We start from the raw sequence: 55,706 nt of genomic DNA on the forward strand, positions 1-55,706 counted from the left end.
GGCCATGGTGTTCCAGGCCTGCTCGTAGAAGGGGCGCACGGTGTCGCCGGTGACGTTGGCGTGGTCGGCCACCGAGTCGAGGGTCTTCTCCGGCATCGTGTTGACGGTGCCGGGGGCGACGAGCTGGTCGACGTACATCGTGTCGGAGTATTCGGGGTTCTTGACGCCGGTCGAGGCCCACAGCGGCCGCTGCGGGCGGGCGCCCGCCGAGCGCAGGCGCTGCCAGCGCTCGGAGTTCATCACGTCCTCGAAGGCCGCGTACGCCAGGCGCGCGTTGGCGATGCCCGCCTTGCCCTTGAGCTCCGGCTTGCCGAGCTTGTCGAGCCGCTTGTCGATCTCGGTGTCGACCCGGCTGACGAAGAACGAGGCCACCGACTCGATCGTGGCCAGGTCGAGGCCCTTGGCCTGCGCGGCCTCCAGGCCGGCCAGCCAGGCGTCCATGACCGCGCGGTAGCGCTCGAGCGAGAAGATCAGCGTGACGTTGACGCTGATGCCCTCGGCCAGCGCCTGCGTGATCGCGGGCAGCCCCTCGGCCGTGGCGGGGATCTTGATGAACAGGTTGGGCCTGTCGACCATCCACCACAGCGCCCTGGCCTCGGCCACCGTCTTCTCGCTCTCGCGAGCCAGGCGGGGGTCGACCTCGAGCGACACGCGGCCGTCCACGCCGCCCGTGGCGTCGTAGACGGGGCGCAGCACGTCGGCGGCCCAGCGGATGTCGTAGGTCGTGATGGCGCGTACGGCCTCGCCCACGTCCACGCCGCGTACGGCCAGGTCGTGGAGCTGGGTGTCGTAGGCGTCGCCCTTGCTGAGCGCGCTGGCGAAGATCGTCGGGTTGGAGGTCACCCCGACGACGTTCTTCTCGCGGATCAGCTGCTCGAGGTTGCCGGTGCGCAGGCGCTCGCGACTGATGTCGTCGAGCCAGATGGCCACGCCCTGGCTGGACAGCTTATTGAGGATCTCGCTCATCTTTTCTTCAGTTTCCCGTCGTCTCGCCCTTGTCCTGACCCAGCTTGGCCAGGCTCGCCTTGGCCGCCGCCGCCACCCGCTCGGGCGTCAGCCCGAACTGCTCGTACAAAGTCTTGTACGGCGCGGAGGCACCGAAGTGTTCGAGGCCCACCACCTCTCCGCACTCGCCGACGAACTGGTGCCAGCCGAGCGCGATGCCCGCCTCGACCGCGACACGAGCCCGGATCGAGGACGGCAGTACGGTCTGCCTGTATGCGGAGTCCTGCCCGTTGAACCACTCGACACACGGCATCGACACCACCCGCGTGGGAATGCCCTGCGCCTCCAGCAGATCGCGGCCGTTCACCGCGATCTCCACCTCGCTGCCGGTGGCGATGAGGATGACCTTCGGCTCGCCGTTGGACGCATCGCGCAGCACGTAGCCGCCGCGGGCCACGCCCTCGGCGCTGGTGCCCTCGTAAACCGGCAGGTTCTGCCTGGTCAGCGCCAGGGCAGCGGGCCGGTCGGTGTGCTCGAGCACGGCCTTCCAGGCGTAGGCGGTCTCGTTGGCGTCGGCGGGGCGCACCACGTCGAGGCCGGGGATCGCGCGCAGTGCCCACAGGTGCTCGATCGGCTGGTGGGTCGGGCCGTCCTCGCCCAGGCCGATGGAGTCGTGCGTCCACACGTAGGTGACCGGCAGCTTCATCAGCGCCGCCAGGCGCACGGCCGGCCGCATGTAGTCGGAGAAGACCAGGAACGTGCCACCGTACGGGCGGGTGCCGCCGTGCAGCGCGATGCCGTTGAGAATGGCGCCCATGCCGTGCTCGCGGATGCCGAAGTGCATCGTGCGGCCGTAGCGGTTTCCCGGGAACGCCTTGGTCTGGTATTCCTCCGGGATGAAGGACGGCTCGCCCTTCATCGTGGTGTTGTTGGACTCCGCCAGGTCGGCCGAGCCGCCCCACAGCTCGGGCAGCACCGGCGCGAGCGCGTTGAGCACCTCGCCGGAGGCCTTGCGGGTGGCGACAGAGCCGCCCTTCTCGAACGACGGCAGCGCCGCGGCCCAGCCGGCCGGCAGCTCGTGCTTGGAGATGCGGTCGAGCTCGGCGGCCCGCTCGGGGTTGGCCAGGCGCCAGTCGGCGAAGCCCTTGTCCCAGTCGGCGTGCTCGGCGCGGCCGCGCTGGGCGACGCCGTGGGCGTGCGCCAGCACCGCGGCCGGCACGTCGAAGGTCTTGGCCGGGTCCATGCCCATGACCTGCTTGGTGGCGGCGACCTCGGACTCGCCCAGCGCCGAGCCGTGGATCTTGCCGGTGTTCTGCTTGTTCGGGGCCGGCCAGCCGATGATCGTGCGCAGCCGGATGAACGACGGCCGGTCGGTCTCCGCCTTGGCCTTCTGCACCGCGTCCCAGAGGGCCTGGACGTCCTCGACGTAGTCGCCGGAGGCGGTCCAGTCGACGCTCTCGGTGTGCCAGCCGTAGGCCTCGTAGCGCTTCACCACGTCCTCGGACTTGGCGATCAGCGTGTCGTCCTCGATGGAGATGCGGTTGTCGTCCCAGATCACGATGAGGTTGCCCAGCTTCTGGTGGCCGCCGATCGCGCTGGCCTCGTGGCTGATGCCCTCCTCGATGTCGCCGTCGCTGACGAAGCACCAGATGTGGTGGTCGAACGGCGAGGCGCCCGGCTCGGTGTCGGGGTCGAACAGGCCGCGCTCGCGGCGGGCCGCCATCGCCATGCCGACCGCGTTGCCCAGGCCCTGGCCCAGCGGGCCCGTCGTGGTCTCGACGCCCGCCGTGTGACCGTGCTCCGGGTGACCCGGCGTGAGGCTGTCCCACTGGCGCAGCCGCCTGAGGTCGTCGAGCGACAGGCCGTAGCCGGACAGGTAGAGCTGGATGTAGAGCGTCAGGCTCGAGTGGCCGCACGACAGCACGAACCGGTCGCGGCCGAGCCAGTTGGGGTCGGTCGGGTCGTGCCGCATCGCGCGCTGGAACAACAGGTAGGCGGCGGGGGCCAGACTCATGGCGGTGCCGGGGTGGCCCGAGCCCGCCTTCTCCACTGCGTCCATCGCCAGGGCTCGAACGACGTCGACCGCCTGCTTGTCCAGGTCGGTCCATTCAAGGGCTGGCACGAGTTCGGTGCTCAAGTGCTGGGTCTCCGGAATCTAGTTGTCATTGGTATGCCGGTTGGCTATCCCGCCCATACGGGACCCTAACCGAGGGCGGCAGGCGATCGATTCCCATTCCACCCTCGCGTGTCCATGTACGGCGCAAGCCCCCCATTGGCCGGACCGGCCGCCCCTGCTACTACAGTTTGTTTGTTCGCAGGGGCGTCACGGCGCCCACCCATGGATCCGCTCTTATCAGAGGTTACGCGTTGACTCCGCACAGGCTGGAAGCGCCTTGACGGTGCTGACCAACAGGCAGGCGACGGCCCCATCACCACAGGTGGAGGCGCCGCGCTCGATCGGCATGATCGTGAAGGCCTACATCGCCCTCACCAAGCCGCGGATCATCGAGCTGCTGCTGATCACGACACTGCCGGTGATGTTCCTCGCGGCGGGCGGCCTGCCGCCGCTGTGGACGTCCATCTCGGTCATGGTGTTCGGCACCCTATCGGCGGGCAGCGCCAACGCGCTCAACTGCTACGTCGACCGCGACATCGACCAGAAGATGCGCCGCACCCGCCGCAGGCCCCTGGCCAGGCACCAGGTGTCGCCGCGCGGCGCGCTGATCTTCGGCATCGTGCTCGGCGTCCTGTCCACGATCGGCCTGTGGGTCACCACCAACTGGCTCGCCGCGGTGCTGTCGACGGCGGCGATCCTGTTCTACGTGCTGGTCTACTCGATGATCCTCAAGCGGCGCACGGCCCAGAACATCGTCTGGGGCGGCATCGCGGGCTGCATGCCGGTGATGATCGGCTGGGCGGGCATCACCGACCGGCTCGACTGGGCGCCGCTCGTGCTGTTCGGGGTGGTGTTCTTCTGGACGCCGCCGCACACCTGGACACTGGCCATGCGCTACAAGGAGGACTACGCGGCGGCCAAGGTGCCGATGCTGCCGGTGGTGGCCACCGAGCGGCGGGTCATCCTGGAGTCCATCGCCTACACGTGGGCGACCGTGCTGTGCTCGCTGGCGCTGTGGCCGGTGGCCGGCACCACGCTGTTCTACCCGATCGTGGCGGCCGTGCTCGGCGTGATGTGCCTGTGGGAGGTGCACCGCCTGCTGGCCCGGCTCAACTCCGGCAAGACCGGCGTCGACCTGCGGCCCATGCGCTTCTTCCACTGGTCGAACGCCTATCTGGCGCTGTTGTTCCTGGCCGTGGCGATCGACCCGCTGCTGGCCTGACGTCCTCCTCGCCCGGCCGTTGCGCCGGGCCTTTTTCCCTCCTTATCATGCACGAATGAACAGCTCTTCAGGTGTTGTGGCGGGACTCGACGGCTGCGTCGTGCAGGAGCCGGACGCGGCCAGGGTCGCCGCCACCCGGGACCGGCTCGTGACCTCCGAGGAGGCCACCCGGCTGGCCGAGCTGTTCCGCCTGCTCGGCGACCCCACCCGCGCCCGGCTGCTGTACGCGCTGCTGGAGGCGGGAGAGCTGTGCGTGTGCGACCTGGCCGACGCGGTCGAGGTGACCGACACGGCCGTCTCGCACGCGCTGCGCCTGCTGCGCACGGCCGGCATCGTGGCCAGCCGCAGGGCCGGGCGGATGATCTACTACCGGCTGGCCGACGCCCACGTCCGCATGCTGCTCGACCTGAGCCGGGAGCATCTGAGAGAGACCATATGAGCGGTCACGGGCACGGGCACGGCCACAGCGCTGACGCCGACAAGCGCTATCTGATCGGCGCGCTGGCGCTCATTCTCGGCTTCATGGCGGCCGAGGTGGTCGCCGGTGTGGCCGCCAACTCGATCGCGCTGATCTCCGACGCCGCCCACATGCTCACCGACGCCAGCGCCATCGCGCTGGCCCTGATCGCCATGCGCATCGCCGCCCGCCCGGCCAAGGGCGCCTACACCTTCGGCTACAAGCGGGCCGAGATCCTGTCCGCCCAGATCAACGGGGTGACGCTGCTGCTGCTGGTGGCGTACTTCCTCTATGAGGGCGTGCGCCGGCTGATCGAGCCGCCCGACGTGCACGGGCCCGTCGTCCTGGTCACCGCGGTGGCCGGGATCGTGGTCAACGCGCTGGCCGCCTGGCTGCTGTCCAGGGCCGACCGGCGCAGTCTCAACGTCGAGGGCGCCTTCCAGCACGTGCTCAACGACATGTACGCCTTCATCGCCACCGCCCTGTCCGGCCTCGTGGTCTGGCTGACCGGCTTCCGCCAGGCCGACACGATCGCCGCGCTCGTGGTGGCCGCCCTCATGCTCAAGGCCGGCTGGGGGCTGCTGCGCGACTCGGGCCGGGTGCTGCTCCAGGCCGCGCCCAGCGACCTCGACCCGGACGAGATCGGCCGCCTGCTGGCCGCCGAAAGGGACGTGGAGGAGGTGCACGACCTCCATGTCTGGACGGTGACGAGTGGCTATCCCACCCTGTCGGCCCACGTGATCGTCTCAGGGGGGTCGGATTGCCACCGGGTGCGCACGCGCCTCGCCGACCTGCTGCACGACCGGTTCGAGATCGGCCACACGACACTCCAGGTCGATCACGGCGTACCCGGCCTGGAGCCGCACTGCGCGGACCCACACGGACCCCGGCACTCTGATCCGTTAAAGTCACCGTATGGCGACCCGTGATCCACGCTGGGTGTTGAAGGACCGCCCATCGTTCGCACTGATCATCGGGCTTGTCCTGACCGGCATCTGCGCCCTCGTCTCGTTCTCCTTCGACGTGCTCAACGGCGCTCCGGTGCAGGTCTTCATCGCCCTCATGCTGGCCCTGGCCCCCGTGCCGCTGCTGCTGGCCGCCGTGCTGGCGCTCGACCGGATGGAGCCGGAGCCGCGCAGCAACCTGATCTTCGCCTTCGCCTGGGGCGCGGGCGTCGCGGTGCTGGTGGCCGGTCTGGTCAACTCGCTCAATCTGCACTACATCATCGACACCGCCAACCTGTCGGAGTCCAACGCCCGCAGTCTCGCGGCCACGTTCGGGGCGCCCGTAGTGGAGGAGTCGATGAAGGGCCTGGTGTTGCTGGGCCTGCTCAAGTTCCGCCGGGCCGAGCTCGACGGGCCGACCGACGGCATCATCTACGCCAGCATGGTCGGTCTCGGCTTCGCGATGAGCGAGAACGTCAGCTACTACTTCCAGGCGCTGTCCACCTCGGGCGTCAAGGGGCTGGCCGTCACCGTGGTGCTGCGCGGGGTGCTGTCGCCGCTGGCGCATCCGCTGTTCACCTCGATGATCGGGGTCGGCGTCGCCTACGCGGCCCAGCGGCGCGGCCCCGACCGCGTCACCTTCGTGCTGGTGGGCTGGGCCGGGGCGATGATCCTGCACGGGCTGTGGAACGGCCTGGTCTCCTACGGCGGCGTCTTCGGGCTCGTGGTGGCCTACCTGGCGCTGCTGGTCGTGCTGGTGGTGCTCATCGGCGTGGTGTTCAACGACCGGCGGCGCATCGTGGCGCTCATCCAGCGCTATCTGCCACCTTACGAGCCGACCAAGCTGGTCACCCAGGCCGACGTCTACATGCTGTCGGCGTTCCCCCGGCGGCGGCAGGCGCGGCAGTGGGCCAGGGCCCACGGCGGCAAGCGCGGGGTGCGCGCCATGCGCGACTACCAGCTCGCCGCGACCGAGCTGGGCCTGCTGCACGAGCGGGCGGCCCGCCACATGGTCGACGAGGACACCTTCCACGAGGAGCAGCGGGCCCTGCTGGAGTGCATGAGCACCGCCCGCGCCGACTTCCCCGTGCCGGAGATGCACGCCAGGTCGGTCGCCAGGGGCTCACCGCCGCCCGGCTACGCGCCCGGCGCCCCCACCTGATCGAGGATGCGGGTGAGCGAGACCTCGCGCGGCCCGGGATAGACGGGGTCGGAGTGCAGCACCAGGGCGTCGGCGAACGCCTTGGCGGTGGCGAACAGCTCGCGGGCCGCGTACGCGTACGTCGTCGAGGCCCATCGCCTGACGGAGTCGTCACCCACCCCGAACGTCTCCAGCCCCGCCGTCCGGCACAGCGTCACGGCCCTGGGCAGGTGGAACTCCTGCGTCACCACCGTCACCCGCTCGGCCCCGAACACCTTGCGCGCCCGCACGCACGAGTCCCACGTGTCGAAACCGGCGTAGTCGAGCACCATGACCGCGTCGGGCACGCCCTTGGCCCGCAGATAGTCGCGCATGGAGGTCGGCTCGTCATATTCCTTGCGGCTGTTGTCACCCGACAGCAGCAGCGCCCGCACCTTGCCCCCGTGGTAGAGCTCGGCGGCGATGTCGAGCCTGCGGGCCAGCATGGGCGTGGGCTGTGTGCCGTACAGGCCCGCGCCGAGCACCAGCGCGGCCTGCGTCTCGGGCACCCGCCCCAGCCAGCCGTCGCCCTCGGCCGTCGCCCGGTGCGCCGAGCTGCTCAGCCAGGCCCACGTCATCGGCGCCAGCGCCAGCACGCTCACCAGCACGAGCCCCTGGTACGTCCGGCGCAGCACCTTCCGAGAGGGGCGGACTTTTCCCAGCAAATCGCACCCCTTGCGGGCGGGGGAGTGGCGGACCTAACACCCCATAGCCTGGCATACCAACTCAGACGGCGGCGGCCGCTTCGGCGGGGGAGCGGCCGGCGGGCGCGGGCTCGGGGTCCCGGGTGCGCAGCGAGGTGACGGCCCTGAGCGCGCCGATCCAGACCAGGGTCGAGCCGACGACGTGCAGCAGCACCAGGACGGCGGGCACGGCCAGGAACCACTGCGTGTACCCGATCACGCCCTGGAGCAGCACCACCACGAACAGCCCCAGCGCCGCCCGCCTGGCGGGCCGGGCCGACTTCGTCACGTGCAGGGCGAACAGCAGCGCGAACGTCAGCCCCGCCACCACGTAGGCGATGTCGGCGTGCAGCCGCGCCACGGTCTCGATGTCGAGGTCGAAGCGGGAGGCCATCTCGTCGCCCGAGTGCGGGCCCGTGCCGCTGACCACGACACCGGCCACCAGCAGCGCGAACACCGCCGCGAGCAGCACGTGGCCGAGCCTGCGGACGTCGCGATGGGCCACCCGGCGCACGGGCGCGTCGCCCTCGCCCGCGCGGGCGTAGAGCATCCAGCAGGCGGCGATCAGGGCGCTGGAGGCGAGGTAGTGCACGCCGACCGTGAGCGGGTTGAGCATGGTGCTGACCACCAGCCCGCCCCACAGGGCCTGGAACAGGATGCCGGCCGGCTGCAGCAGGGCCAGCCGCACCAGCGAGCGCCGGCGCGGCACCATGCGCCAGGCCGACAGCACGCACGCGACCCCGACCGCCAGCACCAGGAACGTGAGCAGCCGGTTGCCGAACTCCACGGCCATGTTGAGCGGGTCGACCTCGGGGTGCGCGACCGGGATGAAGCTGTCGGGGGTGCACTGGGGCCAGGTCGGGCAGCCGAGCCCGGAGGCCGTGACGCGCACGCCCGCGCCGGTCACCGTGATGCCGGCGTTCACCACCACGGAGGCCATCGCCCAGCCGCGCATCGTCGACTGGGTGGGCGCCCAGAAGGAGAACAGACGGCGCACGTGGGGGTTGGAATGGTCCGTGGGTAGCTTCACGTCATCGATGGTAAGGGCCGGGTCGGCCGGTCCCGCCACGGGCTTCTCAAGCTAGCGAGGTATGTGACATATTACTGGGGGAGGTGGGTTGATGTCCGACGTCATCGTCGTCGGCGCCGGAGTGGTGGGAGCGGCCTGCGCCTACTACTGCGCGCGCGCCGGGCTCGACGTGACCGTGATCGACCGGGGACCCGTGGCCGGCGGCACGACCGGCTCGGGCGAGGGCAACATCCTGGTGTCCGACAAGGAGCCGGGGCCCGAGCTGGAGCTGGCCGTGCTCTCGAACCGGTTGTGGCGCACGCTGTCCGCGCACGGCGGCTTCGAGTTCGAGGCCAAGGGCGGGCTGGTCGTCGCCGAGACCGGCGAGGTGCGGGCGCAGCTCACGCAGCTCGCCGCCAAACAGGGCGTGGAGCACACCCTGGTGCCGCCGGACACGCTGCGCGACTACGAGCCGCACCTGGCCGATGGCCTGGCCGGTGGCGTGTTCTACCCGCAGGACGCCCAGGTGCAGCCCATGCTCGCCGCCGCCTCCCTGCTCCGGCACGGCGCCGAGAGCTTCGGTCGCGGCACGCTGCGACTCCGGCTGGGCGCCACGGTGACGGGCTTCCTCCGGTCGGGCGAGCGGGTGACGGGCGTGCGCACCTCGGAGGGTGACGTCCTCGGCGGCGCGGTCGTCAACGCGGCGGGCACCTGGGGTGGCGAGGTGGCCGCGCTCGCGGGCGTGAACCTGCCGGTCCTGCCCAGACGGGGGTTCATCCTCGTCACCGAGCCCCTCGGCGAGCCGCTCATCAGGCACAAGGTCTACACCGCCGCCTACGTGACCAACGTGGCCAGCGACTCAGAAGGGCTGGAGACCTCCGCCGTGGTGGAGGGGACACCCGCCGGCACCGTGCTCATCGGGGCCAGCAGGGAGCGCGTCGGGTTCGACAGGACGACCTCCGTGCCGGTCCTCGCGCGGCTGGCCGCCCAGGCGGTCGCGCTCTTTCCCGCCCTGCGGGAGGTGCGGGCCATCAGGTCGTACTGCGGGTTCCGGCCGTACTGCCCCGACCACCTGCCCGTCATCGGCGCCGACCCGCGGGTGCCCGGGCTGTACCACGCGTGCGGGCACGAGGGGGCCGGCATCGGACTGGCCCCGGCGACCGGTCACCTGCTCGCGCAGGTCCTCGCCGATGAGCGGCCCGACCTGGACCTGCGCCCCTTCCGCCCCGACCGCTTCGCCGAGGAGGCCCAGTGACGTTCCACATCAGCTTCGAGGGGCGGCCGGTGCCGGTCGCGCCCGGGCAGACGATCGGCGCGGCGCTGCACGCGGCCGGTGTGCGGTCCTGGCGCGCGACCCGGTTCGGCGGGCGGCCCCGGGGGCTGTTCTGCGGGATCGGGGTCTGCTTCGACTGCCTGGTCTCCGTCAACGGGCGGGCGCCCGAGCGGGCCTGCCTGCTGGAGGCCGCGCCGGGGGACGAGGTGACGGCGTCGTGACGTACGACCTGGTGGTGATCGGTGGCGGGCCCGCCGGGGCGGCGGGCGCGCTGACGGCGGCGCGGGCGGGGCTGCGGGTGGCACTCGTGGACTCGGCGGCGCGGCTCGGCGGCCAGTACTTCCGCCACTCCGCCGAGCCCAAGACGGCGCCGGGCCTCGAACGGTTCCTGCGGCAGGCAAGGGCGCTCGGCGACCGCGCCGACCTGCTGCTCAGGCACCAGGTGTGGAACGTGTCCCGCGACCCCGGCGGCGACCTGATCGTCCACTGCCTGACCCGTGATCCGGGCGCGTCCGAGCGGCCCGTGGTCATCCGGGCGCGCCGGTTGCTGATAGCCACCGGTGCCTACGACCGGCCGCTGCCCTTCCCCGGATGGGACCTGCCCGGCGTGCTCACCGCCGGCGGCGCGCAGGCGCTGCTCAAGGGCAACGGCGTCGTGGCCGGCCGGCGCATCGTCATCTCGGGCACCGGCCCCTTCCTGCTGCCGGTGGCCACCGGGCTGGCCGGGGCGGGGGCGCGGGTGCTGGGGGTGTTCGAGGCCAACGGCGGGCTCGGGCTGGCCAGGCATCCGCTGCTCGCCCTGGGCAAGGCCGGAGAGGCGGCCGGGTACGCGGCCACGCTCGCCAGGCACCGGGTGCCCTACCACCCGCGCCAGGCGGTGGTGGCCGCCCACGGGGAGCGCGAGGTGGAGGCCGTCACCGTGGCCCGCCTCGACAAGGACTGGAACGTTCTGGCCACCCGCGTCGTCGAATGCGACACCCTGGCCACCGGCTACGGATTCGTGCCGCAGATCGAGCTGGGCACCCAACTCGGCTGCGCGACCCGGCAGGACGCCGACGGCAGCCCGGTGCTGACCGTGGACGACGCTCAGCGCACCACCGTGCCCGGCGTCTGGGCGGCCGGCGAGCCCACCGGCGTGGGCGGCTGGCGCCTGTCGGAGCTGGAGGGCCGGATCGCGGGCCGCACCATCGCCGCTGAACGCTCTTCTACTGGCGAGGTCCCCGCCGTGCTGCTGCGGCGCCGGGAGCGGTGGCGGGCGTTCGGCGTGGCGCTGCAGCGGGCCTATCCGGTCCGGCCGGGCTGGCAGGGGTGGCTGCGCGCGGACACGCTGGTGTGCCGGTGCGAGGAGGTGCCGCTGGCCCGCGTACGCGAGGCGCAGGAGCTCGGCGCCACCGACGCCCGCTCCATCAAGCTCCTGGCCCGCCCCGGCATGGGCTGGTGCCAGGGCCGCATCTGCGGCTACGCCGTCTCCTGCCTGGCCGGCGAGCCGCCCCAGCCGCCCCGCCGCCCCATCGCCCAGCCCGTGACCCTCGGCGCCCTCGCCGGAACGGAACCCGACGACCACTCCGCTCACTGACCCCCTGACATGGAGGACTTTCCGATGGAACACCGCAGCAAGCCCTGGCAGGGTGTCATGGTGGCCACCGCGCTACCCCTGCGCGAGGACCTGTCGGTCGACTACGACGGCTTCGCCGCGCACTGCCGCTGGCTGGTCGGCAACGGCTGTGACGGGGTCGTGCCGAACGGGTCGCTCGGCGAGTATCAGACGCTCACCCCGGACGAGCGGGCCAAGGTGATCGAGACCGCCGCCGAGGCGGTGGGCGGCCGCAACGTGATGGCCGGCGTGAGCGCGTACGGCGCCGCCGAGTCCCGCCGCTGGGCCGAGCACGCGGGCGAGGCCGGCTGCGGCTCGGTGCTGCTGCTGCCCCCGAACTCCTACCGGGCCGACGAGCGGGCCGTCGTCGAGCACTACCGCGAGGTGGCCAAGGCGGGCGTGCCGGTCGTGGCCTACAACAACCCCTATGACACCAAGGTGGACCTGACTCCCGCGCTGCTGGCCAGGCTGCACGAGGAGGGGCTGATCGTGGCGATCAAGGAGTTCAGCGGTGACGTGCGGCGCGCGTACGAGATCGCCGAGCTCGCCCCCGAGCTGGACCTGCTGATCGGCTCCGACGACGTGCTGCTCGAACTGGCCGTCGCCGGCGCGGTCGGCTGGGTCGCCGGCTACCCCAACGCGCTGCCCGCCGCCAACGTCGCCCTCTACCGGGCCGCCGTCGCCGGCGACCTGGACACCGCGCTGCCCCTGTACAAGACGCTGCACCCGCTGCTGCGCTGGGACTCCAAGACCGAGTTCGTCCAGGCCATCAAGCTGTCCATGGACCTCGCGGGCCGTCATGGGGGAACCTGCAGGCAGCCCCGGCAGCCGCTGACCGGGGAGCAGGCCGCTATCGTGCGGGCGGCGACCGAGAAGGCACTGGCAGAAGGGCTGCGATGAGGACCAAGCGCGTTTTCCACGCCGTCGACTCCCACACCGAGGGCATGCCGACCCGGGTCATCACGGGCGGCATCGGGGTGATCCCCGGCGCGAGCATGGCCGAGCGGCGCGTGTACTTCCGCGACAACCTCGACCACATCCGTACGCTGCTGATGACCGAGCCGCGCGGCCACTCGGCCATGAGCGGCGCCATCCTGCAGCCCCCGACCAGGCCCGACGCCGACTACGGCGTGCTGTTCATCGAGGTGTCCGGGCTGCTGCCGATGTGCGGTCACGGCACCATCGGCGTGGCCACCGTGCTGGTGGAGACCGGCATGGTGGAGGTCGTCGAGCCGGTCACGACCGTGCGCCTGGAGGTGCCCGCCGGGCTCGTCGAGGTGGACGTGCGAGTCGAGGACGGCATGGCCATGGCGGTGACGCTGCGCAACGTGCCCTCCTACAGCGACCGGCTGGACGCCGCCGTGACCGTGCCCGGGTTCGGGGAGATCCCGTACGACCTGGCCTACGGCGGCAACTTCTACGCCATCGTGAACCTCGACCACTACGGCCTGCCCTTCGACCGCAAGGCCAAGAACGAGATCATCGCGGCCGGGCTGGCCACCATGGAGGCGATCAACGCCGCCGACGAGCCCGTGCACCGCGAGGACGACCGCATCCGCGGCTGCCACCACGTCTACTTCGCCGCCCCCGGCTCCGACGCCCACCACTCGCGGCATGCCATGGCCATCCACCCCGGCTGGTTCGACCGCTCGCCCTGCGGCACCGGCACCAGCGCCCGCATGGCGCAGTTGCACGCCCGCGGCGAGCTGCCGGTCGGCCGCGACTTCGTCAACGAGTCGTTCATCGGCACCCGGTTCATCGGCCGGGTGCTGGAGGAGACGACCGTGGGCGGGGCGCCCGCGGTGGTGCCGTCGATCACCGGCCGCGCCTGGGTCACCGGCACCGCCCAATACTTCCTCGACCCGCGCGACCCGTTCCCGGCGGGGTTCGAGCTGTGATCACGACCGTCGACTACCACACGGGCGGGGAGCCGTTCCGCATCGTGACCGGCGGGGTGGCCGAGATCCCGGGCGCGGACGTGGCCGCGCGCCGCGTCACCGCCATGACCGGGTTCGACGATGTCCGGCGGCTGCTGTGCCACGAGCCGCGCGGGCACGCCGACATGTACGGCTGCTTCCTGGTCCCGCCGGACGACCCCGGCGCGCACCTGGGGGCGCTGTTCTGGCACAAGGACGGCTTCTCCACCGCCTGCGGGCACGGCACCATCGCGCTGGGCGCCTACGCGGTGCACGAAGGGCTGGTCGAGGCCGATCCTGACGGTGTGGCCGACGTGGTGGTGGACGTGCCGTCGGGGCGCGTGACGGCCCAGGTGCGGATGTCCGCGGGCCGGATCACGTCCGTGACCTTCGTCAACGTCCCGTCGTTCGTCGTCGCCCGCGACGTCCGGGTCGCCGGCGTGAAGGTCGACGTGGCCTACGGGGGAGCCATCTACGCGTCGGTGCCCGCCGCGGCCTTCGGGCTGTCGGTCGAGCCCCGGCACCTGGGCGCCCTCGTCGAGCACAGCCGCCGGATCAAGGCGGAGCTGGCCGATCACCCGGCCGCCCGGCACCGGTCCGACGAGCGGCTGTCCGGCGTCTACGGCGTGATCTTCCACGAGGGGCCGCCCGCCGTGGAGGGCGTTACGCGGCAGCGCAACGTCACCGTGTTCGCCGACGGCGAGGTGGACCGGTCGCCGTGCGGCTCGGGCACCGCGGCCAGGATGGCGCTGCTGCACGACGAGAGCGGGCTCGGCGAGCTCGTCCACGAGGGCATCGCCGGCGGCGTCTTCACCGCCCGCGTACGCGACAAGACCGATGAGGGCGTGATCGTGGCGATCGACGGCATGGCGTACCGGACCGGCAGGCACGTCTTCGAGGTCGATCCCGGCGATCCCTTCCCGACCGGGTTCACGCTGCGATGAGCGGGCTGCCGTACCTCGACGCCGCCACGCTGGAGCGGCTGGTGCCCATGGGCCGGGCCGTGAAGGTCCTGGAGGAGGCGCTGCGGGCCGGGCTCGACCCGGAGGCCACGCCGCAGCGGCCGATCGTCGACCTGCCCGCGGGGCAACTGCTGCTCATGCCGGCCGCGGCCGGGCGCTACGCGGGGGTCAAGGCGGTCAGCATCGCGCCCGGCAACCCGGCGCGCGGGCTGCCCCGGATCCAGGGCACGTACCTGCTGCTCGACGGCGACACGCTGGCCCCGCTGGCGGCCATGGACGGGATCGCCCTCACCTCGCTGCGCACGCCCGCCGTCTCCGCCCTCGCCGTGCGCCATCTGGCCGAGCCGGACGCGCGGCGGCTGGTGGTGTTCGGCAGCGGGCCGCAGGCGTGGGGGCACGTGACGGCGCTGCGGGAGGTACGCCCGATCGAGGATGTCACCATCGTCGCCCGCGACCTGACCCGGGCACGGGCACTCGCCGCGCGCTGCCGCGACGTGGGCCTGACCGCCCGGACCCTGACGAACCCGGCGACCTCCGGCACACCGGCGGGGGTGGCCAGAGCGGTCCGCGAGGCCGATCTCGTCGCCTGCTGCACGACGGCCAGAGAGCCCCTGTTCCCGGGTAAGCTCGCCCGCGACGGCGTCACCGTCGTCGCGGTCGGGTCGCACGAGCCCGGCGCCCGCGAGCTCGACGGCGACCTGATCGCCCGCGCCACCGTGGTCGTCGAAGCCAGGGCGGCAGCCCTGGAAGAGGCCGGAGACGTCATCGTCCCGATCCGCCAAGGTACGATCACCTCTGGTCATCTCGCCGGCAACCTCGCCGACCTCGTCACCGGGAAGGTGGTCGCCGGTCCGGGGCCGCGCGTGTTCAAGAGCACGGGCATGGCGTGGGAGGACCTCGTGGTCGCGGCCGCCGCGTACGAGGCGTGGTCATGAACGCGGTCATGAAGACGGTCATGAACACGGTCATGAACGGGGTCGTGAAGACATGGAGAGGATGGGCGGGATGACTGCCGACGACCGGCTCGACCTGCCGATGGTGGGGGAGCGGCAGAGCCTGCGCGAGCAGGTCGCGCACGCGTTGCGCGCCGCGCTGATCACCGGGGAGATGCGGCCGGGAGTGGTCTACTCCGCGCCGGTGCTGGCCGCCCAGTTCGGCGTGTCGGCCACGCCCGTCCGTGAGGCCATGCTCGACCTGGCCAAGGAGGGCCTGGTCGAGGCGGTGCGCAACAAGGGCTTCCGGGTGACCGAGCTGTCCGACCGCGACCTCGACGAGCTCACCGAGATCCGCCAGCTCATCGAGGTGCCGACGGTGTCCCGGCTGGCCGACAGCTCGCGGGCGGAGGAGTTCGAGCGGCTGCGGCCCATCGCCGAGGAGATCGTCTCGGCCAGCGAGGGCGGTGACCTGCTCGCCTACGTGGACGCCGACCTGCGCTTCCACGTCGAGCTGCTGACCCTGTGCGGCAACGCGCACCTGGTCTCCGTGGTGCGTGACCTGCGCAACAGGGCCCGCCTCTACGGGCTGTCCCAGCTCTCCGAGCGCGGCACGCTGGCCGACTCGGCCAGGGAGCACCTGGCGCTGCTCGACGCGCTCAAGAGCGGCGACGCGGCGGCCGTCGGGCAGATCATGGGTGAGCACATCGGCCACGTACGCGGCATCTGGGCCGAACACTGAGAAGACCGCACGAGTTCTGACATTCGGGGATCGAGCACCGCCCGATGGCGGTAACCTCGATTCGGGCCGCTCGAGCGAGCGCCGGCGGCCCCGCCATCCAGGTCCTCAACGGACCGGCCACCCCATTGCGGCGGGTGGCATCTTGCCTGGTCACGCGGACACCCGCACTCCGGTGACCTTCCAAGGGCTCGGCCCACCCCGCCCATCGGGCCGAGCCCCCGCCGCGCGCCCGAGACCCCATCCCACGGGCGCGCGGCGGCCCCCCCCGATCAGCGGCTCCTGGACGCCCGGGTCGAGCCCAGGCTGGCGGCGACGATGCAGATGATCGCCACCCACTGCTGCACCTGCAGGAACTCACTCAGCAGCAGCACCCCGATCAGCGCGGCCGCGGCCGGCTCCAGGCTCATCAGGATGCCGAACACCTGCTTGGGCATCCGCCGCAGCGCCTGCAGCTCCAGCGAGTACGGGATCACCGACGACAGCAGCCCCACCCCGAGCCCGATCAGCAGCAGCTCCGGCTGCAGCAGGTCGGCGCCGCCGGTCGTCACCCCGACGGGAGCGACCAGCACGGCCGAGACGATCATCGCGAACGACAGCCCCGTGGTCCCGGGAAACCGCTGCCCGGCCGCCGCCGACAGCAGGATGTAGCCCGCCCAGCAGACCCCCGCCACCATCGCGAACCCGATCCCGGCCCAGCTCACCGACGAGGAGTCGCCCCAGGGGGCCAGCAGCACCACCCCGGCCGCCGCCAGCCCGACCCACAGCAGGTCCAGCCGGCGCCGCGAGGCCGCCACCGCCACGCCCAGGGGCCCCAGGAACTCGATGGCCACCGCGATCCCCATCGGCAGCCGCGCCAGGGCCTCGTAGAAGACCAGGTTCATGACGGCGAGGGTGGCGCCGAAGCCGATCCCCACCGCCCAGTCGCCCCACGACAGCCCCTTCAGCCTGGGCCGGACGAGCAGTCCCATGATCAGCGCCCCGGCCGCGATGCGCAGGAACACCACCGCGCTCGGCGGCAGCGTCGCGAACAGCTCCTTGGCGAATCCGGCGCCCAGCTGCACCGAGAAGATCCCCAGCAGCACCAGCCCGGAGGGCGGGATGGAGTCGGCGGCGCTCCGCAGCAGGCTCCCCGGCCTGGGCAGGCCGGGACCGCGGCCCAGCGGGTCGTCAATGGCGTACGCGGTCACGGGGACTCCTCAGAGGATAGGGGGGCAAGTCGTCGGGGGAGCGCCCGTGCGCCGGGCAATATTCCCCCATCTAAAGTGGTATTACTCCGTATCGGATCTTATATTCGGACAAATGGACGTATGACTGCCCCCGCTCTCCCCGTGAGCCTCACCCGGCCGCCGCCGGCCCTGTCCGTGGCCGGGTTCGTCAGCAGCTTCGACCGGTTCGCCGTCAGCCCCATGCTGGTGCTGATCGCGGCCGACCTGAACGTCTCGCTGTCGGCCTCGGTCGCCGCCGCCAGCGGCTACTACCTGGCCTACGGGCTCACCCAGCCGCTGTGGGGCGTACTGTCCGACCGGTTCGGACGTGTGCGCGTCATGCGCGTGGCACTGTTCGGCGCGGCCCTGGCGGGGCTGGTCTCGGCGGTCATGCCGGAGCTGTGGGCGCTGGTGGTGGCCAGGGTCGTGACGGGCGCCTGCTTCGGCGCGGTCATCCCCACGGGCCTGACGTACGTGGGCGACACCGTCGAGCAGTCCGTACGCCAGCGCGCCCTCACCGACCTGATGGCCGCCGCCGCCCTCGGCACGGCGCTGGCCACGGGCCTCAGCGGCGTGGTCGCGGGCCTGCTGGACTGGCGGGTGGCCTTCACCGTGCCCGCCGTCTGCGCCCTGGCCTGCGCGCTGTCGCTGCGCTCACTCCCCGAGCCGCCCCGGCCGGACACGGCGGGGCACGGCGTGCGCCGCTACCTGGGCGCGGTGCTCGGGCACCGGTGGGCGCTGCTGGTGTTCGGGCTGGCGTTCACCGAAGGGGCGATCATGCTCGGCGCCATGCCCTTCCTGGCCCCCGCGCTGCAGCACACCGGGCTGGCCGCCGCCGTGGCGGGCCTGGCCATCACCGCGTACGGGCTCGGCCTGTGGGCGTTCGCCAAGCTGGTCAAGCGGTTGTCGGGCCGCTGGCCCGCGCCCGTGCTGATGGGGGTGGGCGGCGTCCAGCTCTGCGCCGGGTTCGCGATCGTGGCCGTGCACGTCAGCGTGCCCACGGTCGCCGCCACGGCGCTGCTGCTGGGCGGCGGCTGGTCGTTCCTGCACTCCTCGCTGCAGACGTGGGCCACCTCGGTGGTGCCCGAGGCCAGGGGCACGTCGATCGCGTTCTTCGCCTCGGCGCTGTTCGTGGGCAGCGCGGTCGCGTCGTGGGCGGCGGGCTTCCTGGCCGAACAGGGCCGCTACGGGCTGCTCTTCGGGATCGCGGCGGCCGCCGCGATCCCGCTCACCGCCGTCGCCGTCCTCACCAAGCGCCACTACGCCCGGCTGCACGCCTGACGGTCACTCCCAGCGGAACGTCCGTGCCACCAGCCCCAGCGACAGCACCGCCCAGGCGGCGAGGACGGCCATCGGGACCAGGGGAAGGGCCGCGCCCTGCGCGAGCACCGAGCGCAGCCCGCCGGTCAGCGCCGAGATCGGCAGCGCCTCCAGCACCGGTCGCACACTCTCGGGGAACTTCGACAGCGGGAACACCACCCCGCCCGCCCCCAGCAGCACCAGGTAGACCAGGTTGGCCCCGGCCAGCGTGGCCTCGGCGCGGAGCGTGCCCGCCATGAGCAGCCCCAGCCCGGTGAACGCCGCGGTGCCCAGCACGATCAGCAGCGCCGCGCTCAGGAACGACCCCTGCGGCCGCCAGCCCAGCGCCAGCCCCACGACCACGATGATCACCGCCTGGAGCACCTCCACCCCGGCGACCGCGGCCGTCTTGGCGAGCATGAGACCGGTCCTGGACAGCGGGGTCGCGCCCAGCCGCTTGAGCACGCCGTAGCGCCGCTCGAAGCCCGTCGCGATGGCCTGCCCGGTGAAGGCCGTGGACATGACCGCCAGCGCCAGCACGCCCGGCACCAGGAAGTCGACCCGGCTGCCGGTGCCGACGTCGATCAGCGGCGCCAGCGAGAAGCCGGTCAGCAGCAGCACCGGGATGATCAGGGTGAGCAGCAGTTGCTCGCCGTTGCGCAGCATCGCGCGGATCTCCGCGCCCGCCTGCGCCAGCACCATGCGCGGGAACGGCGCCGCCCCGGGCGCGGGGGTGAAGTCCAGCGCGGTCATCGCAGCTCCCTGCCGGTCAGTTCGAGGAAGACGTCTTCGAGGGTGCGGCGCTCGATCCGCAGGTCGTCGGCCGTGACACCCTCGGCCGCGCACCAGGCCGTGACGGTGGCCAGCAGCTCGGGCCCCACCTGGCCCTCGATGATGTAGTGCCCGGCGGGCGACTCCTTGGCCGCGCTGCCCGCGGGCAGCGCGTTGAGCAGCTCTTCCAGCGTCAGCCCCGGGCGGGCCCGGAACCTGAGCTGCCGCTCGGCCCCCGTCAGCGAGGCGGGGCTGCCCTCGGCCACCACGCGCCCCTTGTCGATGATCACGACGTGGTCGGCCAGCCGCTCGGCCTCGTCCATGTGGTGCGTGGTCAGCACCACCGACACGCCCGCCGCGCGCAGCTCGCCCACCAGATCCCAGCAGGCGTGCCTGGCCTGCGGGTCGAGCCCGGCCGTCGGCTCGTCGAGGAAGACCAGCTCGGGCCGGCCCACGACGGCCGCGGCCAGCGACAGCCGCTGCTGCTGCCCGCCCGACAATCGCCGGTAGGGGGTGCGCCCGTGCTCGGTCAGCCCCAGCCGCTCCAGCAGCGCCCCCGGGTCCAGCGGATGGGCGTGGAAACGCGCGACCAGCCGCAGCCACTCGGCGCAGCGCATCGCCGGTGGCACGCCGCCCGCCTGCAGCATCACGCCCACCCGGGGCCGCAGCTCGGGCAGCGCGGGCGCGAGCCCGAGCACGCGCACGGTGCCCGCGTCGGCCCTGCGGAACCCCTCGCAGATCTCCACCGTGGACGTCTTGCCCGCGCCGTTGGGACCGAGGACCGCGGTGACCGCCCCGCGCTCGGCGCGAAGCGTGAGGCCGTCGAGGGCGGTGCTGCCGCCGTAACGTTTGACCAGGTCGACGAGCTCGACGGCTGGGGATTCCATGGCCACGAGTTTAGGGACTCCGCCGGGCGGTCCGGGCCTCAGGTGACTTTGACCGTATCTGGACATGTTCAAGCACTGGTTTCTGCTGAAAGCGGCCCCATCCGGTGAAAGCCTGACGGTGAGCTCCCCAACAGGAGGTTGCCATGTCGCAACGCAGTGGGTACGACCCCGGAATCCCGTGCTGGGTGGACCTGTCGAGCACCGATGTCGGCGCCTCGGCCCGCTTCTACACGGAGGTCTTCGGCTGGCGGGCCGACATGATCGACGACCCGGCGGCCGGCGGCTACGGCATGTTCGTCCACCAGGACAAGAAGGTCGCCGGGCTGGGCCCGGTGATGGACGGTGGGCCCAGGTCGTCCTGGAGCACCTACGTCGCCACCGACGACGCCGCCGCCCTGGCCGAGCGCGTCAGGAAGGCGGGCGGCACCGTGGTCATGGAGGCGATGCAGGTCTTCGAGGAGGGCGTCATGACCGCCTTCCGGGCCCCCGACGGCTCGTACGCGGGCGCCTGGCAGGCCCGTGACCACCACGGCGCCGAGCTGGTCAACGAGCCGGTCTCGCTCTGCTGGAACGAGCTGCTCAGCCGCGACGTGCCCGCCGCCGGGCGCTTCTACGCGGAGGTCTTCGGCTGGGCGCCGAACCCGCAGGACATCCAGGGCCTGAAGTACACCGAGTGGCAGTCGGGCGGCCAGGGCATCGCGGGCATGATGGAGATGTTCTCCGACTACCCCGCGGACATGCCGTCGTTCTGGATGCCCTATTTCGCCGTCGCCGACCTCGCCGCCACGACGGACGCGGCCGAGCAGGCGGGCGCCCAGGTCCTCGTACGCGCGATGGACGCGCCCCCGGGACCCTTCTCGACCCTCGCCGACCCGCAGGGCGCGCCCCTCTCGATCATCCAGCTTCACGAAACATCGTGAAAAGTCTGATGATTGGGAATTCGGAGGACCGGAACATGGTTTGATACCTCGGCCCTCGTGGGCCACCGCCTACGAGGGAGAGGGGAACACGCATGTCCGTGGCAGTCGAAGCCACGCCCACCGCCGTCCTGCCGAAACAGAGGAGCCGCCGCCGCGGGCTCCTCTTGGTCATTCTGGGCGCGTTGTCGGCCATCGGGCCGCTCTCCATCGACATGTACCTCCCCGCGTTGCCGGCCATCACCTCCGAGATGCTGAGCGCTCCCGCGCAGGTCCAGCTCACGCTCACCGCCTGTCTCATCGGCGTCTCCGTCGGCCAGATCATCGCCGGGCCGGTCAGCGACGTGCGCGGCCGCCGGATACCGCTGATGGTGGGCGTGGCCGGGTTCATGGTGGCCTCGCTGCTGTGCGCGTTCGCCCCGTCGGTGACCATGCTCATCGTCTTCCGCCTGCTACAGGGCATCCTGGGCGGCGCGGCGCTGGTCATCGTGCGCGCCGTCGTCCGCGACCTCTACGACGGCGCCGCCATCGCCCGCATCTTCGCCACGCTGATGCTCGTCAGCGGCCTGGCGCCGATCCTCGCGCCCATCGCGGGCGCCCAGCTCCTGGCGTTCACGTCGTGGCGGGGCGTGTTCGTGGCGCTCAGCGTCGCCGGTCTGGTGCTGCTGCTGGCCGTGCTGGCGGGCGTCCGCGAGACGCTGCCGCCGGAGGCCCGCGAGAGCGGCGGCCTCAAGCACACCGCCGGCACGTTCTGGCAGCTCCTGCGCAACCGCTCGTTCATGGGCTTCGCGCTGACCGGCGGGCTGGCGTTCGCGGCCATGTTCGGCTACATCTCGGGCTCGCCGTTCGTCCTCCAGGAGGTGTACGGCGCCACGCCCCAGCAATATTCGCTCATCTTCGCGCTCAACGCCTTGGCCCTGACCGTCACCGCCCAGCTCGGAGGCCGCCTGTCGGGCCGCGTGCCGCCCGTGTTGCTGGTCCGCCTCGGGCTCTTCATCGCCCTGGTGGGCGGGGTGGTGCTGATGACCGCCGCGCTCGCCGGGTTCGGCCTGTGGGGCATCGTGAGCGGGCTGGTCGTCATCATGCTCGGCCAGGGCCTGGTGCTGCCCGGCACCGGTGCGCTGGCGCTGGGCTCGCAGCCCGCCCACGTCGCCGGCAGCGCCTCCGCGTTGACGGGCGTGCTGCAGTTCGCGCTGGGCGCCGCCTCGGCCCCGCTGGTCGGACTTGCCGGATCCGGGACCGCCGTGCCCATGGCGTGTGTCATGCTCGGGCTCATCTTCTGCTCCGCCCTGACGTTCATGATCCTGGGCCGGGCGAAAGTTAGGTAAGGCTACCCTGCGTGACAAATTACATTCCCGCCCCTGGTCGGATCCATTTGTGAAGCGGGAAGGAATTACGGCACACTGATGTTGTGAAAAACATGCCCACGATCGAGCCAGGCAGCGAGCGCGGCACCCGCGCGCGTGTCGCCAGGCTGATTCTTGAGCATGGTCCCGTCGCGGCCGCGGCGCTGGGCGAGCGGCTCGGGCTCACGCCCGCCGCCGTCCGTCGTCATCTCGACGCGCTGCTGGCCGATGGGATGATCGAGCCTCGCACGGTCCGCCCACGCGGACAGCGTGGGCGCGGACGGCCGGCCAAGCTGTTCGCGATCACGGACGCGGGGCGCAGTGCCTTCGAGCACGCCTACGACGACCTGGCCGAGAGCGCTCTGCGGTTCATCGCCGAGCGCATGGGTCAGGATGCGGTGGCCGACTTCGCCCGGTCGCAGGTTTCGAGCCTGCGGCGGCGGCTGGAGCCGGCCATGCGGACGGTGCCGGCGGACCAGCGCGTGCAAGTGCTGGCGCAGGCGCTGTCGGTGGAGGGGTATGCCGCCTCGGCCAGCAAGGCCAAGTCGGGCGGCGACCAGCTCTGCCAGCACCACTGCCCGGTGGCACACGCGGCCGCGGAGTTCCCGCAGCTGTGTGAGGCCGAGACGGAGGCGTTCGCGCAACTGCTCGGCACCCCGGTGCAGCGCCTGGCCACGATCGCGCACGGCGACGGGGTCTGCACGACACACGTGAGCCCGCAGACGCTGGGCGATTCCGCACATAGAGACAAGAGCAAGGAGACCGGAAGGTGACTGTCACCGACCGCCCGGAGCTGGAAGGCCTCGGGAATTACAAGTTCGGCTGGGCCGACTCGGATGCCGCCGGGTCGGCGGCAAAGCGTGGCCTGTCCGAGGAGGTCGTCCGCGACATCTCCGCGCTCAAGAACGAGCCGGAGTGGATGCTCGACCTTCGCCTGAAGGGCCTCCGGCTGTTCCGCAAGAAGCCGATGCCCACCTGGGGCTCCGACCTCACCGGCATCGACTTCGACAACATCAAGTACTTCGTGCGCTCCACCGAGAAGCAGGCCGCTTCCTGGGACGAGCTGCCCGAGGACATCAAGAACACCTACGACAAGCTCGGCATCCCCGAGGCGGAGAAGCAGCGCCTCATCGCCGGTGTCGCCGCCCAATACGAGTCCGAGGTCGTCTATCACAAGATCCGTGAGGACCTCGAGGAGAAGGGCGTCATCTTCGTCGACACCGACACGGGGCTGAAGGAGCACGAGGAGCTCTTCAAGGAGTACTTCGGCTCGGTCATCCCGGTGGGCGACAACAAGTTCGCCGCGCTCAACACCTCGGTGTGGTCCGGTGGCTCGTTCATCTACGTGCCGCCGAACGTCGAGGTCGAGATCCCGCTGCAGGCCTACTTCCGGATCAACACCGAGAACATGGGCCAGTTCGAGCGGACCCTGATCATCGTCGACGAGAACAGCTACGTCCATTACGTCGAGGGCTGCACCGCGCCGATCTACTCCAGCGACTCGCTGCACAGCGCCGTCGTCGAGATCATCGTGAAGAAGAACGCCCGCTGCCGTTACACGACCATCCAGAACTGGTCGAACAACGTCTACAACCTGGTCACCAAGCGCGCCGTCGCCTACGAGGGCGCGACCATGGAGTGGATCGACGGCAACATCGGCTCCAAGGTCACGATGAAATACCCGGCCGTCTACCTGATGGGCGAGCACGCCAAGGGCGAGACCCTGAGCGTCGCGTTCGCGGGCGAGGGCCAGCACCAGGACGCCGGCTCCAAGATGGTGCACCTGGCGCCCAACACCAGCTCCAGCGTCATCTCCAAGTCGGTGGCGCGCGGCGGTGGCCGCACCTCCTACCGCGGTCTCGTGCAGATCGAGGAGGGCGCCCACGGCAGCGCCAGCACCGTCAAGTGCGACGCCCTGCTGGTCGACCAGATCAGCCGCTCCGACACCTACCCCTACGTCGACGTCCGCGAGGACGACGTCTCGATGGGTCACGAGGCCACGGTCTCCAAGGTCAGCGAGGACCAGCTGTTCTACCTCATGAGCCGCGGGCTCGACGAGGACGAGGCGATGGCGATGATCGTGCGCGGCTTCGTGGAGCCGATCGCGCGTGAGCTGCCCATGGAATACGCGCTCGAGCTCAACAGGCTGATCGAGCTGCAGATGGAAGGAGCCGTCGGCTGATGGGCCTGAACGAGAAGCCCCTGTCGACCCTGCACGAGAAGGCGTCCTACGACCTGGACGACTTCGAGGTCCCCAGCGGCCGTGAGGAGGCGTGGCGTTTCACGCCGCTCTCACGCCTGAAGGGCCTGCACAGCGGCAAGGCCGACGCCGCGGGCCACGTCCGCGTCGACGTGGACGCGGCCCCCGAGGTCACCGTCGAGACGGTCGGCCGCGACGACGCCCGCGTGGGCAAGTCGTTCGTGCCCACCGACCGGGTGAGCGCGCAGGCGTGGAACAGCTTCGAGAAGGCCACCGTGATCACGGTGCCGCGCGAGGTCGTCACCTCCAAGCCCACCGTGCTGACGCTCAACGGCTCCGGCGACGGCGCCGCCTACGGCCACATCGTGGTCAAGGTGGAGCCGATGGCCGAGGCCATCGTCGTGCTCGACCACAAGGGCAGCGCGGTCTACGCCGACAACATCGAGTTCGTCGTCGGCGACGGAGCCAGCCTCCGGGTCGTCAGCCTGCAGGATTGGGACCACGACGCGGTCCACGTCTCGCACCACCACGCCTCGCTGGCCAAGGACGCGACGTTCCGCAGCTTCGTGGTGACGCTCGGCGGCGACCTCGTACGCCTGTCGCCCAGCGTGTCCTACACCGCCCCCGGCGGCGACGCGGACATGTCGGGCGTCTACTTCGTGGACGCCGGGCAGCACCTGGAGCACCGCCTGCTGGTCGACCACTCGCAGCCCAACTGCAAGAGCAACGTCGACTACCGCGGCGCCCTGCAGGGCGAGGAGGCGCACGCCGTCTGGATCGGCGACGTGATCATCAGGGTCGAGGCCGAGGGCACCGACACCTACGAGCTCAACCGCAACCTCCTGCTCACCGACGGCGCCCGCGCCGACTCGGTGCCCAACCTGGAGATTCTCACCGGCGAGGTCGCCGGAGCGGGACACGCCTCCGCCTCCGGCCGGCTCGACGACGAGCACCTGTTCTACCTCCAGGCCCGCGGCATCCCCTACGACGAGGCTCGCCGCCTGGTCATCAGGGGCTTCCTCGGCCAGCTCATCGAGAAGATCCAGATCGAGGAGATCCGCGAGCGCGTGCTCGCCGCCGTAGAGGCGGAACTCGCCCGATGAGCTTCGAAAAGGTGTGCAAGCTCGATGACATCCCCGACGAGGGAGTTCTCGGCGTCGAGGTGGGGGAGACCCCCGTCGCGCTCGTGCGCAAGGGCGAAGACGTCTTCGCCCTGCATGATGTCTGCTCACACGCCGAGGTCAAGCTCAGCGAGGGCGAAGTCTACGACGGCACGCTGGAGTGCTGGCTGCACGGCTCGTGCTTCGACATCAGCTCGGGCAAGCCCACCGGCCCTCCCGCGACCAAGCCAGTGAACGTCTACACAGTCAAGATCGACGGCGAGGACGTGCTCGTCTCGCTCTCGAAGGAGTCCTAAGCACATGTCCACCCTTGAGATCCGTGACCTCCAGGTCGCCGTCGAGGACAAGGAAATCCTGCGCGGCGTCAACCTGACCGTGAAGGCGGGCCAGACCCACGCCATCATGGGCCCGAACGGCTCGGGCAAGTCGACGCTCGCCTACGCGATCGCCGGCCACCCCAAATACACGATCACCGGCGGGCAGGTGCTGCTCGACGGCGTCGACCTGCTGGAGCTGTCCGTCGACGAGCGGGCCCGCGCCGGCCTGTTCCTGGCCATGCAGTACCCGGTCGAGGTGCCCGGCGTTTCGGTGTCGAACTTCCTGCGCTCGGCCGTCACCGCCGTCCGCGGCGAGGCGCCCAAGCTGCGCGAGTTCGCCAAAGACCTGAAGAGCGGCATGGACGCCCTGTCCATCGACCCCGCCTTCGCCCAGCGCAACCTCAACGAGGGTTTCTCCGGCGGCGAGAAGAAGCGCCACGAGATCCTCCAGATGGAGCTGCTCAAGCCGAAGATCGCGGTGCTCGACGAGACCGACTCCGGCCTCGACGTCGACGCGCTGCGCGTGGTGTCCGAGGGCATCAACCGCTTCCGCGACGGCGGTGAGACCGGCGTGCTGCTGATCACGCACTACACCCGCATCCTGCGCTACGTGAAGCCGGACTTCGTGCACGTCTTCGCGAACGGCCGGATCGTCGAGCAGGGCGGCCCCGAACTGGCCGACAAGCTCGAGGCCGAGGGCTACGAGCAGTACACGAAGGCGTCTGCATGAGTTCCATCAGCTTCGATGTGGAGAAGATCAGGAAGGATTTCCCGATCTTCTCCCGCGAGCTGCCCGACGGGCGACCGCTCGTCTATCTCGACTCGGGCAACTCCTCACAGAAGCCCAACCAGGTCATCGAGACCATGCGGGAGCACCTGGCGCTGCACTACAGCAACGTCGGGCGCGCCATGCACGTGCTCGGCGCCGAGTCGACCGACGCCTACGAGGGGGCCCGCGACAAGATCGCGGGCTTCGTCGGGGCGCCGTCACGCGACGAGGTGATCTTCACCAAGAACGCCTCCGAGGCGCTCAACCTGGTCGCCTACTCCTTCGGCAACCCGGCCAACACCGACCCGCGCTTCACGCTCGGCCCGGGTGACGAGATCGTCATCTCCGAGATGGAGCACCACTCCAACATCGTGCCGTGGCAACTGCTCGTGCAGCGCACCGGCGCGACCCTGAAGTGGTTCGGCGTCACCGACGACGGGCGGCTCGACTACACGCCCGAGCTGATCACCGAGCGCACGAAGATCGTCTCGATCGCCCACCAGTCCAACGTCCTCGGCACCGTCAACCCGGTCGCCGAGGTGGCCAGGCGGGCGCACGAGGTCGGTGCGCTGATCATGCTGGACGCGTCGCAGTCCGTGCCGCACCACCCCGTCGACGTCGCCGCTCTCGACGCCGACTTCGTGGCCTTCACCGGCCACAAGATGGTCGGCCCCTCGGGCATCGGCGTGCTGTGGGCGCGGGCGGAGCTGCTCGAGGCCATGCCCCCGTTCCTGGGCGGCGGCGAGATGATCGAGGCGGTCTGGATGGACCACTCGACCTATGCGCCGATCCCGCACAAGTTCGAGGCGGGCACGCCGCCGATCGTCGAGGCCATCGGGCTCGGCGCGGCGGTCGACTACCTCACCGAGGTCGGCATGGAGGCCATCGAGGCGCACGAGCGCACGTTGACGGCCTACGCGCTGGAGGCCCTGCGCGAGGTGCCCACCTTGCGCGTCATCGGTCCCGAAACGCTGGAGGGGCGCGGCGGCACGGTGTCGTTCGCGCTGGAGGGCATCCACCCGCACGACGTCGGGCAGATCCTGGACGACCAGTTCGGCATCGCCGTACGCGTCGGGCACCACTGCGCGCGCCCGCTGCACCTGCGGTTCGGAATACCCGCGACCACGAGGGCGTCTTTCTACCTGTACAACACCACGGCCGAGATCGATGCCCTGGTGCGCGGCCTCCATCACGTTCAGAAGGTGTTCGCATAGCCATGATCGGCGAGTCGATGTACCAGGAGCTGATCCTGGAGCACTACAAGCACCCGCAGGGGCGGGGGCTTCGTGAGCCGTACGACGCCGAGGTTCACCACGTGAACCCGACGTGCGGCGACGAGATCACGCTCAGGGTCAAGGTGGGCGACGCCGGCAAGATCCTCGACGTCTCCTACGACGGGCAGGGCTGCTCGATCAGCCAGGCCGCCGCCTCCGTGCTGCACGAGCTGACCACCGGCTCGACGGTCGAGGAGACGCTCTCCGTGGTCGACGAGTTCACCAGGCTGATGCAGGGCAGGGGGAAGGTCGAGGCCGACGAGGAGGTCCTCGGTGACGCCGTCGCGTTCGCGGGCGTGGCCAAGTTCCCCGCGCGCGTCAAATGCGCGCTGCTTTCCTGGATGGCTTACAAGGACGCTGTTGTGAGGAGTGCTGCGCAATGAGCAAGCCGACGGAGACCCCGACCACCTTCGACGGTGACGCGACCGTCGAGGAGGTCATGGAGGCGCTCAAGGACGTCGTCGACCCCGAGCTCGGCATCAACGTCGTGGATCTGGGCCTCATCTACGGGCTCAACCTCGACCCGGCCGAGGGCGGTCAGCCCGTGGCCACCATCGACATGACGCTGACCAGCGCCGCCTGCCCGCTGACCGATGTCATCGAGGACCAGGCCCACTCCGCGCTGGAGGGTATGGTGTCCGATGTGAAGATCAACTGGGTGTGGCTGCCGCCGTGGGGGCCCGACAAGATCACCGATGAGGGGCGCGAGCAGCTGCGTATGCTAGGCTTCAACGTCTGATCTTTTTTCACTGTCACGGCTGACGTAAATCGTCGGCCGTCTCAGTGTGCCCTATCGGGTTGGAAAAGTCCGGACCCATGGCCGGGGAATATCCGATAACATCCCGGCGTTGGAAATAAATACACCCGGCGTCTCATCGCGCGTCTCGCATCGCCTGCGGCCGGTGCTTCCGGTGTATCCCCCCTCATTTTCACCCCGCCCCCATGACGGCGGGAAACCCTTGAACGTGTACGGCCCCGAGGCCGTACGTCCTGGCTCGTCCTTTCGCAGAAGTGACGCGCCACTTCGACGAAAGGCACGAACTTCGTGACCATGCTTGACGCTGTCATGCCCTCGCTCGGCGAAACCTCCACCGAGCCTGGGCCGTCCGAATTCGAGCTGCTCGGCCTGCCGAAGCCGCTCGTCAACGGACTGGCCAAGCTGGGCTTCGACAGCCCGTTCCCCATCCAGAGCGCGACGATCCCCGACGTGCTCGCCGGCAACGACGTGCTCGGCCGCGGCCAGACCGGCTCCGGCAAGACGCTCGCGTTCGGTCTGCCCACCATGGCGCGCATCGCCGGTGTGCGGCCCGCCGCCGGTCACCCGCGCGCCATGATCCTGGTGCCCACGCGTGAGCTGGCCCTCCAGGTGCACGACGCCCTTGAGCCGCTCGGCCGCGGTCTGGGCCTGCGCATGAAGGTCATCGTCGGCGGCATGTCCATGGGCAAGCAGATCGAGGCCCTGCGCCGTGGCGTCGACGTCGTCATCGCCACCCCCGGCCGCCTGGGCGACCTCATCCGCCAGGGTGAGTGCTCGCTGTCCCAGGTCCAGGTGAGCGTGCTCGACGAGGCCGACCACATGTGCGACCTCGGCTTCTTCCCCGTCGTCACCGACCTGCTCGCGCAGACGCCGGCCGACGGTCAGCGGCTGCTGTTCTCGGCCACGCTCGACGGCGACGTCGACAAGCTGGTGCAGCGCTTCCTGAAGAACCCGATCACCCACTCCGTGGCCCCGGCGACCTCGCCGGTCGACACCATGGAGCACCACGTGATCCAGGTGACGCGCGACGACAAGTTCGACGTCACGGCCGAGATCGCCAACCGCGAGGGCCGTACGATCATCTTCGTCCGCACCCAGCACGGCGTCGACCGGCTGTGCAAGCAGCTCGCCCGGGTCGGCGTCAAGTCCGGCGGCCTGCACGGCGGCAAGCGCCAGAACCAGCGCACCCGCATCCTCGCGGAGTTCCGCGAGGGCTCCGTCAACGTGCTCGTCTGCACCGACGTCGCGGCGCGCGGCATCCACGTCGACAACATCAGCCTGGTGCTGCACGTCGACCCGCCGCAGGACCACAAGAGCTACCTGCACCGGGGCGGCCGCACGGCCCGCGCCGGCGAGAAGGGCACGGTCGTCACGCTGGTGCTCCCCAACGAGCGCCGCTCCACCGACCAGCTCACCCGCCGCGCCGGGATCCACCCGTTCCGCCTCAAGGCCACCCCCGGTAACCCGCGCCTCGCCGAGGTGACGGGCGCCCGGGTGCCGAGCGGCGAGCCCGTCGCCGTGTGGGAGCCCGACGTCCGCAAGCCCCTGCGCCCGCGCCGTGACGGTGGCGGGTCGTCGGAGCGTCGCGGCGGTGGCCGTCGCGGGCGCCGTGACTTCGACGGCGAGCGCCGCCCGCGCCGCCACGACAACGGTGACCGTCCGTTCGCCTCCGGCGACGACCGTCGTCCGCGCCGCCACGAGGACGGTGACCGTCCGGCGTTCGCCTCCGGTGAGGACCGTCGTCCGCGCCGGCACGACAACGGCGACCGCCCGTTCGGTGGCTCGCAGGAGCAGCAGCCGCGCACGTTCGGCGACGACCGTCGCCGTGACGACCGGCCGCGGGGCGCATACCGCTCCGACGACCGGCCCGTCCGGCAGGACGACCGTGGCCAGCGCGGTGGCGGGTTCCGATCCGACGACCGGGCGCCCCGCTACGCCTCCGGCTCCTCCGACCGTGGCCGGCCGGTCACGGCCGACAACCGCGAGCGCGGGCCGCGCGACGGCTACCGCTCGGGTGAGGGCTTCCGCTCCGGCGGTGGCGGCCGTACCGACGAGCGCGGCAGTGGCGGCTTCCGCCGCAACAGCTCCGGCTCGGGTTCGGGCCGCCGCTTCGAGCGCTGATCACCTGTATTGACGCACGCTGCCCGCCGGGACCCCCGGCGGGCAGCGTCGTTTTCTCAGCCCTTAAGGCCGCTGAGCGCGATGCCGCGGGTGAAGTACCGCTGGAAGATCAGGAAGAAGACGATCGTCGGGATCGAGGCGAGCAGCCCGCCCGCCATGATCGCACCCTGGTGGTCGGGCCCGGCGTAATAGGAGTTGAGCCTGGCCAGGGCCACGGGCAGGTTCGCCATCTCGTCGCTCTGCACGATGATGAGCGGCCACAGGAAGTTGTTCCACTCCGCGAGCACGATGAAGATCGACATCGCCGCCAGCGCCGGCCGCAGCAGCGGCAGCACGATCCGCCACCAGATCCGCCATTCCCCGGCCCCGTCCACCCTGGCCGCCTGGATCAGCTCGTTCGGCACCGACTGCAGGAACTGCACCAGGAAGAACAGCACGAACGCCTTCGCCAGCGCCGGGACGATGTAGGCCGCGTAGCCGTCCAGCCAGCCCAGGTTCCGCATGATGACGTAGTTCGGGATCAGCGTGGTCTGCCAGGGGACCATCATCGACGCGACGATCATCAGGAAGATCGTCCTGCGCCCTCTGATGTCGTGCTTGGCGATCACGTACGCCGCCAGCGAGCAGATCAGCAGCGACCCGACGGTGATGGCGGTCGTGATGAACAGGCTGTTGAACAGGAACCGCCAGAACCCGAAGTCCACCTGGAACCGCTGGAAGATGCCCTGCAGATGCCCCGGGTTGATCCGCTCGGGCGACCAGCCCGAGTCGTAGAAGTTGGCGAAGGTCGGCGACTGCGGCACGAACGACGGAGGCGTCCTGGCCAGCTCGGCCGGCGGCTTGAACACGGTGATGAGCAACCAGTAGAACGGCGCGATCATCGTCAGCGCCAGCAGGTAGAACGGCAGGCGCAGCAGGTGCCCGTTGATCCGGGAACGCCCGGGACGGGCGCCGCCCGGGTCACTGGACGGCGGCGCCGCGGCGATCGTCCGCGTCGGGGCGACGGCCATCACAGCTCCTTCATCGCGCGGCCCAGGCGCAGGTTGGCGAGGCTGAGCACGAAGATGATCAGGAACAGCACCCAGGCGATGGCCGAGGCGTAGCCCAGCTTGAAGTGGGTGAATCCCTGGTCGTAGAGGTAGGGCACGATCATCAGGCCGGAGTCGAGCACGCCGCCGACGCTGTTGGTGCCCCGGAAGACGATGTAGACGGCCTCGAACACCTGGAACGCGCCGATCAGCCCGGTCACGACGACGTACGTGGTCACGGGACGCAGCAGCGGCAGCGTGATGTGGCGGAACCGCTGCCAGGTCGAGGCGCCGTCGATCTTGGCGGCCTCATGGTACTCCTCGGGGATGGAGCCGAGCCCGGCGACGTACAGCACCATCCCGTACCCCATGCCGCCCCACACCGCCATCAGCACCAGGATCGGGATCGTCAGCCCCGGCGTGGCCAGCCAGGCGACGGCCCCGCCGCCGAACCAGCTCACGATCGTGTTGGCCAGGCCCACGTCGCTGGGGAACAGCACCCACTTCCACATCAGCATGAGCGCGATGGAGGAGGTCACGGAGGGCAGGAAGAACAGCGTGCGCATGATCCGGTGGCCCCAGCCGGTGCCGCTGAAGGCCAGCGCCAGGCCGAGCGACAGCAGGGTGCCGAGGACGACCGACGCGACCACGTACAGGGCGGTGTTGCTCAGCGCGTGCAGGAAGCGGGAGTCGCCGAGCAGCGTACGGAAGTTGTCCAGGCCGGTGAACGCGGCCGGGTTGATGCCGTCGAACGTGGTGAAGCTCAGGTAGAGCGAGTTGGCCAGCGGCCAGAGCAGGAACCCCGCGAACAGGGCGAGGAAGGGCAGCAGCATCGCGTACGAGGTGCCGTAACGGCGCAGCCTGCTGCGCAGAGGGACGGGACTCGCCATCTTCCGCTCCAGCTATCCGGCGTTGCGCTGCATCACCTTGGCCGCCTCGGTCAGCGCGGTCTTGACGTCCGCCTTGCCGAGGATGGCCGACTGGAGCTGCTTGGAGACGTCAGGAGCGCTCTCGTCCCAGCCGGGGCAGCCAGGGGCGGCCTTGCCCGTCTTGATCGACGACTCGAACACCTGGGCCTGGTCCGCCTCGAACGACGAGGAGCCCACCACCTTGTCGGGGCGCGGCGGGATGTAGGGCAGGTTCCGCTTCCTGGCCTCGTCCACGATCGCGGCGATGGCCTCGTCGCCGTACATGAACTTCACGAAGTCCGCGCCCGTCTGCGCGTGCTTGCTGAAGGAGGTCACGCCGATCGCGCGGCCGCCGATGAACGTGGTCGGCCCGGCCGGTCCGGCGGGCAGCGGGGCCATCGCCCACTTGCCCTTCAGCTTCGGCTTGTTGGCGTCGATGCCCTTGGCGATCCAGTTGCCGCCCACCACCATCGCGGTGCCGGTGTCCAGCGCGTCGGACGCCTCCACGCTGGCGGTCGGCGCGCCGTGCTTGCGGTAGAGGTCCACCCAGTACGTCAGCGCCTGCTCGGCCTGCGGGGTGTCGAGCGACGGCTTGCAGTCCGGCGTGTAGAACGTGCCGCCCGCCTGGTAGAGGTAGTTGAAGTAGCCGATCCAGTCGAGGTTGCCCCAGTCCTGGCTGTAGGGCTTCTTGATCCCGGCCGCCTTGAGCTTGGCGATGTGGGCGGTCAGCTCCTCCCAGGTCTTGGGCGGGGCGTCGATGCCGGCCTTCGCCAGCAGATCGGTGCGGTAGTAGAGGGCGAGGGTGGACATGTCCAGCGGCACGCCGTACACCGAGCCGTCGGGAGAGATCGCCGACTCCCACTGGGCGGGCTGAGCCTGGGCCTTGAGCGAGTCGAGGCCGTGCTTGCGCAGGTCCACCATCGCGCCCCTGGCGCCGAACTGGATGGTCCACGTCATGCCCCCGGAGATGACGTCGGGCCCGCTGCGGCTGGTGGCCGCGGCCAGGAGCTTGGCGTAGGCGTCGTCCCACGACAGGGTCTGCACCTTGATCGTCACGGTGGGATGTCTCTGGTGGTAGAGGTCCGCCGCCTTCTGGAAGATCGCCGTCTCGTCGTCTCCGCCCGTGGACCAGAAGGACAGGGTCGCGGGGGCGTTCTTGTCCGCCTGCCGGGTCTGCGTCTGGCCGCTCGTGGCGCAGGCCGCGCTCAGGACCGCCAGCAGGATCGTGCCACCCGCTGCCAACGTTCGTCGCATCGAAGCCGTCCGATCTCTCGCCGCTCGTGCTAGGGATCTCATCACTTAAACGGATAAGTGACAATAGGAGGGCATGTAAGTTTCATCGGGCCTGCGCCGTTATCACCTTGACCTGTAGTGATGGCATGATGGAACGATCCAGGGAATTCGCCGCAGGAGCATCTCCGCTTTCCCGGTTCAGGGGATTCGTCTCGCGTGGCGGACGCGGGGCGGCGTCATCCCCTGGCGCAGACTAGGCTTAACAGGCACGTCAGCCGACCGACGAGAGAGACCATGAAGACCTTCGAAGAGCTGTTCGCCGAGCTGTCAGAGAAGGCCACGACCCGGCCCGCGGGCTCGGGCACCGTGGCCGCGCTCGACGCCGGCGTCCATGCCATCGGCAAGAAGGTCGTCGAGGAGGCCGCCGAGAGCTGGATGGCGGCCGAGCACGAGTCAGACGACAGGGCAGCCGAGGAGATCTCGCAGCTCCTCTACCACGTTCAGGTGCTCATGATCGCCAAGGGCATCGGCCTCGAGCAGGTCTACAAGCATCTCTAGGGCGCCCGGCGCCCGCCACCGCCCACCCTGGAGAAGCAAGAGCGACACAAGAACGAGGACCTGACATGCTGCGTCTGGCAGTACCCAACAAGGGCGCCCTCAGCGAGGCCGCCCAGAGCATGCTCAAAGAGGCCGGCTACCGGTCGCGCAGGGACAGCAAGGAGCTCGTCGTCGTCGACGAGGCCAGCGGCTGCGAGCTGTTCTTCCTGCGCCCCCGCGACATCGCCGTCTACGTCGGCGAGGGCACCCTCGACGTCGGCATCACCGGCAGAGACATGCTGGTCGACTCCGGCGCGCCGGTCGAGGAGATCATGCCGCTCGGCTTCGGCGGCTCCACCTTCCGCCTGGCCGCCGCGGCGGGCACGATGACCTGCGCCGAAGACCTCAACGGCCGGCGCATCGCCACCTCCTACGCCGGGCTGCTCGACAAATACCTCTCCGACCAGGGCGTCGACGCCCGCGTCATCAAGCTCGACGGCGCCGTCGAGACGGCCATCAGGCTCGGCGTGGCCGACGCCGTGGCCGACGTCGTCGAGACCGGCACCACGCTGCGCAACGTGGGCCTGGAGGTGTTCGGCGACCCGATCATGCGCTCGGAGGCCGTGCTGATCAAGCAGCAGAGCGCGCCCGACACCGCCGCCGTCGACCAGCTCGTCCGCCGCATCCAGGGCGTCGTGCACGCCCGCGACTTCGTCATGATGGACTACGACATCCGCGCCGAGCGCATCGAAGAGGCCATCGCGCTCACGCCCGGCATGGAGGGCCCCACCGTCTCGCCGCTGCACCGCGAGGGCTGGGTCGCCGTCCGCGCCATGGTCCGGCGCCAGGGTCACCAGCACGTGATGGATCAGCTCTGGGACATCGGCGCAAGAGCCATCCTGGTCACCGACATCTACGCCTGCCGCCTGTGAGATCTGCCCGCTAGGCCATCGGCCCGGCGGGCATATCGGAACCGTGCGTAACGAACTGGTCGCCTGGCGTGGTGGTGCCCGGCGCATGTGGTCCTTACTCGAGCAGGGCAACCGGCGCTGGGCGGCGGGCAGGTCCCACCGCCCGCACCAGGACCCCCGGCGCAGGAAACAACTCGCGTGGGGCCAGTCCCCGCACGCGGTCGTGCTGTCGTGCATCGACTCCCGGGTGCCGCCCGAGGTCGTGTTCGACGTCGGGCTCGGCGATCTGCTCGTCGTCCGTACGGCGGCGCACACGATCGATTCCCTGATCACCGCCGCGGTCCAGTACGGCCCGCAGGACCTGCGCGCCCGCCTCGTCGTCGTCCTGGGCCACCAACGCTGCGGCGCGGTCACCGCGGCCGCCCGGGCCTTACGCGGGCGGGTCACCCTGCCCGGCGAGCTGCCCCACATCGTCGCGGCACTCGAACCCGCCTACGCCACCTCCAACGGCCAGGTGGAGCCCATGGTCCGCGCCCACATCCGGCGTACCGTCCTGCGCCTCCGGGCCGACCCCCTCCTGTACGGCGCCGCCACCGTGATCGGCGCCTACTACAGCCTCGACACGGGGCTGGTGAGCCGCGTGACCTGACAAATGTCACCGTCAACGCCGGATGGATCGCACTGACCCGGCGCGAAACCCCGTTCTAGCGTTTCTCCCATGAACGCCATCGTGTTCGACCACGTCAGCAAGCACTACGGGGACGTGCTCGCCGTCGACGACCTCTCGCTCACCATCGAGTCCGGCACGACCGTGGCCCTGCTCGGCGCGAACGGCGCCGGCAAGTCCACCGCCATCAACCTGCTCCTCGGCCTGATCACCCCCACCCGGGGCACGGTCGGGGTGCTCGGCCGCACCCCCGGGGCGGCGGTCGGGGCCGGCGAGATGGGCGCCATGCTCCAGCACGGCGCCCTCATCCCCGAGTTGACGGTCAGGGAGCTCGTCGACCCCGCGCGGCTGCACCTGTCGGAGGGCACCGTGCGCAACTACCTGTCGTCGGCCATCCAGAAGACGCACGCCCGCAACCGCATCGAGGCGGTCCAGCGGGCGAGGAGCCAAGGGCGGGTGTAGGGGCCTATTTCAGGCTCTGCACCGCCTTGATCGCCAGGTCCACCTGCTCGGGGCTCGTCACGATGCTCGTGCCGAAGCGCAGCAACGACGGGTTGTACGGCGTCACGCTCGCGATCACCTTCTGCTCGTGCAGCCGGCGTACCGCCTCCAACGGCTGCATGCCCGCCACCGAGCAGCACACCAGCCCCGCCGACAGCTCCGGCGCCGCCGGGGTGGCCAGCGTGATGTGCGGGATCGGGGCCAGCCCCGCCTTGAGCCGGGTGGCCAGCTCCTGCGTGCGCTGCTGCACCCGGTCCTTGCCGATCGCCGTCATGAAGCCGAACGCCTGCGACATCGCCCAGCGGTGCTCGAACGCCTTGTAGCCGCCCGGCGTGACCAGCTCCGCCGTGCTCGCCACCGAGGCCTCCCCGCTCTGCCAGGCGGCGCTCGCGGCCCGGCTGAAGCTGGGCACGATGGGGGCGATCATGTCCCAGTCACTGCCCCACACGATGCCGGTGCCGCGCGGCCCGAACAGCCACTTGTGCGTGCCGCTGGCCAGGAAGTCGCAGCCCAGGTCCGCCACGCCGGAGGCCATCGCGCCGAACCCGTGCACCCCGTCCACGCAGAGCAGCGCCCGGTCCCGCTCGTCGCGGCCCTTGTTCGCCTCGGCCAGCATGTCGGCGATGGCCCGGACCGGCAGGCGGACGCCGGTGCTCGAATGCACCCAGGTGATCGCCACCACCCGCGTCCGCGGCCCGAGCCCCTCCTTGATCGCCGACACCATCCGGTCCTCCGAGGCCCCGGCCGGGTCGTCGTACAGCCTGACCCTGCGCACCTTCGCGCCCGTGCGCTCGGCCAGCAGGCGCAGGCCCTCGTGGGTGGCGAGGAAGTCGTGCTCGGTGGTCAGCACGTCCTGGCCGGGGCGCAGCCTGATGCCCGAGTAGAGCAGGCCCAGGCCCATCGTGGTGCTGTCGGTCAGCGCGATGCCGGCCGGCTCGCCGCCCAGGTAGCGGGCCGCGGCCTCGCGGACGCGCTGGTCGGGCTCGCCGGAGCCGGGCGGGGTGTACTCGGGGTCGGCGTCCAGCGCGTCGCGGTGCGCCCTGATCGTCTCGCGGACCGGCGCGGGCGCGGGGGCCAGCACGAACGCGGCGAACTGGCCGTACGCCGGGTCCAGGGTGAACTGCGCCCTGACGGACGCCCAGTCGGAGGGGTCGAACCTGCCCGGGGCCGGTTTGGCGGGAGCGGGGGCCGCGGTGGAGGTGCACGCGGCCACTCCGGCGAGCATGCCCGCGCCGAGCAGCGCCCTTCTGTTCAGCGGGTGATCCATCCTCCCTTCCTATCCTCGCCGCCGCCCGTTGTCAGCCGCGGATCGCGGCCACCTGCCTGATCAGATCCGATACGCGGACGATGCCCAGGCAGCGGTTCATCTCGTCGGTCACCACCAGGTCGTCGTACACGCGGGTCGCGTCCCGGCCCGCCGCCTGCATGGCGGCGATCGCCGGGGTCGTTCTCGGCACCGTGCGCGGCGGGTCGGCCAGGCGTTGCGCCGGTTTCGAGCCGTGCAGGGCATGGCCGTAGCGGGCCGCGAACGACAGCAGGAAACGGCTGCGGTCCAGGCTGCCCTTGGGCCGCTGGTACTCGTCCACCAGGATCACGCTGGTGATCGTCGGCTCGTGCCCGAACGCCGCCACCACCTCCTCGGCCTTCGCCCCGGCGGGCAGGGTCACGGCCGGGAGCAGCAGTTCCTGGACGCGGGGGCCGAACATGGCCGCGTTGGGGGAGTCGTCGGGGGCCGGGAGCGGGACCCGTACCTTGCCGTCGGGGCCGGGGGCCAGCAGGGGGCCGTGCGCGAGACGTACACCGAGGCCGCGCACCGCCGCCGCCTGGGCCTCGCGCTCCACGCTCGGAGCCAGGACGTGCGCGCCGATGCCGCGCGCCAGCGTCACCACCGCCCGCGCCACCGCGGCCGCGCGGTGGTCGCCGGGAATGCGCGCCACCACGTCGGGGTGCAGCGCCAGGAGGTACGGCGCCGCGTCCGTCACCAGGTCCAGGGCCGCGCCGCCCGAGCCCACGTCGGCGAAGCCGAGCAGGTAGCCGATCGTGCGCAGGCCGTCGAGCCCCACCTTGAGCAGCGGCCGGTCCTGCTCCTGGCACGAGCCGGTGAGCAGCAGGATCGCCTCGCGCGGGTGCCTACCCGCCCTCCTCAGCGCCTCGTGCAGGGGAGCCAGCGCGCCCGCGCCCTGCAGCACCACCCGGATCGGCAGCTCCAGCACCATGGGCAGTGGCGCGGCACGCAGGGCGCCGGTGGGGTCAACGACGGCGGGGTGCGCGATGACGGACCCGCTGTCGAGGTCCACCATGGGACTGGTGAGCAGGGAGGACACGTACAGATGGTGCTCCAGCCACTGGCGTGGCATAAGGCCCACGAAACAGAATTTACCGACATTTCGGCTTAGGTTCCCTGCCGCCGAGCTGTTCGGCGGTCGGTTAGCCTTCGGAACATGAGCGCGCGTCCGGCAAGGGGTGGCGGCCGGTGGGTCACGGTGCCGCCGGAGCGCCTGCATCCGTGGATCGACGGGTTCGCCGGCCGGCACGGGCCCTTCTCCACCTCGGGGGACGAGCGGGTGGTGCGGCTGCTGGCCGCCGACGGGGCGCTGGCCGAGCTGCACGTGCCCTTCCCGCCCATGACGCCGCCGGGGCCGCCGCACGTGACCCGGTTCGTGGCGCACGCCGGTGCCGAGCGGCGGGTGGGGGTGTTCCTGGTGCGGCTCGGCGGCTACGCGGCCGGCGTCTTCCAGGGGGCCTCGCTGGTGGCGTCCAAGGTGGGGTCGCGGCTGGTGCAGGGGCGTACGGCGGCGGGCGGGTGGTCGCAGCAGCGCTTCGCCAGGCGGCGGCGCAACCAGGCGGCTCAGGCGTTCGACGACGCGGTGGAGACGGCGGTGCGGGTGCTGGGGCCGCATCTGGGGGAGCTGGACGGGATGCTGCTCGGCGGGGACCGGCGGGCGGTGGACGCCCTGCGGCCCGATCGGCGGCTGGCGCCGCTGCTGGCGCTGGAGACCGAGCCGTTCCTGGTGGTGCCCGACCCCAGGCTGGCGGTGCTGCGCGACACGCCCGCGCTGTTCCGTGCGGTACGCGTCCGCGTGATCGATCCGGAGTGAGCCTTCAGCCCGCGCTTTTGTGATCGGCCTCGTCGGTCTTGTCGGTCTTGTGGTCGGCGAGGAAGGTGGACAGGGAGCGGGGCGGGCGGCCGGTCAGATCCTCCACCGTCGTCGTGATCTCCGCCCAACTGCCGTCTCCCCTCTCGCCCATCTCGGCCATGAGGGCGGCCAGTTCGGCGGCGTGCGCCTGGGGGATGCCCTGGCGTTCTTCGAGATGCGCGGCCATCTCCGGGAGGGGCAGGTTCACGTAGCGGGCCGGGCGGCCGAGGGCCTTGCCGATCTCCTCGGCCACGCGGTCGTGCGACAGGGACTCGGGGCCCGTGAGCACGAGGTCGCGGTCGGGGCCGACGGGGGCGGTGAGCAGGGCGGCGGCCACCTCGGCGATGTCCCTGGCGTCGATGTAGTTGATCGGGGCGGAGCCGTACGAGCCGTACATGGTGCCGTCCTGGAAGTCGCGCGGCAGGTTCTGCATGAAGCCGCTCGGCTGCAGGATCGTCCAGGGCACGCCCGACTTCCTGAGATGGGCGTCCACCCGGCCGTGCACGCCCATGCCGAGTCTGGCGCCGGGGGCCGCGTCGCGTACCGACACCGCGACGATCTGCGCGACCCCCGCCTGGGCGGCCAGGTCGATGACGGCACGGTGCGCGTCGGCGAAGCCCGGCCAGAGCGAGCTGTTCAGGAACAGGCGGTCGCCGGGGGACAGGAGCGCGCCGATGGTCTCGGGGCGGTCGAAGTCGGCGAGCGCGTACGGACCGCCCAGATCTTCGGCCGGCCGGCGGACGACGGCGAGGACGTCGCGTTCGCGCAGCCGCCGGACGAGCGCGCGGCCGATGGACCCGGTGGCACCGGTGACGACGATCATCATGACCTCCATAAGTGGAATCTCGGATTCCGGTTGCCGCGACGGTACACTAAGCGGAATCTAGTCGTCCACTTTGGAGTCGTACGTGCGCGCGGATGCCAGGCGGAATCTGGACAAGATCGTCGAGGCGGCCGCTGAGGTCGTCGCCGAGCGCGGCGTCAACGCGCCCATGGAGGCCATCGCCAGGCGGGCGGGCGTCGGCGTCGGCACGCTCTACCGCCGCTTCCCCGACCGTGACGCCCTGCTCGAAGCCGTCGGCGGGCACTACATCCACACGATGGCCGACACGCTCGACGCGGTCGCCGGCAGTGGCGCCGACGCCTGGAGCGCGATCTGGGACTTCGTGTCCTGGGCCGCCGAGCCGGGCCGCGCCGCGCTGGCCACCGCCCTCGCCGTGCTGCCGACGGAGGCGTTGACGAACCGGGCCGAGTTCGCGCGGGTGCGGGCGGGGTGGGTGGAGCGGTTCGACGAGCTCGTACGCCGGGCGCAGGCCGAAGGCTCGATGCGGGCCGACGTCGGCGTCGAGGACCTCGTCCACCTGCTGAACGTCTTCACCTGTCACCCCGACCGGCTGCCCGCGCCGGTGGCCGCCGACCCGGTCCGATACCTGCGGCTGATGCTCGACGGAATGAAGGCCGGCGCCGCCACGCCGCCACCCGATGCCGGAGTGTGACCGCCTCGCGTCGTTGAGACGATTCAAAAGAATCTTGAATGCCGCTATGATGAGCCGAGTTCTAGGTGGAACCGCGCTCTGCGGTCCATGTCAAGTTGCGGGTTTCTGCAGTTCAGGCAGCAGCACGGCCTCGTGAGGATCGATGGCGACCAGGAACATCAAGGAGGTCGCGCAGCTTGCGCGCGTCTCGGTGGGCACGGTGAGCAATGTGCTCAACCGCCCGGAGATCGTGTCCCCCGCCACACGCGAACGCGTCTTCGAAGCGATCAAGAAACTGGGCTTCGTCCGTAACGAGGTGGCTCGCCACCTGCGGGTGGGGCGCAGCCGGACGGTCGGGCTCGTCGTGCTCGACGTGTCCAACCCGTTCTTCGTGGACGTCGCCCAGGGCGCCGAATCGGTGGCCGACGAGCACGACTCGATGGTGGTGCTCTGCAACAGCGCCGGCGACACCGGCCGCGAGCGCCGCCACCTCGACCAGCTCGAACAGCAGCGGGTGATGGGAATACTGATCACCCCGGTGGAGATGGAAAGCCCCTGGCTGGAGGAACTGGCCGCGCGCGGCACCCCGGTGGTGCTGGTCGACAGCCCGGCGACCGGGCTGCAGTGCTCGGTGGCCGTGGACGACCGGCTCGGCGGGCAGATCGCGGGCGCCCACCTGATTGAACGGGGGCACCGGCGCATCATGTTTGTCGGGGGGCCGCCGTCCATCAAACAGGTGGCCGACCGGCACGCGGGCGTCACCAGCGCCGTCGCGGCCGCGGACGGGGCCGTTGAACTGCTCACCTCCACGGCGCCCACGCTGACGGTGGCGGAGGGGCGGGCGATCGGGGAACGGGTGGCGGCTCTGCCCGCCGACGAACGCCCCACGGCGGCCTTCTGCGCCAACGACATGATGGCGCTGGGCTTCTTACAGGCGATGGCGTCACGGGGCCTCAGGGTGCCCGATGACCTGGCCATCATCGGATACGACGACATCGACTTCGCCGCCGCGGCCGCCGTGCCGCTGTCGTCCATACGGCAGCCTCGGGAACTGCTGGGGCGGACGGCGATCGACCTGTTGCTGGAGGAGGTGGCCGAGCCTGAACAGCACCGGCACAGACAGGTCATCTTCCAGCCTGACCTGGTAATACGAGAGTCGAGCGCTCTCCGCCGCAACCCCTGACTCGCGCGGGCGGCATTTCAGGATATGCCTCACCGACGCGCCCAGAGTGCCCTGGGATCGGTGCGGCCCGCCGCCCGGCTGGGTCGCCGTACACGTTGCGCCGGGCCCCTCCGTCCACCGACTCACCGACGCGGCGCGCCCAGGCTGACCTGCGGGTTCGGGGGTGTGTGCCCCGGCCGGGTTCGCCCCGGGAGGCGCGCCCGGGCTGATCTGCGGGTTCGGGCTGTGGGCCCTGGCCAGGCTCGCCCCGAGAGGCGCGCCACTCCGAAGGTGCGCCACCTCAGGAGGTGCGCCACCTCAGGAGGTGCGCCGCTCTGGGGGAGGGTGCGCTCGCCCCGGAGGTGCGCTCTCTGGGGGCGTGGCTCGGCGGTGTGCCCTGCTCGGCTGGGGGTGTGCTGAGCCGTATGGACGGTGATGTGGCTGCGGCCCGCTTGCCAGGCTGGTCGCCGCACGCGTTGCGCCGGGCCCCTCCGTTCACCGTCTCGCCGACGCGGCGCGCCTAAGGTGAGCTGCGGGGTTCGGGGCGTGCGCCTTGCCGGGCCCCTCGGGAGGTGGGCCCCTCGGGAGGTGGGCCGTTCCGGGAGGGGGGCCGTTCCGGGAGGGGGGCCGTTCCGGGAGGTGGGCCGTTCCGGGAGGGGGGCCGCCCCGGAGGTGGGCCGCCGGAGTCGCGCGCTCGCCCCGGAGGGGTGTGCCTGGTCGGGGCTGGGTCTGGCGGTGGTTCCAAGCCGTCGCGGCCGGTTTGTGTCTTCATTCGTCCGACAACCCATTCATGTGATCGCCGAAGGAGTCATCCATGTCCGAGATCTACAACAACCCCCTGGCCACCCCCGATGACCTGGCCGGATTCCGGATGGAGGGGGATGGGGCCGTGTCGTTCACCCAAGGGCGCATGCGGCTGGAGAGCCTCAGGCCCGCCTCCGACGGGCAGGCGGCCAACGTCGTGCTCTGGTGCCCCGAGGAGTTCCCCGCCGACATACGGATCGAGTGGGACTTCTGGCCCGTCAGGGAGCCGGGGCTGGCCATCATGTTCTTCCACGCCCGGGGCCGCGACGGCGAAGACCTGTTCGATCCGCGCCTGACCCCGCGCAACGGCCCCTACGAGCAGTACCACCACGGCGACATCGACGCCTACCACGTCTCCTATTTCCGCCGCATGTGGGCCTCAGAGCGCGCCCTGCACACCTGCAACCTGCGCAAGAGCCACGGGTTCCACCTGGTCGCGCAGGGTGCCGACCCGTTGCCGGCGGTGCTGGACGCCGACGGGCCCTATGCGATCCGGCTGGACGTCAAGGGGGGCGAGGTCACGTTCTCAATCAACGATTTGGTCTCGTTCAGGTGGCAGGATGACGGCTCCGTCGGCGGTTCCGCCCTGGCAGGAGGCAAGATCGGGTTTCGGCAGATGGCACCGCTGATCGGAGAGTACGGAAATCTCCGGGTATCTCGTCATTGACTTTGAGTCGATTCAACACTAATTTCGCACCAACCGCCGTTCACTCGCTTGTAACTGGGCAGGAACCACGGTGCAATACTCCACCCCCGTATCCGTGCACGTGCCACGAGAAGGTGGTGCCGGATGAACCATCCCGCCATGTCGATCAGGATCCAAGCTGCCTGCTCAGAGCTCATCTGGGTGGTCCAGCTGAACCTGATGTGGCTCGTGTTCACCCTCGCAGGAGGAGTGATCCTCGGGCTCGGGCCCGCCACCGTCGCCGCCTACACCCTGGCTCGGCGGCATGCCCGAAATGAAACGTTTCAGGCTTGGAGCGAATTCTGGACCGTCTACCGACGGGAGTTCGTCCGGGCCTCGTTGCTGGTCCTGCCGGCGGCGCTGGTCGCCACCGTGCTGGTCGGCAACTACCTGTATTTCTCCGCTCTCGGGCCCAGCATGGGAGCGTTGCGGATCGCGACTTTCGTGGCCCTCATCGCACTGGCGGGTGTGGGGGCGCACGTAGGGCCGCTCTACGCGCACTACGATCTGCCGCTCTGGGCGTACTGGCCCAAAGCATCCCAGCTAGCGATTTTTCGCCCGGCCTCGTCCGTGGTGTTGCTGCTAGCGCTCTCAGCCATCGCCTTCGCGACCTCGGTGGCGCCCATCCTGGCGCCGATGATCAGCTTCGGCGCGTGGATCTATCTCAACACGTGGCTCTGCCTGCGCTTCTTCCAGGAGAACGAGGCGCGCCTGCATTCGAAAGGGAACTCATGAGCGCATCCCGCCGCCGGCGGCTCCTTGCCGGTGTGTTAACGCTAACGGCTGCTCTCACCGCCTCGGCCTGCTCCGGTGGTGACGCGCCCGCCGCTGACCCGAACACGCTGACGATCATGACGAAGCTGTTCGGGCCCGCTCCCGACCCGAAGGGTGAGATGCAGCAGGCGGTCGAGAAGTTCCTCGGCAAGAAGCTGCAGATCACCTGGGTTCCCAACGCCGAGTACGCCGACAAGGTCAACGTCACGCTCGCCTCGGGCAACGTGCCGCAGGTCGTGGTCGTGGACCCGCACGGCCCGGCGTTCGTCAAGGCCGCACAGGCCGGGGCGTTCTGGGACCTGACCGACAAGCTGGCCAAGTACCCGAGCCTGAAGCCGGTGGACGAGCGCCGCGTGCTCAACGCCTCCATCAACGGCAAGTCCTACGCCATCCCCCGGATGCGGCCCATGCTGCGTTCGGCGGTCATGATCCGCAAGGACTGGCTGGACAAGCTCGGCCTGAAGCTGCCCGAGACCGTCGACGACCTCTACAACATCGCCGAGGCCTTCACCGAGAAGGACCCCGACGGCAACGGCAAGAAGGACACCTACGGCCTGATCATCCCGAAGTGGCCGGGCAAGTACGCCAGCGCCAGCCCCTATGACACGCTCGAGACCTGGTTCGGCGCCCCGAACCAGTGGGGCGAGCGCAACGGCAAGCTGGTTCCCGGCTTCGACACCCCCGAGTTCCTCGAGGCCAACAAGTTCCTCAAGAAGATGATCGACGGGGGCATGGTCAACCCGGACTTCGCCAGCTACGACACGGCCAAGTGGGACGACCCGTTCTTCCAGGGCAAGGGCGGCATCATCATCGACGTGAACGTCCGCGCCAGGGCGCTGCTCGACAAGTTCAGGGACAACGGCGACAAGGACTACGGCGACAAGGTCGCCATGGTCGGCAACCTCAAGCGCGCCGACGGCAAGAAGTTCTCCCTGCCGTTCACCGGCTACAACGACGCCATCGCCATCTCCAAGCAGAACGTGCGGACCGAGCAGGACCTGGACAACGTCCTGAAGGTGCTGGACAAGCTGGGCACCAAGGAGGGGCAGATCCTGGTCCAGAACGGCATCGAGGGCCGCAACTTCAAGGCCGATGGCGACACCGCCGCGCTGATCAACGAGGACGACCCCGCGGTCCGGGTCGTCCAGGACAACGTCGACCAGGCCTTCACCCAGCTCGGATTCCAGGGCGACACGACGTACGGCGGCCTCGCCTATGCGCGCACGCCGTCCGGTCAGGCGTACAAGGACATCATCAAGCTGGGCCTGGACCTGATGAACGAGGACCTCAAGACGGCCGTGTTCAACCCGGCGCTGCCCGTGGTCTCGCCCACGGCCGTCTCCAAGGGCGCGCAGCTCGACGACATCATTCCCGACGCCCGGATCAAGTTCCTGTCGGGTGAGATGACCGAAGAGCAGCTGAAGGGCGAGATCAAGCGCTGGTACGACGCCGGCGGCACGCAGGTCGCCGCCGAGATCAACGACCTGGTCTCCAAGCTCGGCACCAACTGACCCCGCCGTGAGGGCCCGGGCCGCCGCCCGGGTCCTCACAGCCGACAGGAAACCCGCCGGCCCGCAGCTCACGAGCGCGGTCCGTCCGGCGGGTTTCTTTAGGAAAGGAGGCCGTTGTGGCCACCGACCTGGCGCCGCCTCCATCGGCGGCGGCGGCCAAGACCGCCCGCCGCCGCAGGAAGCCGGGACTGGGCGCGTCTCTGGCGCGCTACAAATGGCTGTACCTGATGATCCTGCCGGGCGTCATCTACTTCGCGCTGTTCAAGTACCTCCCGATGTACGGCATCACCATCGCCTTCCAGGACTTCGTGCCGTACCTGGGGTACTCCGGAAGCCCCTGGGTGGGCTTCAAGAACTTCGAGGATCTGTTCGCCGGCCCCGACTTCGGCCGGCTGATGTTCAACACGCTGTTCCTCGCGCTGCTGACCGTGGTCTTCATCTTCCCCGCGCCGATCGTCATCGCGCTGCTGCTGAACGAGCTGCGGGTCAACATTCTCAAGCGCTCGGTCCAGTCGGTGATGTACATCCCGCACTTCCTGTCCTGGACGATCGTCGCGTCGCTGACGTACCTGTTGTTCTCGGCCGACTACGGGGTGGTCGCCGGGTGGATCCGCGACGTGCTCGGGGACACCGCGAAGATCGACTACGTGGCGCAGGAGGACTGGTTCCGTCCGCTGATCATCCTGCAGCAGCTGTGGAAGCTGACCGGCTGGGGCACGATCATCTACCTGGCCGCGCTGGCCGGCGTGGACCCGCAGTTGTACGAGGCCGCGCGCATGGACGGCGCGGGACGTTTCCGCCAGCTCTGGCACGTCACGCTTCCCGCGATCCGCCCCACGATCGTCGTCATGGCCATCCTGACCTCGGGCAACCTGCTGGACACCGGCTTCGAGCAGATCTGGCTCATGACCACCTCGCTGAACCGCTCGGTGGCCGACGTGTTCGACACCTACGTCTACTACACCGGTATCACCCAGAGCGCCATCAGCTACTCCACCGCCGTCGGCCTGTTCAAGGGCGTCGTCGGCTGCATTCTGATCTTCGGCTCCAACTGGCTGGCCAAGCGCCTCGGCCAGCGTGGACTGCTCTAGGGAGCCCCGGCAATGTCGACCAAGACAAAGAAGAAGCTGAGCAGCGAGTACGACACGCTCGGCAGCCGCGTCTTCGACACCGTCAACATCATCGTGCTCGTCGGCCTGGCACTGATCACGGTGCTGCCGCTGCTGTACGTGCTGGCGGGGTCCTTCGCGAGCGAGTCGGAGATCGCCTCGCGGCCGTTCTTCCTGTGGCCGGAGAATTTCGTCACGGACACGTACGCGTTCATCTTCTCCACCCCCACCTTCGTCCGCGCGCTTCTCACGACCGTCGTCGTGACGGCGGTCGGCACGGTGGTGCAACTGGTGCTGACGTTCACCATGGCGTACCCGCTGGCCAAGCGGTACCTGCCGGGCCGGACGCTGATCCTCAACCTGGTGATCTTCACGCTGGTCTTCTCCGGCGGCATGATCCCCACCTACCTGGTGGTGCGCGACCTGGGCCTGCTGGACGGCTACTGGGCGCTGATCCTGCCGCTGGCGATCAACCCGTTCTATCTGATCATCGTGAAGAGTTTCTTCCAGGAGCTGCCGCAGGCGTTGGAGGAGGCGGCACGCATCGACGGCTGCAACGAGATGGGGGTCTTCTTCAAGATCGTCCTTCCTCTGTCCAAGCCGATCATCGCGACGTTCTCGTTGTTCTACGCGGTGGCCATCTGGAACGACTACATGTCACCACTGCTGTACATCACCGACCCCGGCAAGTGGACCCTGCAGATGCTGGTGCGCCAGCTGACCAGCGCCGACCAGGCCGACGCGCTGGCGAACATGGACAGGACGTTCGTGCCGCCCGAGCAAGGGCTGAAGTTCGCGATCGTGGTGATCGCGACGCTGCCGATCCTGTTCTTCTACCCGTTCCTGCAGAAGCACTTCACCAAGGGCGTGCTGCTCGGCGGTGTCAAGGAGTGACCCGCACGGTCCTGCTGGCCGGGGACTCGACGGTCGCGTCCTGCCCGGCCTTCGAGGCGCCGATGTCGGGGTGGGGAGCGCAGCTCGGGCCGTACGCCGGCGGCCCGGTGCGCAACTTCGCCAAGGGCGGCGCCACCACGGCCGGCCACCGGGCGGAAGGGCTGTGGGCGGCGCTCGTCCGCGAGATCACGCCGGGCGACGTCGTGGTGATCCAGTTCGGGCACAACGACCAGAAGGAGCCCGGCCTGCCCTACCGCGACAACCTGCGCGCCTTCGCCGAGGAGGCGCGCGGGGCCGGCGCGCTGGCGGTGCTGTGCACGCCGGTGCAGCGGCGCAGGTTCGATGGCGGGCGGCTGGTCCCGACCCACGGTGACTATCCCGACCAGGTGCGCGACCTGGCCGCCGCCGAGGGCGTACCGCTGATCGACCTGACCGCCGCCACCACCGAGCTGTACGAACGGTTCGGCCCCGAGGGCTCGAAGGCCCTGTTCACGCACTTCCCGCCCGGCGTCCACCCCCTCTATCCGGACGGCGTGGCCGACGACACCCACTTCTGTTTCCGCGGCGCCGACGAGGTGGCCGCGATCGTCGCCGAGCGACTCAAGGAGTTCGCATGACAGTTCTGCGCTGGCTGGACCGACCGGGTGAGGAGGGCGTGACCTGGGGAGTCCCGTGGCCGCGTGGCGCGGTCGAGCGGGACGCCCCGTTCGCGCTGGCCGACGCCGACGGGCGGGAGGTGCCCGTGCAGAGCTGGGTGACCGCGACCTGGCCCGACGGCTCGGTCAAGTGGTCGGCCCACGCGATCGGGGCCAGGCCCGCGACGCTGGCGTACCGGCTGGAGCCCGGACGTGAGCCCGCGGCGGCGGAGCGCGTCGCCACGGTCGCGCGCGAGGACGGCCTGCTGCGCGTGAGCACCGGTGTGGTCACGTGGGTCATCGAGGAGTCGGGGAACACGCTGGCCCGGTCGATCTCGCGCGGGAGCCGCGAGATCGCCAGGGACGTGCGCCTGGTCAGCCTGCGCCAGAGCGAGCCCACCCCCGACGAGGGCGGCGGCGTGCCCCGCGAGCAGACGACGGGAACCGTCGAGAGCGTAACCGTCGAGCAGGACGGCCCCCTCCGCGCCGTGGTGCGCCTGGAGGGCCGGCACGGCGACTGGCTGCCGTTCACCGTGCGCCTGTACTTCTACGCCGGCGCCGAGCACGTGCGGATCATGCACACGTTCGTCTGGGACGGCGACCCCGAGCGCGACTTCCTCGCCGGGCTCGGCCTGCGGGCCGACGTGGTCATGCGCGACGAGCTCCACGACCGGCACGTGCGCCTGGCCGGCGACGGCGGGTTCCTGACGGAGGCCGTACGCGGGCTGACCGGCCTGCGCCTCGACCCCGGCGAGTCCGCCCGCCGCAACCAGGTCGAGGGCCGCCCGGCCGGAGAGCTCGACCCGGCCGTCGCCTCCCGCCTGCACCTCATCCCCGCCTGGAACGACCACACCCTCGACCAGGGCTCCGCCGATGGCTTCACGCTGCGCAAACGCACCGCCGAGGGCCACTCCTGGGTGACGATCCCGGCCGGCACCCGCTCCACCGGGTACGGCTACGTCGGCGGCGTGAGCGGCGGCCTCGGCTTCGGCCTGCGTGACTTCTGGCGGCTGCACCCCACCCGCCTCGACGTCAGGAACGCGGCCACCGATCTCGCCACCGCCACCATCTGGCTGTGGTCGCCGTCCGCGCCGGCCATGGACCTGCGCTTCTACCACGACGGCATGGGCCAGGACACCTTCGCCGAGCAGCTGGAGGGCCTGGAGGTCACGTACGAGGACTACGAGCCAGGCTTCGGCGACGCCCACGGCGTGGCGCGTACGCACGAGCTGACCCTGCGCGCCTGCGCCGCCACGCCCGCCGCGGCCGCGCTGGCCGCGCACGCCGCCGCCATGAACGAGCCCGCCCTGCTGGCCGCCGCCCCCGAGCGGGTGCGCGAGGCCGGCGTGTTCGGCGTCTGGGAGCTGCCCGACCGCTCCACGCCCGCCCACGCCGCGATCGAGGACCGGCTGGACTTCCTGTTCGACCTGTACGTCCGCGAGCGCGAGCAGCGCCGCTGGTACGGGTTCTGGGACTACGGCGACGTCATGCACACCTACGACCAGGACCGGCACACCTGGCGCTACGACATCGGCGGCTACGCCTGGGACAACTCGGAGCTGTCGCCCGACCTGTGGCTGTGGCTGCAGTATCTGCGCACGGGCCGGGCCGACGTCTTCCGCTTCGCCGAGGCCATGACCCGCCACACCGGCGAGGTCGACGTCTATCACCTCGGCCGCTGGAAGGGCCTGGGCACCCGGCACAACGTGCAGCACTGGGGCTGCAGTTGCAAACAGCTGCGCATCTCCAACGCCGCCTACCGGCGCTTTTACCACTACCTGACGGCCGACGAGCGCACCGGCGACCTCATGGACGAGCTCAGCAGGCCCGAGGAGACGTTCGTGGTGATCGATCCCACGCGCAAGGTGCGCGAGGACGTCTACACCCCGGACCCCTCGGCCCTGTCGGTCGGCCTCGGCACCGACTGGGGCTCGCTGGCGGCGGCCTGGCTCACCCGGTGGGAGCGGCACGGGGACGAGCGGGCCAGAGACCGGTTGCTGGGCACGATGGCCGACATCGGGGCGCTGCCGCGCGGCTTCCTGACCGGCGAGGGCCGGCTGGACCTGGAGAGCGGGCGTTTCGACACCTCCCGTGACCAGATCTCCGTGTCGCACCTGTCGTCGCTGTTCGGGCTGCCGGAGATGTGCGCGGAGCTGATCGGGCTTGGCCTGGACGTGCCCGGCTTCGAGCGGGCGTGGCTGGACTACTGCCGCCTCTACCTGGCCACTCCCGAGCAGCAGGAGGCGGAGGTGGGACGGCCGCTGAGCGGGATCTCCCTGATCCAGGCGCACAGCAGGCTGACGGCGTACGCGGCCGCCCGCACCGGCGACGCCGAACTGGCCGCCTGGGCGTGGCGCAAGTTCACCTACGACGAGGGCGACCAGCTCAACAAGAACGCGCTGCAGCGTCAGCGGGACTGGCACCTGACCCTGGTGGACGGCCCCGGCGTGCTCCATCCCGTGCACGAGGCGCCGTTCGTGAGCACCAACGGAGCCGCCCAGTACGGCCTGGCCGCCATCCACAATCTGGCCCTGATCGGCAAGCACCTGGCGGAGCGTTAAGCAGAGGTGGGAGCCCCTCCGGGGGCTCTACACTGAACAGATGCATACTCCCGATTGATCCCGGCGTCGCACGCCTCAATCCTCGTTTCCTAGCTCGGGAGTGCTCCGCCAATATGATCATCGCCAGTGATATCGAGCTGCGCGCGGGCGCGCGCCTGCTCATCGAGAAAGCCTCTTTCCGGGTCAATCCCGGCGACAAGATCGGGCTGGTCGGCCGCAACGGCGCGGGCAAGACCACCCTCACCAAGGTGCTGGCGGGCGAGGGGCTGCCCGCGACCGGCACCGTCACCACCACGGGCGCCGTCGGCTACCTGCCCCAGGACCCGCGCACCGGCGACCTTCAGGTGCTGGCGCGCGACCGCATCCTGTCCGCGCGCGGGCTCGACGAGGTGATCCGCAAGCTGCGCGAGGCGGAGCTCGGCATGTCCTCCGCCGACGAGCGCACCCGGGAGAAGGCCGTCAAGCGCTACGGGCGGCTCGAAGATCAGATGCACGTCCTCGGGGGCTATGCGGCGGAGTCCGAGGCCGCCTCCATCGCCTCCAGTCTCGGTCTGCCCGACCGCGTGCTCGGACAGCCCTTGCAAACGCTTTCCGGGGGTCAGCGGAGACGTGTGGAATTGGCGCGAATTCTTTTCAGCGGAGCGGAAACTCTCCTTCTAGACGAGCCGACAAACCACCTAGATGCGGACTCAATCGCGTGGCTTCGCGATTTTTTGCGCTCTCATCAAGGTGGCTTGGTGATCATCAGCCACGACGTCGCCCTTCTTGAAGCGACGGTCAACAAGGTCCTGCACCTGGACGCCAACCGGTCGGTGATCGATCACTACAACGTGGGCTGGAACGCCTACCTCGCCCAGCGCGAGACCGACGAGAAGCGCAGGAAGCGCGAGCGCGCCAACGCCGAGAAACAGGCCGGTGCGCTGCTGGCGCAGGCCGACAAGATGCGGGCCAAGGCCACGAAGGCCAAGGCCGCGCAGGACATGATGCGGCGTGCGCACCGGTTGCTGTCGGGCACCGAGGAAGAGCGCAAAAGCGACAAAGTGGCGCGACTGCGCTTTCCCGAGCCGCAGCCGTGCGGGCGCACCCCGCTCACGGGTGAGGGGCTGTCGAAGTCGTACGGTTCGCTGGAGGTCTTCACCGACGTCGACGTGGCCATCGACCGAGGTCATAGGGTCGTGATCCTCGGGCTCAACGGCGCCGGCAAGACCACGCTGCTGCGCCTGCTGGGCGGGGTCGAGGAGCCCGACACGGGCGCGATCCGGCCGGGCCACGGCCTCAAGATCGGTTACTACGCCCAGGAACACGAGACCCTTGACAGCGGCCGTACGCTCCTGGAGAACATGCGCTCGGCCGGCGGCGAGTTCACCGACACCGAGTTGCGCAAGGTCCTGGGGTCTTTCCTGTTCACCGGCGACGACGTCGACAAGCCCGCGGGAGTGCTCTCCGGCGGCGAGAAGACCCGTCTGGCGCTGGCGATCCTCGTTCTTTCGAGCGCCAACGTCCTGCTCCTCGACGAGCCCACGAACAACCTCGATCCGGTCAGCCGCGAGCAGGTTCTCAACGCTCTGAGGTCGTATTCAGGAGCAATCGTCCTAGTCACACATGACGAGGGTGCCGTTGACGCCCTGTCACCGGATAGGGTGATCTTGCTACCGGACGGAACTGAAGACGCGTGGAGCGACGAATTTTCCGATCTTGTGGCACTTGCCTGATCTTAATTTGAGTGGGTACGGATCTTTTCCCGTGGAGTAGGTAGCCGATCCCGCTGAAATGACTGATCATGGCGGAGTAACGCTGCGGAAGTCCGGCACTACAGGAGGTACTCGTGGCCGAGACACTGAAGAAGGGCACCCGGGTCACCGGGGCCGACCGGGAAAAACTGGCCGGCGATCTCAAGAAGCGCTACGCCGCGGGCGAAAGCATTCGCGCGCTGGCCGCTTCCACCGGTCGGTCTTACGGGTTCATCCACCGCATCCTCAGCGAGTCCGGTGTGACTCTGCGCGGGCGCGGCGGGGCGACCCGAGGCAAGTCCAAGCGCTGACGGCCGCCTCGGAACGTGCGACCGCAGCCGCCCGTCCCTAGTCAGCCGCCGTCGCGCCCGAGCCAGAACGATGTTCTGTAGGCTCGGGCGCGACGGTCAGCACGCCGGACGAAGGAGCGGGCGATGGCGGAAGCGCAGGCGCGACAGCGCGGGGGGTACACGGAGGACGTCTCAGCCGAGAGACTGGCGGAGATCGGCCTTCGTTTCGAGGTGGACGGTGAAGTAGCGACGGTCACGCTCGACCGGCCGGAAAAACGCAACGCACAGACGTTCGCGACCTGGTCGGCATTGGCCCGGATCGGTGAGAACCTACCGGAACGGGTGCGCGTCGTCGTCGTGAAAGGTGAGGGACCGTCCTTCTCGGCAGGGATCGACCTGCGAATGTTCACAGCTGAGGGGGTGCCCGGACAGGGCTCGTTCAGTGCGGCGGCCAAGAGTGAGGACGCCGACTTCGAGCAGCGCATCAGACAGGCTCAAGCGGGATTCCTGTGGCTGCGCCGCCCGGAGATCGTCTCCATCGCCGCGGTGCAGGGGCACGCGATCGGGGCGGGGTTCCAGCTCGCGCTCTCCTGCGATCTGCGGATCGTGGCCGACGATGTCAAGTTCTGCATGAAAGAGCCCGCACTGGGCCTGGTGCCCGATCTGACGGGGACCAAGCCCCTGGTCGAGCTGGTCGGCCTGGCCAAGGCGATCGACATCTGCCTGACCGCCAGGACCGTGCACGCCGACGAGGCCATGCGGATCGGCCTCGCGGAATCGGTGGTCGCCGGGGGCGACCTGGAACGGGCCGTACAAGACAAGATCGGGCAGTTGCTGTCCACGAACAGGGACGCGGCGGCCGCGACCAAGCGACTCCTCCAGGGGGCGCAGGCACGCACCCTGGAGGAGCAGAGTGTGGCCGAGGGAATCGAACAGGCCGCGCGCATCAAGGCTCTCTTCGGTTAGATCCACGACCAGATCCACGGCATCCGGTGATTTCGCGGTGAGCTGAGCCGGGAATCATCGCGGGCTCCGACGACGCTGTCCCCGGGGCAGGAGGAGGTATCCCGGGATGGCGATGATGGGCGGGGGCTTCGGCCCCCAGATGATGACGTCGCTGCGGCGCGACGGCTCGGTGACCAAGCAGCGGCTGCGGCCCGGCACGGTGCGGCGCATCGCGGGCTACGCGCGGCCCTACACCAGGCAGATCTCGGCGTTCCTGGTGCTCGTCGTGGCCGGCGCGATGATCGTGATCGCCAACCCGCTGCTGATGAAGGCGATCATCGACGACGGCATCCTGCCCAAGCGGGCCGGCGTCGTCGTCGGCCTTGCCGTGGCGATCGCCGCGCTGGCGCTGGTCGACGCGTTACTGACGCTGGTGCAGCGGTGGTTCTCCTCGCGCATCGGCGAGGGCCTGATCTACGACCTGCGCACCGAGGTGTTCGACCACGTGCAGCGCATGCCGGTGGCGTTCTTCATGCGCGCCCAGACCGGCGCGCTGGTCAGCCGGCTCAACACCGACGTGATCGGCGCCCAGCGGGCCCTGACCAGCACCCTGTCGTCCGTCGTCGCCAACGTGGTCAGCCTGGTCCTGGTGCTGGGCGCGATGCTGGTGCTGTCGTGGCAGGTGACGCTGGTCGCCCTGGTGCTGCTGCCGATCTTCATCGTGCCCGCCAAGTTCGTGGGCCGCCGCATGTCGGCGCTGACCCGGGAGCAGATGCAGCTCGACGCCGAGATGAGCTCCGTCACCACCGAGCGGTTCAACGTGGCCGGGGCGATGGTGGCCAAGCTCTACGGCCGGCCCGAGGACGACGCCCAGGTCTTCGGCTCGCGGGCGGCCAGGGTGCGCGACGTGGGCGTGACCGTCGGCATGTACGGCACCGTGTTCCGCGTCGCGCTCGGGCTGGTCGCGGCGCTGGCCACCGCCCTCGTCTACGGCATCGGCGGCGTCCTGTCGGTGTCCGGCGTCTTCGAGCTGGGCACCCTGGTGGCCCTGGCCGCCCTCCTGATGCGCCTCTACGGGCCGCTCACGTCGCTGTCCAACGTGCACGTCGACGTGATGACCGCCCTCGTGAGCTTCGACCGCGTCTTCGAGATCCTCGACCTCCAGCCCATGGTCGCCGAGCGGCCCGGCGCCGTGCCGGTGCCCGATGGGCCGGTCACGATCGAGTTCGATGACGTGCGCTTCCGCTACC

At 70.3% G+C, this 55,706-nt stretch carries 55 protein-coding genes (2 of these 55 cut by a window edge); 42 read left to right on the plus strand and 13 right to left on the minus strand.

Going from position 1 to position 55,706, the window contains the following annotated elements:
• Both tal and tkt read right to left on the minus strand, forming a co-directional pair.
• Positions 1-966, minus strand: the 5' portion of a protein-coding gene (gene tal / locus C4V41_RS42840) for a transaldolase (protein WP_103961772.1). The gene continues 126 nt to the left of window position 1, outside the view; 966 of the gene's 1,092 nt are visible here — the first part of the coding sequence; it begins with the start codon at positions 964-966; its stop codon lies beyond the left edge, outside the window.
• A 7-nt stretch (positions 967-973) separates the two neighbouring features.
• Complete coding sequence (gene tkt, locus C4V41_RS42845) at positions 974-3,067, minus strand: transketolase (RefSeq protein WP_268808796.1); 2,094 nt, start codon at positions 3,065-3,067, stop codon at positions 974-976.
• Between the two features lie 271 nt (positions 3,068-3,338).
• On the opposite strand from tkt, the gene C4V41_RS42850 reads away from it, so the two are divergent.
• The 4 genes from C4V41_RS42850 to C4V41_RS42865 are packed head-to-tail and all read left to right on the plus strand — an operon-like array spanning position 3,339 to position 6,846.
• Entirely contained in the window at positions 3,339-4,283 is a 945-nt protein-coding gene (locus C4V41_RS42850; RefSeq protein ID WP_103961774.1) for a heme o synthase, read from the plus strand.
• Positions 4,284-4,338: 55 nt separating this feature from the next.
• Positions 4,339-4,722 (plus strand): ArsR/SmtB family transcription factor, encoded by a 384-nt coding sequence (locus C4V41_RS42855; protein ID WP_103961775.1) that lies wholly within the window; start codon positions 4,339-4,341, stop codon positions 4,720-4,722.
• On the plus strand, positions 4,719-5,669 hold the full coding sequence (locus tag C4V41_RS42860; protein WP_103961776.1) for a cation diffusion facilitator family transporter: 951 nt from the start codon (positions 4,719-4,721) through the stop codon (positions 5,667-5,669). Before C4V41_RS42855 ends, C4V41_RS42860 begins: the two co-directional genes overlap by 4 nt.
• Positions 5,656-6,846, plus strand: a complete 1,191-nt coding sequence (locus tag C4V41_RS42865) for a PrsW family intramembrane metalloprotease (protein ID WP_103961777.1) — start codon at positions 5,656-5,658, stop codon at positions 6,844-6,846. Before C4V41_RS42860 ends, C4V41_RS42865 begins: the two co-directional genes overlap by 14 nt.
• Here the strand turns inward: C4V41_RS42865 and C4V41_RS42870 are convergent.
• Together C4V41_RS42870 and C4V41_RS42875 are read right to left on the minus strand one after the other, a co-directional pair.
• Complete coding sequence (locus C4V41_RS42870) at positions 6,822-7,529, minus strand: SanA/YdcF family protein (protein ID WP_235030742.1); 708 nt, start codon at positions 7,527-7,529, stop codon at positions 6,822-6,824. The genes C4V41_RS42865 and C4V41_RS42870 overlap by 25 nt on opposite strands.
• A gap of 61 nt (positions 7,530-7,590) precedes the next feature.
• A complete protein-coding gene (locus C4V41_RS42875) occupies positions 7,591-8,577 on the minus strand; it encodes a COX15/CtaA family protein (RefSeq protein WP_103961934.1) in 987 nt (328 codons plus the stop codon).
• Between the two features lie 91 nt (positions 8,578-8,668).
• Here C4V41_RS42875 and C4V41_RS42880 point away from each other — a divergent pair, with 91 nt between their 5' ends.
• From C4V41_RS42880 to C4V41_RS42910, 8 genes are all read left to right on the plus strand, one after another.
• The gene (locus C4V41_RS42880; protein WP_103961778.1) at positions 8,669-9,811 is read left to right on the plus strand and encodes an NAD(P)/FAD-dependent oxidoreductase; all 1,143 of its coding nucleotides are present in this window, start codon (positions 8,669-8,671) and stop codon (positions 9,809-9,811) included.
• Positions 9,808-10,050, plus strand: a complete 243-nt coding sequence (locus tag C4V41_RS63400; protein WP_200824620.1) for a (2Fe-2S)-binding protein — start codon at positions 9,808-9,810, stop codon at positions 10,048-10,050. The genes C4V41_RS42880 and C4V41_RS63400 overlap by 4 nt, the downstream gene beginning before the upstream one ends.
• Complete coding sequence (locus C4V41_RS42885; protein ID WP_235030743.1) at positions 10,047-11,405, plus strand: FAD/NAD(P)-dependent oxidoreductase; 1,359 nt, start codon at positions 10,047-10,049, stop codon at positions 11,403-11,405. Before C4V41_RS63400 ends, C4V41_RS42885 begins: the two co-directional genes overlap by 4 nt.
• Positions 11,406-11,429: 24 nt before the next feature.
• Complete coding sequence (locus C4V41_RS42890) at positions 11,430-12,323, plus strand: dihydrodipicolinate synthase family protein (protein ID WP_103961935.1); 894 nt, start codon at positions 11,430-11,432, stop codon at positions 12,321-12,323.
• Entirely contained in the window at positions 12,320-13,321 is a 1,002-nt protein-coding gene (locus tag C4V41_RS42895) for a proline racemase family protein (protein ID WP_103961780.1), read from the plus strand. The genes C4V41_RS42890 and C4V41_RS42895 overlap by 4 nt, the downstream gene beginning before the upstream one ends.
• A complete protein-coding gene (locus C4V41_RS42900) occupies positions 13,318-14,283 on the plus strand; it encodes a proline racemase family protein (RefSeq protein ID WP_103961781.1) in 966 nt (321 codons plus the stop codon). The genes C4V41_RS42895 and C4V41_RS42900 overlap by 4 nt, the downstream gene beginning before the upstream one ends.
• Positions 14,280-15,236, plus strand: a complete 957-nt coding sequence (locus C4V41_RS42905) for an ornithine cyclodeaminase family protein (protein WP_103961782.1) — start codon at positions 14,280-14,282, stop codon at positions 15,234-15,236. The genes C4V41_RS42900 and C4V41_RS42905 overlap by 4 nt, the downstream gene beginning before the upstream one ends.
• A 70-nt stretch (positions 15,237-15,306) precedes the next feature.
• A complete protein-coding gene (locus C4V41_RS42910; protein ID WP_103961936.1) occupies positions 15,307-15,975 on the plus strand; it encodes a GntR family transcriptional regulator in 669 nt (222 codons plus the stop codon).
• Between the two features lie 269 nt (positions 15,976-16,244).
• Here C4V41_RS42910 and C4V41_RS42915 read toward each other — a convergent pair whose 3' ends face one another.
• Positions 16,245-17,162, minus strand: coding sequence for an EamA family transporter (locus tag C4V41_RS42915; protein ID WP_103961783.1), 918 nt, complete (start codon positions 17,160-17,162; stop codon positions 16,245-16,247).
• Between the two features lie 120 nt (positions 17,163-17,282).
• Between C4V41_RS42915 and C4V41_RS42920 the strand changes: the two genes are divergently transcribed.
• Positions 17,283-18,461 carry an MFS transporter gene (locus tag C4V41_RS42920; protein WP_103961784.1) on the plus strand — a complete coding sequence of 393 codons (1,179 nt, stop codon included), beginning with the start codon at positions 17,283-17,285 and terminating at the stop codon, positions 18,459-18,461.
• A 3-nt stretch (positions 18,462-18,464) separates the two neighbouring features.
• On the opposite strand, the gene C4V41_RS42925 is transcribed toward C4V41_RS42920, so the two are convergent.
• The gene (locus tag C4V41_RS42925; RefSeq protein ID WP_103961785.1) at positions 18,465-19,232 is read right to left on the minus strand and encodes an ABC transporter permease; all 768 of its coding nucleotides are present in this window, start codon (positions 19,230-19,232) and stop codon (positions 18,465-18,467) included.
• A complete protein-coding gene (locus C4V41_RS42930; protein ID WP_103961937.1) occupies positions 19,229-20,137 on the minus strand; it encodes an ABC transporter ATP-binding protein in 909 nt (302 codons plus the stop codon). The genes C4V41_RS42925 and C4V41_RS42930 overlap by 4 nt, the downstream gene beginning before the upstream one ends.
• 143 nt (positions 20,138-20,280) lie before the next feature.
• Between C4V41_RS42930 and C4V41_RS42935 the strand changes: the two genes are divergently transcribed.
• From C4V41_RS42935 to C4V41_RS42985, 11 genes are all read left to right on the plus strand, one after another.
• Positions 20,281-21,057 carry a VOC family protein gene (locus C4V41_RS42935; protein ID WP_103961786.1) on the plus strand — a complete coding sequence of 259 codons (777 nt, stop codon included), beginning with the start codon at positions 20,281-20,283 and terminating at the stop codon, positions 21,055-21,057.
• A gap of 92 nt (positions 21,058-21,149) precedes the next feature.
• A complete protein-coding gene (locus C4V41_RS42940) occupies positions 21,150-22,382 on the plus strand; it encodes a multidrug effflux MFS transporter (RefSeq protein WP_103961787.1) in 1,233 nt (410 codons plus the stop codon).
• A gap of 92 nt (positions 22,383-22,474) precedes the next feature.
• Positions 22,475-23,173 carry a helix-turn-helix transcriptional regulator gene (locus C4V41_RS42945; RefSeq protein WP_103961788.1) on the plus strand — a complete coding sequence of 233 codons (699 nt, stop codon included), beginning with the start codon at positions 22,475-22,477 and terminating at the stop codon, positions 23,171-23,173.
• On the plus strand, positions 23,170-24,582 hold the full coding sequence (gene sufB / locus C4V41_RS42950; RefSeq protein WP_103961789.1) for a Fe-S cluster assembly protein SufB: 1,413 nt from the start codon (positions 23,170-23,172) through the stop codon (positions 24,580-24,582). The genes C4V41_RS42945 and sufB overlap by 4 nt, the downstream gene beginning before the upstream one ends.
• Positions 24,582-25,703 carry a Fe-S cluster assembly protein SufD gene (gene sufD / locus C4V41_RS42955; RefSeq protein ID WP_103961790.1) on the plus strand — a complete coding sequence of 374 codons (1,122 nt, stop codon included), beginning with the start codon at positions 24,582-24,584 and terminating at the stop codon, positions 25,701-25,703. The genes sufB and sufD overlap by 1 nt, the downstream gene beginning before the upstream one ends.
• Positions 25,700-26,017, plus strand: coding sequence for a Rieske (2Fe-2S) protein (locus C4V41_RS42960; RefSeq protein ID WP_103961791.1), 318 nt, complete (start codon positions 25,700-25,702; stop codon positions 26,015-26,017). The genes sufD and C4V41_RS42960 overlap by 4 nt, the downstream gene beginning before the upstream one ends.
• A gap of 4 nt (positions 26,018-26,021) precedes the next feature.
• Positions 26,022-26,768 (plus strand): Fe-S cluster assembly ATPase SufC, encoded by a 747-nt coding sequence (gene sufC / locus C4V41_RS42965; protein ID WP_103961792.1) that lies wholly within the window; start codon positions 26,022-26,024, stop codon positions 26,766-26,768.
• Positions 26,765-28,021, plus strand: coding sequence for a cysteine desulfurase (locus tag C4V41_RS42970; protein ID WP_103961793.1), 1,257 nt, complete (start codon positions 26,765-26,767; stop codon positions 28,019-28,021). Before sufC ends, C4V41_RS42970 begins: the two co-directional genes overlap by 4 nt.
• 2 nt (positions 28,022-28,023) lie before the next feature.
• Positions 28,024-28,464, plus strand: a complete 441-nt coding sequence (sufU, locus tag C4V41_RS42975; RefSeq protein ID WP_103961794.1) for a Fe-S cluster assembly sulfur transfer protein SufU — start codon at positions 28,024-28,026, stop codon at positions 28,462-28,464.
• Positions 28,461-28,820 carry a metal-sulfur cluster assembly factor gene (locus tag C4V41_RS42980; protein WP_103961795.1) on the plus strand — a complete coding sequence of 120 codons (360 nt, stop codon included), beginning with the start codon at positions 28,461-28,463 and terminating at the stop codon, positions 28,818-28,820. Before sufU ends, C4V41_RS42980 begins: the two co-directional genes overlap by 4 nt.
• A 312-nt stretch (positions 28,821-29,132) precedes the next feature.
• The gene (locus C4V41_RS42985) at positions 29,133-30,959 is read left to right on the plus strand and encodes a DEAD/DEAH box helicase (RefSeq protein ID WP_200824608.1); all 1,827 of its coding nucleotides are present in this window, start codon (positions 29,133-29,135) and stop codon (positions 30,957-30,959) included.
• A 56-nt stretch (positions 30,960-31,015) separates the two neighbouring features.
• Here the strand turns inward: C4V41_RS42985 and C4V41_RS42990 are convergent, their stop codons facing one another.
• The 3 genes from C4V41_RS42990 to C4V41_RS43000 are packed head-to-tail and all read right to left on the minus strand — an operon-like array spanning position 31,016 to position 34,149.
• Positions 31,016-31,969, minus strand: coding sequence for a carbohydrate ABC transporter permease (locus tag C4V41_RS42990; RefSeq protein ID WP_103961797.1), 954 nt, complete (start codon positions 31,967-31,969; stop codon positions 31,016-31,018).
• Positions 31,969-32,877: a carbohydrate ABC transporter permease gene (locus C4V41_RS42995; RefSeq protein ID WP_103961798.1), complete on the minus strand. Its 909-nt coding sequence runs from the start codon at positions 32,875-32,877 to the stop codon at positions 31,969-31,971. Before C4V41_RS42995 ends, C4V41_RS42990 begins: the two co-directional genes overlap by 1 nt.
• A 12-nt stretch (positions 32,878-32,889) precedes the next feature.
• Entirely contained in the window at positions 32,890-34,149 is a 1,260-nt protein-coding gene (locus tag C4V41_RS43000; protein ID WP_160150580.1) for an extracellular solute-binding protein, read from the minus strand.
• Between the two features lie 273 nt (positions 34,150-34,422).
• Between C4V41_RS43000 and C4V41_RS43005 the strand changes: the two genes are divergently transcribed.
• From C4V41_RS43005 to C4V41_RS43020, 4 genes are all read left to right on the plus strand, one after another.
• Positions 34,423-34,686 carry a phosphoribosyl-ATP diphosphatase gene (locus tag C4V41_RS43005; RefSeq protein ID WP_103961800.1) on the plus strand — a complete coding sequence of 88 codons (264 nt, stop codon included), beginning with the start codon at positions 34,423-34,425 and terminating at the stop codon, positions 34,684-34,686.
• A 65-nt stretch (positions 34,687-34,751) separates the two neighbouring features.
• Positions 34,752-35,597 carry an ATP phosphoribosyltransferase gene (hisG, locus tag C4V41_RS43010; protein WP_103961801.1) on the plus strand — a complete coding sequence of 282 codons (846 nt, stop codon included), beginning with the start codon at positions 34,752-34,754 and terminating at the stop codon, positions 35,595-35,597.
• 85 nt (positions 35,598-35,682) lie between these two features.
• The gene (locus C4V41_RS43015; RefSeq protein ID WP_103961802.1) at positions 35,683-36,225 is read left to right on the plus strand and encodes a carbonic anhydrase; all 543 of its coding nucleotides are present in this window, start codon (positions 35,683-35,685) and stop codon (positions 36,223-36,225) included.
• Positions 36,226-36,294: 69 nt separating this feature from the next.
• Positions 36,295-36,705, plus strand: coding sequence for an ATP-binding cassette domain-containing protein (locus C4V41_RS43020; RefSeq protein WP_103961803.1), 411 nt, complete (start codon positions 36,295-36,297; stop codon positions 36,703-36,705).
• A gap of 4 nt (positions 36,706-36,709) precedes the next feature.
• Here C4V41_RS43020 and C4V41_RS43025 read toward each other — a convergent pair whose 3' ends face one another.
• Together C4V41_RS43025 and C4V41_RS43030 are read right to left on the minus strand one after the other, a co-directional pair.
• A complete protein-coding gene (locus tag C4V41_RS43025; RefSeq protein WP_103961804.1) occupies positions 36,710-38,011 on the minus strand; it encodes an aminotransferase class V-fold PLP-dependent enzyme in 1,302 nt (433 codons plus the stop codon).
• Between the two features lie 31 nt (positions 38,012-38,042).
• Positions 38,043-39,101 (minus strand): EAL domain-containing protein, encoded by a 1,059-nt coding sequence (locus C4V41_RS43030; protein ID WP_103961805.1) that lies wholly within the window; start codon positions 39,099-39,101, stop codon positions 38,043-38,045.
• An 84-nt stretch (positions 39,102-39,185) separates the two neighbouring features.
• On the opposite strand from C4V41_RS43030, the gene C4V41_RS43035 reads away from it, so the two are divergent.
• Positions 39,186-39,842, plus strand: a complete 657-nt coding sequence (locus C4V41_RS43035; protein WP_103961806.1) for an acVLRF1 family peptidyl-tRNA hydrolase — start codon at positions 39,186-39,188, stop codon at positions 39,840-39,842.
• A gap of 4 nt (positions 39,843-39,846) precedes the next feature.
• Here C4V41_RS43035 and C4V41_RS43040 read toward each other — a convergent pair whose 3' ends face one another.
• On the minus strand, positions 39,847-40,707 hold the full coding sequence (locus C4V41_RS43040; RefSeq protein WP_235030744.1) for an NAD(P)H-binding protein: 861 nt from the start codon (positions 40,705-40,707) through the stop codon (positions 39,847-39,849).
• 82 nt (positions 40,708-40,789) lie between these two features.
• Here C4V41_RS43040 and C4V41_RS43045 point away from each other — a divergent pair, with 82 nt between their 5' ends.
• The 13 genes from C4V41_RS43045 to C4V41_RS43105 all read left to right on the plus strand — a co-directional run.
• On the plus strand, positions 40,790-41,377 hold the full coding sequence (locus tag C4V41_RS43045; RefSeq protein WP_103961939.1) for a TetR/AcrR family transcriptional regulator: 588 nt from the start codon (positions 40,790-40,792) through the stop codon (positions 41,375-41,377).
• 142 nt (positions 41,378-41,519) lie between these two features.
• Positions 41,520-42,539 carry a LacI family DNA-binding transcriptional regulator gene (locus C4V41_RS43050; RefSeq protein WP_103961807.1) on the plus strand — a complete coding sequence of 340 codons (1,020 nt, stop codon included), beginning with the start codon at positions 41,520-41,522 and terminating at the stop codon, positions 42,537-42,539.
• Between the two features lie 793 nt (positions 42,540-43,332).
• Entirely contained in the window at positions 43,333-43,989 is a 657-nt protein-coding gene (locus C4V41_RS43055) for a DUF1961 family protein (protein WP_103961808.1), read from the plus strand.
• Between the two features lie 123 nt (positions 43,990-44,112).
• Positions 44,113-44,742 carry a YesL family protein gene (locus C4V41_RS43060; protein ID WP_235030745.1) on the plus strand — a complete coding sequence of 210 codons (630 nt, stop codon included), beginning with the start codon at positions 44,113-44,115 and terminating at the stop codon, positions 44,740-44,742.
• Positions 44,743-44,858: 116 nt separating this feature from the next.
• Positions 44,859-46,292 carry an extracellular solute-binding protein gene (locus C4V41_RS43065; protein ID WP_103961809.1) on the plus strand — a complete coding sequence of 478 codons (1,434 nt, stop codon included), beginning with the start codon at positions 44,859-44,861 and terminating at the stop codon, positions 46,290-46,292.
• A 116-nt stretch (positions 46,293-46,408) separates the two neighbouring features.
• Positions 46,409-47,383: an ABC transporter permease gene (locus C4V41_RS43070; protein ID WP_103961810.1), complete on the plus strand. Its 975-nt coding sequence runs from the start codon at positions 46,409-46,411 to the stop codon at positions 47,381-47,383.
• Positions 47,384-47,395: 12 nt separating this feature from the next.
• Positions 47,396-48,295: a carbohydrate ABC transporter permease gene (locus C4V41_RS43075; RefSeq protein ID WP_103961811.1), complete on the plus strand. Its 900-nt coding sequence runs from the start codon at positions 47,396-47,398 to the stop codon at positions 48,293-48,295.
• On the plus strand, positions 48,292-48,912 hold the full coding sequence (locus C4V41_RS43080) for a rhamnogalacturonan acetylesterase (RefSeq protein ID WP_103961812.1): 621 nt from the start codon (positions 48,292-48,294) through the stop codon (positions 48,910-48,912). Before C4V41_RS43075 ends, C4V41_RS43080 begins: the two co-directional genes overlap by 4 nt.
• Positions 48,909-51,491: an exo-rhamnogalacturonan lyase family protein gene (locus tag C4V41_RS43085; RefSeq protein WP_103961813.1), complete on the plus strand. Its 2,583-nt coding sequence runs from the start codon at positions 48,909-48,911 to the stop codon at positions 51,489-51,491. Before C4V41_RS43080 ends, C4V41_RS43085 begins: the two co-directional genes overlap by 4 nt.
• A gap of 113 nt (positions 51,492-51,604) precedes the next feature.
• Complete coding sequence (abc-f, locus tag C4V41_RS43090; protein WP_103961814.1) at positions 51,605-53,203, plus strand: ribosomal protection-like ABC-F family protein; 1,599 nt, start codon at positions 51,605-51,607, stop codon at positions 53,201-53,203.
• 113 nt (positions 53,204-53,316) lie between these two features.
• Positions 53,317-53,532, plus strand: a complete 216-nt coding sequence (locus tag C4V41_RS43095) for a helix-turn-helix domain-containing protein (RefSeq protein ID WP_020547488.1) — start codon at positions 53,317-53,319, stop codon at positions 53,530-53,532.
• 123 nt (positions 53,533-53,655) lie between these two features.
• A complete protein-coding gene (locus C4V41_RS43100) occupies positions 53,656-54,477 on the plus strand; it encodes an enoyl-CoA hydratase/isomerase family protein (protein ID WP_103961815.1) in 822 nt (273 codons plus the stop codon).
• Between the two features lie 106 nt (positions 54,478-54,583).
• Positions 54,584-55,706, plus strand: partial view of an ABC transporter ATP-binding protein gene (locus C4V41_RS43105; RefSeq protein WP_103961816.1) — the 5' portion only. It continues 764 nt past the right edge of the window; the window shows 1,123 of its 1,887 coding nt (coding positions 1-1,123); its start codon is at positions 54,584-54,586; the stop codon falls past the right edge of the window.

Source organism: Nonomuraea solani (assembly GCF_900108335.1).
GTDB lineage: Bacteria > Actinomycetota > Actinomycetes > Streptosporangiales > Streptosporangiaceae > Nonomuraea > Nonomuraea solani.

Excerpts from the sequence above, each read along its gene's own strand:
- C4V41_RS43050 (WP_103961807.1), top strand. The coding sequence starts at position 41,520 with ATGGCGACCAGGAACATCAAGGAGGTCGCGCAGCTTGCGCGCGTCTCG.
- sufC (WP_103961792.1), top strand. The coding sequence starts at position 26,022 with ATGTCCACCCTTGAGATCCGTGACCTCCAGGTCGCCGTCGAGGACAAG.
- C4V41_RS42925 (WP_103961785.1), bottom strand. The coding sequence starts at position 19,232 with ATGACCGCGCTGGACTTCACCCCCGCGCCCGGGGCGGCGCCGTTCCCG.
- C4V41_RS42970 (WP_103961793.1), top strand. The coding sequence starts at position 26,765 with ATGAGTTCCATCAGCTTCGATGTGGAGAAGATCAGGAAGGATTTCCCG.
- C4V41_RS42910 (WP_103961936.1), top strand. The coding sequence starts at position 15,307 with ATGACTGCCGACGACCGGCTCGACCTGCCGATGGTGGGGGAGCGGCAG.
- C4V41_RS42995 (WP_103961798.1), bottom strand. The coding sequence starts at position 32,877 with ATGGCGAGTCCCGTCCCTCTGCGCAGCAGGCTGCGCCGTTACGGCACC.
- abc-f (WP_103961814.1), top strand. The coding sequence starts at position 51,605 with ATGATCATCGCCAGTGATATCGAGCTGCGCGCGGGCGCGCGCCTGCTC.
- C4V41_RS43025 (WP_103961804.1), bottom strand. The coding sequence starts at position 38,011 with ATGGATCACCCGCTGAACAGAAGGGCGCTGCTCGGCGCGGGCATGCTC.
- C4V41_RS42960 (WP_103961791.1), top strand. The coding sequence starts at position 25,700 with ATGAGCTTCGAAAAGGTGTGCAAGCTCGATGACATCCCCGACGAGGGA.
- hisG (WP_103961801.1), top strand. The coding sequence starts at position 34,752 with ATGCTGCGTCTGGCAGTACCCAACAAGGGCGCCCTCAGCGAGGCCGCC.
- C4V41_RS42985 (WP_200824608.1), top strand. The coding sequence starts at position 29,133 with ATGCTTGACGCTGTCATGCCCTCGCTCGGCGAAACCTCCACCGAGCCT.
- C4V41_RS43075 (WP_103961811.1), top strand. The coding sequence starts at position 47,396 with ATGTCGACCAAGACAAAGAAGAAGCTGAGCAGCGAGTACGACACGCTC.
- C4V41_RS43060 (WP_235030745.1), top strand. The coding sequence starts at position 44,113 with ATGAACCATCCCGCCATGTCGATCAGGATCCAAGCTGCCTGCTCAGAG.
- C4V41_RS42940 (WP_103961787.1), top strand. The coding sequence starts at position 21,150 with ATGTCCGTGGCAGTCGAAGCCACGCCCACCGCCGTCCTGCCGAAACAG.
- C4V41_RS42990 (WP_103961797.1), bottom strand. The coding sequence starts at position 31,969 with ATGGCCGTCGCCCCGACGCGGACGATCGCCGCGGCGCCGCCGTCCAGT.
- C4V41_RS43035 (WP_103961806.1), top strand. The coding sequence starts at position 39,186 with ATGAGCGCGCGTCCGGCAAGGGGTGGCGGCCGGTGGGTCACGGTGCCG.
- C4V41_RS42945 (WP_103961788.1), top strand. The coding sequence starts at position 22,475 with ATGCCCACGATCGAGCCAGGCAGCGAGCGCGGCACCCGCGCGCGTGTC.
- C4V41_RS43020 (WP_103961803.1), top strand. The coding sequence starts at position 36,295 with ATGAACGCCATCGTGTTCGACCACGTCAGCAAGCACTACGGGGACGTG.
- C4V41_RS42935 (WP_103961786.1), top strand. The coding sequence starts at position 20,281 with ATGTCGCAACGCAGTGGGTACGACCCCGGAATCCCGTGCTGGGTGGAC.
- C4V41_RS42890 (WP_103961935.1), top strand. The coding sequence starts at position 11,430 with ATGGAACACCGCAGCAAGCCCTGGCAGGGTGTCATGGTGGCCACCGCG.
- C4V41_RS43065 (WP_103961809.1), top strand. The coding sequence starts at position 44,859 with ATGACGAAGCTGTTCGGGCCCGCTCCCGACCCGAAGGGTGAGATGCAG.
- C4V41_RS43040 (WP_235030744.1), bottom strand. The coding sequence starts at position 40,707 with ATGATGATCGTCGTCACCGGTGCCACCGGGTCCATCGGCCGCGCGCTC.
- C4V41_RS42980 (WP_103961795.1), top strand. The coding sequence starts at position 28,461 with ATGAGCAAGCCGACGGAGACCCCGACCACCTTCGACGGTGACGCGACC.
- C4V41_RS43100 (WP_103961815.1), top strand. The coding sequence starts at position 53,656 with ATGGCGGAAGCGCAGGCGCGACAGCGCGGGGGGTACACGGAGGACGTC.
- C4V41_RS42855 (WP_103961775.1), top strand. The coding sequence starts at position 4,339 with ATGAACAGCTCTTCAGGTGTTGTGGCGGGACTCGACGGCTGCGTCGTG.
- C4V41_RS42860 (WP_103961776.1), top strand. The coding sequence starts at position 4,719 with ATGAGCGGTCACGGGCACGGGCACGGCCACAGCGCTGACGCCGACAAG.
- C4V41_RS42920 (WP_103961784.1), top strand. The coding sequence starts at position 17,283 with ATGACTGCCCCCGCTCTCCCCGTGAGCCTCACCCGGCCGCCGCCGGCC.
- C4V41_RS43055 (WP_103961808.1), top strand. The coding sequence starts at position 43,333 with ATGTCCGAGATCTACAACAACCCCCTGGCCACCCCCGATGACCTGGCC.
- sufD (WP_103961790.1), top strand. The coding sequence starts at position 24,582 with ATGGGCCTGAACGAGAAGCCCCTGTCGACCCTGCACGAGAAGGCGTCC.
- C4V41_RS42930 (WP_103961937.1), bottom strand. The coding sequence starts at position 20,137 with ATGGAATCCCCAGCCGTCGAGCTCGTCGACCTGGTCAAACGTTACGGC.
- C4V41_RS43015 (WP_103961802.1), top strand. The coding sequence starts at position 35,683 with ATGTGGTCCTTACTCGAGCAGGGCAACCGGCGCTGGGCGGCGGGCAGG.
- C4V41_RS43085 (WP_103961813.1), top strand. The coding sequence starts at position 48,909 with ATGACAGTTCTGCGCTGGCTGGACCGACCGGGTGAGGAGGGCGTGACC.
- C4V41_RS42865 (WP_103961777.1), top strand. The coding sequence starts at position 5,656 with ATGGCGACCCGTGATCCACGCTGGGTGTTGAAGGACCGCCCATCGTTC.
- C4V41_RS43005 (WP_103961800.1), top strand. The coding sequence starts at position 34,423 with ATGAAGACCTTCGAAGAGCTGTTCGCCGAGCTGTCAGAGAAGGCCACG.
- sufU (WP_103961794.1), top strand. The coding sequence starts at position 28,024 with ATGATCGGCGAGTCGATGTACCAGGAGCTGATCCTGGAGCACTACAAG.
- C4V41_RS42905 (WP_103961782.1), top strand. The coding sequence starts at position 14,280 with ATGAGCGGGCTGCCGTACCTCGACGCCGCCACGCTGGAGCGGCTGGTG.
- C4V41_RS42880 (WP_103961778.1), top strand. The coding sequence starts at position 8,669 with ATGTCCGACGTCATCGTCGTCGGCGCCGGAGTGGTGGGAGCGGCCTGC.
- C4V41_RS42895 (WP_103961780.1), top strand. The coding sequence starts at position 12,320 with ATGAGGACCAAGCGCGTTTTCCACGCCGTCGACTCCCACACCGAGGGC.
- C4V41_RS43000 (WP_160150580.1), bottom strand. The coding sequence starts at position 34,149 with ATGCGACGAACGTTGGCAGCGGGTGGCACGATCCTGCTGGCGGTCCTG.
- C4V41_RS43030 (WP_103961805.1), bottom strand. The coding sequence starts at position 39,101 with ATGCCACGCCAGTGGCTGGAGCACCATCTGTACGTGTCCTCCCTGCTC.